The organism is Corynebacterium sp. CCUG 70398 (assembly GCF_024454055.1).
Lineage (GTDB): Bacteria > Actinomycetota > Actinomycetes > Mycobacteriales > Mycobacteriaceae > Corynebacterium > Corynebacterium genitalium.
The window spans coordinates 1-56206 of the sequence record NZ_JAGPYZ010000008.1; the positions used below are offsets into that span (position 1 = coordinate 1).

The 56206-nt window shown below is 64.5% G+C and carries 55 protein-coding genes and 2 tRNA genes (1 of these 57 cut by a window edge); 24 read left to right on the forward strand and 33 right to left on the reverse strand.

The window, feature by feature from the left end; genetic code table 11:
* Positions 1 to 226: 226 nt before the first annotated feature.
* Positions 227 to 1405: an IS256-like element ISCge1 family transposase gene (locus KBX07_RS09045; RefSeq protein ID WP_005288160.1), complete on the forward strand. Its 1179-nt coding sequence runs from the start codon at positions 227 to 229 to the stop codon at positions 1403 to 1405.
* Positions 1406 to 1520: 115 nt separating this feature from the next.
* Here KBX07_RS09045 and KBX07_RS09050 read toward each other — a convergent pair.
* Positions 1521 to 1593: transfer RNA gene (locus tag KBX07_RS09050), tRNA-Lys, on the reverse strand.
* Positions 1594 to 1674: 81 nt separating this feature from the next.
* The gene (locus KBX07_RS09055; RefSeq protein ID WP_040423503.1) at positions 1675 to 3180 is read right to left on the reverse strand and encodes an acetyl-CoA hydrolase/transferase family protein; all 1506 of its coding nucleotides are present in this window, start codon (positions 3178 to 3180) and stop codon (positions 1675 to 1677) included.
* Between the two features lie 140 nt (positions 3181 to 3320).
* On the opposite strand from KBX07_RS09055, the gene dusB reads away from it, so the two are divergent.
* Together dusB and KBX07_RS09065 are read left to right on the forward strand one after the other, a co-directional pair.
* Entirely contained in the window at positions 3321 to 4487 is a 1167-nt protein-coding gene (gene dusB, locus KBX07_RS09060; protein WP_005288709.1) for a tRNA dihydrouridine synthase DusB, read from the forward strand.
* Between the two features lie 11 nt (positions 4488 to 4498).
* Positions 4499 to 5245 (forward strand): phosphate uptake regulator PhoU, encoded by a 747-nt coding sequence (locus tag KBX07_RS09065; protein WP_255998887.1) that lies wholly within the window; start codon positions 4499 to 4501, stop codon positions 5243 to 5245.
* Between the two features lie 113 nt (positions 5246 to 5358).
* Here the strand turns inward: KBX07_RS09065 and pstB are convergent, their stop codons facing one another.
* The 5 genes from pstB to mshD all read right to left on the reverse strand — a co-directional run bounded on the left by pstB (position 5359) and on the right by mshD (position 10832).
* Positions 5359 to 6132 carry a phosphate ABC transporter ATP-binding protein PstB gene (gene pstB, locus KBX07_RS09070; protein ID WP_005288704.1) on the reverse strand — a complete coding sequence of 258 codons (774 nt, stop codon included), beginning with the start codon at positions 6130 to 6132 and terminating at the stop codon, positions 5359 to 5361.
* Between the two features lie 37 nt (positions 6133 to 6169).
* Positions 6170 to 7249 carry a phosphate ABC transporter permease PstA gene (gene pstA / locus KBX07_RS09075; RefSeq protein WP_256023869.1) on the reverse strand — a complete coding sequence of 360 codons (1080 nt, stop codon included), beginning with the start codon at positions 7247 to 7249 and terminating at the stop codon, positions 6170 to 6172.
* Between the two features lie 10 nt (positions 7250 to 7259).
* Positions 7260 to 8351: a phosphate ABC transporter permease subunit PstC gene (gene pstC, locus KBX07_RS09080; protein ID WP_255995508.1), complete on the reverse strand. Its 1092-nt coding sequence runs from the start codon at positions 8349 to 8351 to the stop codon at positions 7260 to 7262.
* A gap of 190 nt (positions 8352 to 8541) precedes the next feature.
* Positions 8542 to 9717 (reverse strand): phosphate ABC transporter substrate-binding protein PstS, encoded by a 1176-nt coding sequence (gene pstS, locus KBX07_RS09085; protein WP_005288696.1) that lies wholly within the window; start codon positions 9715 to 9717, stop codon positions 8542 to 8544.
* Between the two features lie 167 nt (positions 9718 to 9884).
* Positions 9885 to 10832 (reverse strand): mycothiol synthase, encoded by a 948-nt coding sequence (mshD, locus tag KBX07_RS09090; protein ID WP_256023871.1) that lies wholly within the window; start codon positions 10830 to 10832, stop codon positions 9885 to 9887.
* A gap of 23 nt (positions 10833 to 10855) precedes the next feature.
* Between mshD and KBX07_RS09095 the strand changes: the two genes are divergently transcribed.
* Entirely contained in the window at positions 10856 to 11650 is a 795-nt protein-coding gene (locus tag KBX07_RS09095; RefSeq protein WP_255995506.1) for an LmeA family phospholipid-binding protein, read from the forward strand.
* A 27-nt stretch (positions 11651 to 11677) separates the two neighbouring features.
* A complete protein-coding gene (locus KBX07_RS09100) occupies positions 11678 to 12367 on the forward strand; it encodes an FABP family protein (protein WP_255998891.1) in 690 nt (229 codons plus the stop codon).
* A 21-nt stretch (positions 12368 to 12388) separates the two neighbouring features.
* Here the strand turns inward: KBX07_RS09100 and KBX07_RS09105 are convergent, their stop codons facing one another.
* Entirely contained in the window at positions 12389 to 13306 is a 918-nt protein-coding gene (locus KBX07_RS09105; RefSeq protein WP_256023872.1) for an aminodeoxychorismate lyase, read from the reverse strand.
* 33 nt (positions 13307 to 13339) lie between these two features.
* On the opposite strand from KBX07_RS09105, the gene KBX07_RS09110 reads away from it, so the two are divergent.
* Positions 13340 to 14542: a folate-binding protein gene (locus KBX07_RS09110; protein WP_256023874.1), complete on the forward strand. Its 1203-nt coding sequence runs from the start codon at positions 13340 to 13342 to the stop codon at positions 14540 to 14542.
* A 23-nt stretch (positions 14543 to 14565) separates the two neighbouring features.
* Here KBX07_RS09110 and KBX07_RS09115 read toward each other — a convergent pair whose 3' ends face one another.
* The 4 genes from KBX07_RS09115 to KBX07_RS09130 form a co-directional block, all read right to left on the reverse strand.
* Positions 14566 to 14781: a DUF3073 domain-containing protein gene (locus tag KBX07_RS09115; protein WP_005288680.1), complete on the reverse strand. Its 216-nt coding sequence runs from the start codon at positions 14779 to 14781 to the stop codon at positions 14566 to 14568.
* A gap of 164 nt (positions 14782 to 14945) precedes the next feature.
* Positions 14946 to 16013 carry a phosphoribosylformylglycinamidine cyclo-ligase gene (gene purM, locus KBX07_RS09120; RefSeq protein ID WP_256023875.1) on the reverse strand — a complete coding sequence of 356 codons (1068 nt, stop codon included), beginning with the start codon at positions 16011 to 16013 and terminating at the stop codon, positions 14946 to 14948.
* 3 nt (positions 16014 to 16016) lie between these two features.
* A complete protein-coding gene (gene purF, locus KBX07_RS09125) occupies positions 16017 to 17513 on the reverse strand; it encodes an amidophosphoribosyltransferase (RefSeq protein WP_256023877.1) in 1497 nt (498 codons plus the stop codon).
* Positions 17514 to 17545: 32 nt separating this feature from the next.
* A complete protein-coding gene (locus tag KBX07_RS09130; RefSeq protein WP_256019011.1) occupies positions 17546 to 17926 on the reverse strand; it encodes a sterol carrier family protein in 381 nt (126 codons plus the stop codon).
* Between the two features lie 57 nt (positions 17927 to 17983).
* Between KBX07_RS09130 and KBX07_RS09135 the strand changes: the two genes are divergently transcribed.
* Positions 17984 to 18988, forward strand: coding sequence for an acyl-CoA thioesterase (locus tag KBX07_RS09135; protein WP_256023878.1), 1005 nt, complete (start codon positions 17984 to 17986; stop codon positions 18986 to 18988).
* Positions 18989 to 19082: 94 nt separating this feature from the next.
* On the opposite strand, the gene KBX07_RS09140 is transcribed toward KBX07_RS09135, so the two are convergent.
* From KBX07_RS09140 to purS, 5 genes are all read right to left on the reverse strand, one after another.
* Positions 19083 to 19319: a hypothetical protein gene (locus tag KBX07_RS09140; protein ID WP_255995498.1), complete on the reverse strand. Its 237-nt coding sequence runs from the start codon at positions 19317 to 19319 to the stop codon at positions 19083 to 19085.
* Positions 19316 to 20164: a hypothetical protein gene (locus KBX07_RS09145; protein WP_256004561.1), complete on the reverse strand. Its 849-nt coding sequence runs from the start codon at positions 20162 to 20164 to the stop codon at positions 19316 to 19318. The genes KBX07_RS09140 and KBX07_RS09145 overlap by 4 nt, the downstream gene beginning before the upstream one ends.
* A 234-nt stretch (positions 20165 to 20398) precedes the next feature.
* On the reverse strand, positions 20399 to 22738 hold the full coding sequence (gene purL / locus KBX07_RS09150; protein ID WP_256023880.1) for a phosphoribosylformylglycinamidine synthase subunit PurL: 2340 nt from the start codon (positions 22736 to 22738) through the stop codon (positions 20399 to 20401).
* A gap of 2 nt (positions 22739 to 22740) precedes the next feature.
* Positions 22741 to 23421, reverse strand: a complete 681-nt coding sequence (gene purQ, locus KBX07_RS09155) for a phosphoribosylformylglycinamidine synthase subunit PurQ (protein WP_256023882.1) — start codon at positions 23419 to 23421, stop codon at positions 22741 to 22743.
* Positions 23418 to 23660, reverse strand: a complete 243-nt coding sequence (purS, locus tag KBX07_RS09160; protein ID WP_256004559.1) for a phosphoribosylformylglycinamidine synthase subunit PurS — start codon at positions 23658 to 23660, stop codon at positions 23418 to 23420. The genes purQ and purS overlap by 4 nt, the downstream gene beginning before the upstream one ends.
* 161 nt (positions 23661 to 23821) lie before the next feature.
* Here purS and KBX07_RS09165 point away from each other — a divergent pair, with 161 nt between their 5' ends.
* The 3 genes from KBX07_RS09165 to KBX07_RS09175 are packed head-to-tail and all read left to right on the forward strand — an operon-like array spanning position 23822 to position 26425.
* Positions 23822 to 24904 carry a metal ABC transporter solute-binding protein, Zn/Mn family gene (locus KBX07_RS09165; RefSeq protein WP_305083441.1) on the forward strand — a complete coding sequence of 361 codons (1083 nt, stop codon included), beginning with the start codon at positions 23822 to 23824 and terminating at the stop codon, positions 24902 to 24904.
* A 10-nt stretch (positions 24905 to 24914) separates the two neighbouring features.
* Positions 24915 to 25592 carry an ATP-binding cassette domain-containing protein gene (locus tag KBX07_RS09170; RefSeq protein ID WP_256023883.1) on the forward strand — a complete coding sequence of 226 codons (678 nt, stop codon included), beginning with the start codon at positions 24915 to 24917 and terminating at the stop codon, positions 25590 to 25592.
* Positions 25592 to 26425 (forward strand): metal ABC transporter permease, encoded by an 834-nt coding sequence (locus KBX07_RS09175; protein ID WP_256004556.1) that lies wholly within the window; start codon positions 25592 to 25594, stop codon positions 26423 to 26425. The genes KBX07_RS09170 and KBX07_RS09175 overlap by 1 nt, the downstream gene beginning before the upstream one ends.
* Here the strand turns inward: KBX07_RS09175 and KBX07_RS09180 are convergent.
* From KBX07_RS09180 to KBX07_RS09190, 3 genes are read right to left on the reverse strand one after another with little or no spacing between them, the layout of a single operon-like run.
* Positions 26415 to 27104, reverse strand: a complete 690-nt coding sequence (locus tag KBX07_RS09180; RefSeq protein ID WP_256004555.1) for a DUF2334 domain-containing protein — start codon at positions 27102 to 27104, stop codon at positions 26415 to 26417. The two genes, KBX07_RS09175 and KBX07_RS09180, sit on opposite strands and share 11 nt — an antisense overlap.
* A 9-nt stretch (positions 27105 to 27113) precedes the next feature.
* Entirely contained in the window at positions 27114 to 29363 is a 2250-nt protein-coding gene (locus KBX07_RS09185) for a S9 family peptidase (RefSeq protein ID WP_256023885.1), read from the reverse strand.
* A complete protein-coding gene (locus tag KBX07_RS09190) occupies positions 29364 to 30236 on the reverse strand; it encodes a phosphoribosylaminoimidazolesuccinocarboxamide synthase (protein WP_256023886.1) in 873 nt (290 codons plus the stop codon).
* A gap of 166 nt (positions 30237 to 30402) precedes the next feature.
* Between KBX07_RS09190 and KBX07_RS09195 the strand changes: the two genes are divergently transcribed.
* Positions 30403 to 31176 carry a hypothetical protein gene (locus KBX07_RS09195; RefSeq protein ID WP_005288632.1) on the forward strand — a complete coding sequence of 258 codons (774 nt, stop codon included), beginning with the start codon at positions 30403 to 30405 and terminating at the stop codon, positions 31174 to 31176.
* A 53-nt stretch (positions 31177 to 31229) separates the two neighbouring features.
* Here KBX07_RS09195 and purB read toward each other — a convergent pair whose 3' ends face one another.
* Both purB and purD read right to left on the reverse strand, forming a co-directional pair.
* Positions 31230 to 32669 carry an adenylosuccinate lyase gene (gene purB / locus KBX07_RS09200; RefSeq protein WP_256023888.1) on the reverse strand — a complete coding sequence of 480 codons (1440 nt, stop codon included), beginning with the start codon at positions 32667 to 32669 and terminating at the stop codon, positions 31230 to 31232.
* A 59-nt stretch (positions 32670 to 32728) separates the two neighbouring features.
* Entirely contained in the window at positions 32729 to 34000 is a 1272-nt protein-coding gene (gene purD / locus KBX07_RS09205; RefSeq protein ID WP_256019002.1) for a phosphoribosylamine--glycine ligase, read from the reverse strand.
* Between the two features lie 31 nt (positions 34001 to 34031).
* On the opposite strand from purD, the gene KBX07_RS09210 reads away from it, so the two are divergent.
* On the forward strand, positions 34032 to 34457 hold the full coding sequence (locus KBX07_RS09210) for an HIT family protein (protein WP_256023889.1): 426 nt from the start codon (positions 34032 to 34034) through the stop codon (positions 34455 to 34457).
* A gap of 6 nt (positions 34458 to 34463) precedes the next feature.
* Here KBX07_RS09210 and KBX07_RS09215 read toward each other — a convergent pair whose 3' ends face one another.
* Both KBX07_RS09215 and KBX07_RS09220 read right to left on the reverse strand, forming a co-directional pair.
* Positions 34464 to 35903 carry a cell wall metabolism sensor histidine kinase WalK gene (locus KBX07_RS09215; RefSeq protein WP_005288620.1) on the reverse strand — a complete coding sequence of 480 codons (1440 nt, stop codon included), beginning with the start codon at positions 35901 to 35903 and terminating at the stop codon, positions 34464 to 34466.
* A gap of 38 nt (positions 35904 to 35941) precedes the next feature.
* A complete protein-coding gene (locus KBX07_RS09220; RefSeq protein WP_255995486.1) occupies positions 35942 to 36661 on the reverse strand; it encodes a response regulator transcription factor in 720 nt (239 codons plus the stop codon).
* Between the two features lie 395 nt (positions 36662 to 37056).
* Between KBX07_RS09220 and KBX07_RS09225 the strand changes: the two genes are divergently transcribed.
* Complete coding sequence (locus tag KBX07_RS09225) at positions 37057 to 38175, forward strand: HNH endonuclease signature motif containing protein (protein ID WP_256023891.1); 1119 nt, start codon at positions 37057 to 37059, stop codon at positions 38173 to 38175.
* Positions 38176 to 38195: 20 nt separating this feature from the next.
* Here KBX07_RS09225 and KBX07_RS09230 read toward each other — a convergent pair.
* A tRNA-Thr gene (locus KBX07_RS09230) sits at positions 38196 to 38268 on the reverse strand.
* 127 nt (positions 38269 to 38395) lie between these two features.
* Between KBX07_RS09230 and KBX07_RS09235 the strand changes: the two genes are divergently transcribed.
* The 5 genes from KBX07_RS09235 (at position 38396) to otsB (ending at position 43275) form a co-directional block, all read left to right on the forward strand.
* Positions 38396 to 40060, forward strand: a complete 1665-nt coding sequence (locus KBX07_RS09235) for a threonine/serine exporter family protein (RefSeq protein WP_256023965.1) — start codon at positions 38396 to 38398, stop codon at positions 40058 to 40060.
* A gap of 118 nt (positions 40061 to 40178) precedes the next feature.
* Positions 40179 to 40658, forward strand: a complete 480-nt coding sequence (locus KBX07_RS09240; RefSeq protein ID WP_256023892.1) for a histone — start codon at positions 40179 to 40181, stop codon at positions 40656 to 40658.
* Positions 40659 to 40673: 15 nt separating this feature from the next.
* A complete protein-coding gene (locus tag KBX07_RS09245; protein ID WP_255995482.1) occupies positions 40674 to 42002 on the forward strand; it encodes a trehalose-6-phosphate synthase in 1329 nt (442 codons plus the stop codon).
* The gene (locus tag KBX07_RS09250) at positions 41999 to 42451 is read left to right on the forward strand and encodes a hypothetical protein (protein ID WP_256023893.1); all 453 of its coding nucleotides are present in this window, start codon (positions 41999 to 42001) and stop codon (positions 42449 to 42451) included. Before KBX07_RS09245 ends, KBX07_RS09250 begins: the two co-directional genes overlap by 4 nt.
* Entirely contained in the window at positions 42448 to 43275 is an 828-nt protein-coding gene (gene otsB, locus KBX07_RS09255; protein ID WP_005288593.1) for a trehalose-phosphatase, read from the forward strand. Before KBX07_RS09250 ends, otsB begins: the two co-directional genes overlap by 4 nt.
* On the opposite strand, the gene KBX07_RS09260 is transcribed toward otsB, so the two are convergent.
* Positions 43238 to 44347, reverse strand: coding sequence for a LacI family DNA-binding transcriptional regulator (locus KBX07_RS09260; RefSeq protein WP_256023894.1), 1110 nt, complete (start codon positions 44345 to 44347; stop codon positions 43238 to 43240). The two genes, otsB and KBX07_RS09260, sit on opposite strands and share 38 nt — an antisense overlap.
* Positions 44348 to 44377: 30 nt before the next feature.
* On the opposite strand from KBX07_RS09260, the gene KBX07_RS09265 reads away from it, so the two are divergent.
* A complete protein-coding gene (locus KBX07_RS09265) occupies positions 44378 to 45238 on the forward strand; it encodes a dienelactone hydrolase family protein (RefSeq protein WP_256023895.1) in 861 nt (286 codons plus the stop codon).
* A gap of 12 nt (positions 45239 to 45250) precedes the next feature.
* On the opposite strand, the gene rlmB is transcribed toward KBX07_RS09265, so the two are convergent.
* Genes rlmB through KBX07_RS09290 form a run of 5 tightly spaced genes read right to left on the reverse strand, consistent with a single transcriptional unit; the run spans position 45251 to position 49497 of the window.
* Entirely contained in the window at positions 45251 to 46189 is a 939-nt protein-coding gene (rlmB, locus tag KBX07_RS09270; RefSeq protein ID WP_005288584.1) for a 23S rRNA (guanosine(2251)-2'-O)-methyltransferase RlmB, read from the reverse strand.
* Entirely contained in the window at positions 46182 to 47603 is a 1422-nt protein-coding gene (gene cysS / locus KBX07_RS09275) for a cysteine--tRNA ligase (protein WP_005288581.1), read from the reverse strand. Before cysS ends, rlmB begins: the two co-directional genes overlap by 8 nt.
* A gap of 56 nt (positions 47604 to 47659) precedes the next feature.
* Positions 47660 to 48139, reverse strand: a complete 480-nt coding sequence (gene ispF / locus KBX07_RS09280; RefSeq protein ID WP_005288579.1) for a 2-C-methyl-D-erythritol 2,4-cyclodiphosphate synthase — start codon at positions 48137 to 48139, stop codon at positions 47660 to 47662.
* Positions 48140 to 48167: 28 nt separating this feature from the next.
* The gene (gene ispD, locus KBX07_RS09285; RefSeq protein ID WP_256023896.1) at positions 48168 to 48917 is read right to left on the reverse strand and encodes a 2-C-methyl-D-erythritol 4-phosphate cytidylyltransferase; all 750 of its coding nucleotides are present in this window, start codon (positions 48915 to 48917) and stop codon (positions 48168 to 48170) included.
* Positions 48904 to 49497, reverse strand: coding sequence for a CarD family transcriptional regulator (locus KBX07_RS09290; RefSeq protein WP_005288573.1), 594 nt, complete (start codon positions 49495 to 49497; stop codon positions 48904 to 48906). The genes ispD and KBX07_RS09290 overlap by 14 nt, the downstream gene beginning before the upstream one ends.
* Positions 49498 to 49780: 283 nt before the next feature.
* On the opposite strand from KBX07_RS09290, the gene KBX07_RS09295 reads away from it, so the two are divergent.
* From KBX07_RS09295 to disA, 3 genes are read left to right on the forward strand one after another with little or no spacing between them, the layout of a single operon-like run.
* Positions 49781 to 50383: a hypothetical protein gene (locus tag KBX07_RS09295; RefSeq protein ID WP_005288571.1), complete on the forward strand. Its 603-nt coding sequence runs from the start codon at positions 49781 to 49783 to the stop codon at positions 50381 to 50383.
* A gap of 7 nt (positions 50384 to 50390) precedes the next feature.
* Complete coding sequence (gene radA, locus KBX07_RS09300; protein WP_256004219.1) at positions 50391 to 51800, forward strand: DNA repair protein RadA; 1410 nt, start codon at positions 50391 to 50393, stop codon at positions 51798 to 51800.
* Positions 51801 to 51802: 2 nt separating this feature from the next.
* Positions 51803 to 52843 carry a DNA integrity scanning diadenylate cyclase DisA gene (gene disA, locus KBX07_RS09305; protein WP_256023897.1) on the forward strand — a complete coding sequence of 347 codons (1041 nt, stop codon included), beginning with the start codon at positions 51803 to 51805 and terminating at the stop codon, positions 52841 to 52843.
* 25 nt (positions 52844 to 52868) lie between these two features.
* Here disA and KBX07_RS09310 read toward each other — a convergent pair whose 3' ends face one another.
* Complete coding sequence (locus KBX07_RS09310) at positions 52869 to 53693, reverse strand: hypothetical protein (protein WP_232210323.1); 825 nt, start codon at positions 53691 to 53693, stop codon at positions 52869 to 52871.
* 11 nt (positions 53694 to 53704) lie between these two features.
* Positions 53705 to 54319: a carbonic anhydrase gene (locus KBX07_RS09315; RefSeq protein WP_040423496.1), complete on the reverse strand. Its 615-nt coding sequence runs from the start codon at positions 54317 to 54319 to the stop codon at positions 53705 to 53707.
* A gap of 21 nt (positions 54320 to 54340) precedes the next feature.
* Here KBX07_RS09315 and KBX07_RS09320 point away from each other — a divergent pair, with 21 nt between their 5' ends.
* Together KBX07_RS09320 and KBX07_RS09325 are read left to right on the forward strand one after the other, a co-directional pair.
* Positions 54341 to 55198: an A/G-specific adenine glycosylase gene (locus KBX07_RS09320; protein ID WP_370687285.1), complete on the forward strand. Its 858-nt coding sequence runs from the start codon at positions 54341 to 54343 to the stop codon at positions 55196 to 55198.
* Between the two features lie 49 nt (positions 55199 to 55247).
* Positions 55248 to 56206: the start of a hypothetical protein gene (locus tag KBX07_RS09325; protein WP_005288556.1), read on the forward strand. The gene runs 1594 nt beyond the window's last position; only the first 959 of its 2553 coding nucleotides appear in the window; it begins with the start codon at positions 55248 to 55250; its stop codon lies beyond the right edge, outside the window.

Here is a 56206-nt window from a genome sequence, read left to right on the forward strand (position 1 = left end):
ATGGTTTGAGCATTGCCGAATACCGAAAAGTCAATGTAGCGTGAGATTGAAACTGTCCAAAAAACGTCCGCATCCTCAAAAGTGTGTCTGGAATCGCCGGTTTCCGGGGCTTAACCACGAGGTTTCAGGAAAATATATGCTTCTGGGGCATATATCTGGCTTCCTGACGGCAAATCCACGGAGGGGCTAGCGCTGTGTGCTATGTACGCCGTGGTGTGGTGGCGCAATGCCAAAGAACCAACCACGCTGCTACTGCGGCGGCGAGATGAAACGCAACGGCACCACCAGCAAAGGCACCACCAGATGGCGGTGCAAACAATGCGGCGCATCCAGCGTGAAGCACCGCGGCGACATCACCAATGCAGCGGTGTTTACCGCCTTCATTGATCATCTCACCACCGGCACCAGTCTCGATGCTGTTGCCCACCGCGTGGGATGTTCGCCCCGTACGCTGCAACGCCGGTTCGAACCGTTCTGGCTCATTGATGTGCCCGACCCCACCAATGCACATTGTGGAAGAGTTTACGACCAGGTGTTTTTAGACGGCACCTACACCGCCGGCGGCTGTTTGATCGTCGCTGCCACCATCGATCACGTCATTGCCTGGCACTGGTGCAAACACGAAACCACCCGCGACTACCAGCGACTGCTCGAACGCATCGAAGCGCCACTGATCGCTGTGATCGACGGCGGCCAAGGAGCCTTTAGCGCGATTAGAAAGTGCTGGCCGACCACGAAAATTCAACGCTGCCTCGTCCACGCCCAACGCGTCGTGCGACGCTACACCACCTCACGCCCGCGCACAGATGCTGGGCGCACCATCTACCAACTTGCGCTGAAACTGACTCGGATCACCACCTTGGATGGAGCAGCAAAATGGGGCGCGCAACTGCACGAATTCTCTACGATCTACCAAGCCTGGATGGACGAGAAAACCACGGTCAAAGACCCCAAAACCGGTACGTGGACTCGCGTGTGGACACACCACAACGTGCGCAAGGCCTACAACAGTCTCAACCACCTCTGGCGAAGCGACCTGCTGTTTGTCTACCTCAAGCCCCCAGAAACAGTCCTTGATCCTGACCGGATCAAATCCACCACAAACAGTCTGGAAGGCGGTATCAACGCCCAGCTCAAACTGCTCGCCAGGACACACCGCGGCAGATCAGGTGAACGACAACGCCGAATGCTGGATTGGTGGCTCTACCTGAAAACGGAACTGCCTGACGATCCCGTACGAATCGCCAGGCAGTCCAACTGGGGCCAGGACCAACTCGCCAAAGTAACAACCCTGACCCACAACGAGAACCAAGCCGACCACCAAACAGGACGACCAGCCCTCTACGACAACGCTATCGACACCAACTACAACCACTCAATCGGCATCCAAAAAGGCCAGATCTAACCCCCACGACACGCCGAGCCAGACACACATTTTGTCGTTTAACCCACACAAGCGCGGCCTGGTGCACGCGCAACGAAGCCCCTGGCCAATCATCACCAGGGGCTTCAACGGATCGTGGGCCCTCCGGGGCTCGAACCCGGGACCTGCGGATTAAAAGTCCGTAGCTCTACCAACTGAGCTAAAGGCCCGTAGGGTCCCATGGTAAACCCTTGGGACCCCTCGCAAGTAATCGGGCCTGAAGTTCAGCCGACCTGAGTGCGGGCAGGAACTTAGTCCTGCTTCATCGTGCCGGTCTCTTCCATGCGGAGGTGGAAGTCGAAGGCGTGACGCAGGTCGTGCGGGGTGGACTGGTACTTGGACTTCGCGGCGCGCGCGACGTACTCCTCCAACAGCGGGCGGTAGGTCGGGTGGGCAATCGAAATCATCTTGGCCACGCGGTCGCGCGGAGCCAGGCCGCGCAGGTCAGCGACACCGTACTCGGTGATGAAGACCATCGCGTCGTGCTCGGTGTGGTCCACATGCGACACGAACGGCACGATGGCGGAGATGGCGCCGCTCTTCGCCTCCGACGGGGAGATGAAGGAGGATATGAATGCGTTACGGGTGAAGTCGCCGGAACCGCCCAGGGCGTTCATCAGGCGGGAGCCGTTGATGTGGGTGGAGTTGGCGTTACCGTAAATGTCCGCCTCGATCATGCCGTTGGTGGCAATCAAGCCTGTGCGGCGGATGACCTCCGGGTGGTTGGAGATGGACTGCGGGCGCAGGATGATGGACTCGCGGTAGCGGGATGCCTCGTTGTTCATCTTCTCCGCGTACTCCGGGGACAGGGAGAAGGAGGTTGCGGAAGCCACGGTCATCTTGCCGGCATCGATCAGGTCGACCATGCCGTCCTGGATCACCTCGGTGTAGGCCTGGATGTTCTCGAACTTGGACTCCATCAGGCCCGCCATCACAGCGTTCGGGACATTGCCCACGCCGGACTGCATGACGTAGCCGTCGTAGGCGAGACGGCCAGCCTTGACCTCGTTCTCCAGGAAGTCCAGGAAGTTGCCGGCGATCTGCTCGGAGGTCTCGTCCGGCGCCTTGAAGGGTGCGTTGCGGTCCGGATCGTTGGTCTCCACCACAGCGACGACCTTCTCCGGATCGATCTCGATGTAGGTGGTGCCGATGCGGTCGCCCGCCTTGGTGATCGGGACCGGGATGCGGTTCGGCAGCGGCGGCACGAGCCAGATGTCGTGCATGCCCTCGAGCTCCTCAGACTGCCACTCGTTGACCTCAATGATGATCTTTTTGGCAGCGTTAAGGAACTCCACGGAGTTACCCACGGAGGAAGACGGGATGATGTTGCCGCTCTCATCGATCCGCACAGCCTCAACGATGGCGACATCGAGGTCGCCGAAGAAGCCCTGCTCAACCATCATGCCGGAGTGGGACAGGTGGATGTCCTGGAACTTCATCTCACCCGAGTTGATCTTGTTACGCATCGTCGGGTCGGACTGGTACGGCATGCGGTAACGCAGCGCGTTCGCCTCAGCCAGCACGCCGTCGCACTCCGGAGCAGTGGAAGCACCAGTGAACAGATCGATGCTGAAGTCCTGGCCCTTATCATGGGCGGCCTTCGCCTTCTCCGCGATGGCGGTCGGCAGCGCCTTCGGGTAGCCCGCGCCGGTGAAGCCGGACATGCCGACCTTGTCGCCGTGCTCGACGAACTGGGCAGCCTCGTCGGCGGACATGACCTTGTCCCGCAGCTGCGCGTGCGAAATGCGGTCGCTCATCTTGTACTCCTTGTATGTCGCGTGTGCTTCTTTCACACCATTGTGACGCACCTGGCATTTTTGCGCCACTACCTAGTAAGTAACGTGGCCTGCGTCTCGACCGTGTCCGGGTTTGTGTCCGGCGTGGCCGAGCGGGAACAATGAGCGTTGTGATTACCACTGCCCCCCAACTGCGCATCGGCGGCATCGAACTCGCCTCGCCGGTCATCCTCGCTCCGATGGCCGGCGTGACGGACATGCCGTTCCGTGTGCTGTGCCGCGAGATCGAGGAAGATCTCACGGGCACGGTATCGGGACTGTACGTGTGCGAGATGATCACGGCCCGCGCGCTTGTGGAAGGCAACGAGAAGACCCTGCACATGACCACATTCGCGCCGCAGGAGACACCGCGGTCGATGCAGCTGTACACCGTCGACCCGGAATACACCTACAAGGCTGTCCGAATGATCGTCGAGGGCGACATGGCGGACCACGTGGATATGAACTTCGGCTGCCCCGTGCCCAAGGTGACCCGCCGCGGCGGCGGTTCCGCGATTCCGTACAAGCGCGGGCTGTACCGCAACATCGTCTCCGCCGCGGTCAAAGCAGCTGACGGCCGCGTTCCGGTCACCGTGAAGTTCCGCGTGGGCATTGACGACGAGCACAAGACCCACCTGGATGCCGGCCGCATCGCCGCTGAAGAAGGCGCATCGGCCGTCACACTGCACGCCCGCACGGCCGCCCAGCGTTATTCCGGCACCGCAGACTGGGACGAAATCTCCCGGCTGGTCGAGCATATGGACGGCACGGGGATCCCCGTGCTGGGCAACGGCGACATCTTCGCCTCCACCGACGCAGAAGAGATGATGGAGCGCACCGCCTGCGACGGTGTCGTCGTCGGCCGCGGCTGCCTTGGCCGGCCGTGGCTCTTCGCCCAGCTCTCCGCCCAACTGCGCGGCGAAGTGGTTCCGGCAGAACCGACGCTTGGCCAAGTCGCCCGCATCATGGCCCGCCACGGTGAGCTGCTCGCCGCCCACAACGGCGAAGAGCGTGGGTGCCGCGAGCTACGCAAGCACGTCGGCTGGTACCTGCGCGGCTTCCCCGTCGGCGGCCAATTCCGCAGCGAGCTCGCCCGTGTGTCCACGCTCGAGGAGCTCCACTCCCACCTATCCGCTATTTTCGACTCCGACGCCATGGCCGAAGCCGCCGACGAAGCCCGCGGCCGCAAAGGCTCCAGCGCGAAGGTCGTTCTGCCCGAAGGGTGGCTGGACGATCCCGAGGACGACGCGGTGCCTGTGGGGGCGGAGATTGAGAACTCGGGCGGGTAACGTCATAAAGCATGCGAACCGCCTACCGCGACCACCTCGACGCCTTCTCGCGCGACCTGCAGAGGATGAGCGACACTGTGCGCACGATGATGAAGCATGCGTCGACCGCGGTGCTCGAGGCATCGCTTGACGACGCTGAAGCTGCCCTGACCGCCGCCGACTCCCTCAAAGAGATCCGCGACCGGTGCGAACGCCGCTCCATGCAGCTGCTCGCCCTGGAGAACCCGGTCGCCTCCGAGCTGCGGCAGGTCTTCACGTCGATCTACATTGTCGAAGATTTCAACCGCATGGGCGCGTTGGCCAAGCACATCGCCAATACAGCTCGGCTGCGCCACCCCGACCCGGTGGTGCCGCTTGACGGGCCGGGGGCGTCGTTACGCGAAAGCATCGTGGAGTTCGCCGGACGCACGGACACGATGGGGGAACTGATCCACGACCAGCTCATCAGCCCCGACGCGGACCTCGCGCTGGAGATGAATGAGCTTGATGACGCTGTCGATGACACCCACAAGCAACTCCTGACCACCCTGACCAGCCGCGAATGGGAAGGCCCCAACCGCCTCGCCGTCGACCTAGCGCTCATCGCGCGTTTTTACGAACGCTACGCCGATCACTGCGTCAACGTCGCCGCACGCATCGTTTTCCTCGTCACTGGCTTGACCCCGGAAAACTACATTGAAAGCAAAGACTCCGACGGCCAAGACGTGGAAATGGATGAACGTTTCCAGGAGCTCGAGCGCTACTTCGCCGAAGACTAGGCCGGCCGCTAGCCGGCGGCGGCGCTGGAATAGCCCAGCTACCGTTGAAAAAGGCACAAGCCCTCCGGCCCGAAGGCCGAAAGGCTTTGCGTGGTATCCCGAAGTAGAGTGGTTTAACCGAAGCGACCGGAGATGTAGTCTTCGGTCTCCTTGCGCTCCGGGTTCTCGAAGATGGTGGTGGTGTCGTTGAACTCCACCAGGTGGCCCGGCTTACCGGTTGCCTCGAGGGAGAAGAAGCCGGTCTTGTCGGACACGCGGGCTGCCTGCTGCATGTTGTGGGTCACGATGACGATGGTGTACTCGTCCTTCAGCTCGTGAATGAGGTCCTCAACAGCGAGGGTGGAAATCGGGTCCAGAGCGGAGCAGGGCTCGTCCATGAGGAGGACCTCAGGACGGACAGCGATCGCGCGAGCGATGCACAGACGCTGCTGCTGACCACCGGAAAGGCCGCCGCCCGGCTTGTCCAGACGGTCCTTGACCTCGTCCCAGAGGTTCGCACCGCGCAGGGACTGCTCGGTGATCTCCTTGAGCTTCTTCTTGTCCTTTTCACCCTGGAGGGTCAGGCCAGCGACGACGTTCTCCTCGATGGACATGGTCGGGAACGGGTTCGCTTTCTGGAACACCATGCCGACGGTGTTGCGCACTGCAACCGGGTCAACGTTGTCGGCGTAGATGTCGTGGCCGTCGAGGAGGACCTCGCCGTCGACGGAGGCGTTCGGGATGACCTCGTGCATGCGGTTGAGGGTGCGCAGCACGGTGGACTTGCCGCAACCAGACGGACCGATGAATGCGGTCACGGCCTGGCCGGGGATCTTCATGTTGACGCTCTGCACGGCGTGGAAGTCGCCGTAGTAAATGTCGAGATCGTTGAGCTCGAGCTTAGACATTGTGTTTTCTCCTGGAGAGTGAAAGGGGGTTAGCGGCTTACTTCTTGACCGAGTACTTGGACGCGATGAGGCGAGCAAGCAGGTTCAGGGCGACGACGATGAGGACCAGGGTGAGGGCAGCACCCCACAGGCGGTCAGTAACGGCCTGAGCCGAACCAGACTTCCACATGTCGAGCATGAACAGCGGCAGCGACGACTGCGGTCCTTCGAAGATGTTGAACGCGTTCATCACCTTCGTCGAACCCACGAGGATCAGCACCGGAGCGGACTCGCCCATGACGCGGGCGACAGCCAGCATGATGCCGGTGACGATGCCGGACAGGGCCGTCGGCAAAACGATGCGGACGATCGTCTTCCATTTCGGCACGCCCAGTGCGTACGTGGCTTCTCGTAGGTCCATTGGGACGACACGGAGCATCTCCTCCGTATTTCGCACCACGATGGGGACCATCAGCAGGATCAGAGACAGGGCGACGGCGAAACCGGAGCGCTCCTGGCCGAGGATGGTGATCCACAGGGCGTAGATGAACAGGGCGGACACGATCGACGGGACACCGGAGAGGATGTCCACCATGAAGGTGGTCAGTTTGCCCAGACGGTTGCCGCCGGAGTACTCCACCAGGTAAATCGCGGTGAAGACACCGATCGGGATGGAGAACAGGGACGCGATGAGGGTTTGGACGAGGGTACCGACGATGGCGTGCGCTGCACCGCCGCCTGGGGCACGGGTACGCGCGCCACCCATGTCCTCAGTCCACCAATCGACGTCCAAGATCGGGCCAATGCCGCGGCTGACAAGGGTGAACAGCAGCCAGCCGAGCGGGATCAGTGCGAGGATCATGGCCAGCCACATCAGGCCGCCCATGAAGCCGTTGGTGAATTTACGGCCACCAGAAATGTCGGTGAACGGGTTGTCCCCGCCTGACTTCGTTTTCGCAGGCTCGCGGGTTTCGGTGGCGGTTTCGGTTGCGGTTGCGGTTGCGGTTGCCGCGGCCGAACCAGCGGAGGCGCCGGTGGAGTCCTTGTCGGTCTTTACAACCTTGTCTTCCTTCACAACCTTGTCGGCCTTGTCTGCCTTGTCAGGCTGGCCAGAGTTGCCGGAATATGCAGTGCTCATGGCTACTCTCCTACTTGTTGACGATCGCGCGGGCGATCGAGTTGACGATGAAGGTCAGCAAGAACAGCACCAGGCCGGCAGCGATGTAGGCACCTGCCGAGACCTCGTTGTTGAACTCTGCGGACGCGTTTGCAATCGCGGTAGCGAAGGTGGTGCCGCCGTCAAACAGCGACCCACGAAAGGCACCACTCGGGGACACGACCATGTAGAGCGCCATGGTCTCACCGAGAGCGCGGCCCAGGCCAAGCATCGAGCCGGCGATGTAGCCAGACAGGCCGAACGGCAGCACGGTCATGCGGATGACTTCCCAGCGGGTAGCACCGAGTGCCAGAGCGGACTCGATCTGGCCGGGAGGGGTCTGCACGAAGACCTCACGCGCAGTCGCGGCGATGACCGGGAGGATCATGATCGCCAGGACGATGCCACCGGTGAGGATGTTACGGCTGGTGGCGAAGGCCGGCGAGTTACCGTCCGCAGTGAACAGGAATGTGTTCCCGAGGAAGGTGCCGTGGATCCATTCGTAGAAACCGGACAGTGCTGGGCCGAGGACCTGCGCACCCCACAGACCGTAAACGATGGACGGCACGGCGGCGAGCATGTCCACCAGCGTTGCCAGCGGGCGAACCAGCTGCTTCGGCGCGTAGTTGGACAGGAAGATGGCGATGCCCAGGGCGATCGGCATAGCGATGATCAGGGCGATGATCGAGACCATCATGGTCACAAAGAACAGGTTCGGAATACCGAACTGCATGTTCTCCAGGTTCGAGGTCTGCCAGGGACCGGTGTAGGTGAAGAAGTTCTCCTTGTTCAGGCGCAGCGGCTTGATCGCCTGCAGCACGAGGAACAGACCGACGGCCGCGATGATCACAGTGATCAGCGCCGCGGAAATGGTGGAGAGAGCTTCGAAGATGCGGTCGCCCGGGCGCTTGACGCCAGCGCCTCCGCCGGAGGTGTGGCCAGTTGCGGGGGTGTCAGAAACTGCGGGGTCCTGGCCCTTCTCGCGCGGTGTGGCCTGGGAGGAGCTGACCACCGCATCTTCGCGAGTGGCAGGTCCGGCGCCGCGGTCGTCGTGCTCAGTTGCCGGCAATTCGTTGTCAGCCATAGTGACGAATCCTTTGTGTGAAAGTTCTGAATGCGGTGCTCCGCTCATGCGGGTCCGCAGAAGAAGACATGTGGTTTCTCAGTTAGAACTCAGAAACTCGTTGCCACAAAGACATACCCCCGGCTCACTTCGGTAGCAGGGGGTATGCCGGTCGGCTAGGACCGCAGTCCTAGCCGACCATCAAAAGCGCTTAGCTGATGGCTTCGACAGACTCGCGCAGCTTGTCAGCGAACTCGCCGGAAACCGGGATGAAGCCAGCGTCCTCGAGCTCTTCGTCCTGGGACTCCAGAACGACGGTCAGGAAGTCCTTGACCTGGTTGCGGGTCTTCTCGTCGTCGTACTTGGAGCAGACGATCTCGTAGGTGGTCAGGATGAGCGGGTAGGAGTCAGCCTCCTGCTGGGCGAAGAGAGCGTCAGCGTCGACGACCATGTCGTTGCCCTCGGACTTGAACTCGACCTTATCCAGAGCAGCGTTGACGGTGTCGTTGTTCAGCTCGACCGGGCCATTGCCGAAGTCGACGTTAGCAACGCCGAGCTCGAGGTCGCGGGCGTAGCCAGCCTCAACGTAGGTGATGGCGCCGTTGGTGGCGTTGACCTGCTCAGCAACAGCGGTGGAGCCGTTAGCACCAGCGCCGACCTTCTGCGGGAATGCCTTGCCTTCGCCTTCCCACTTGCCGTCGGAAGCAGCAGACAGGAACTTCTGGAAGTTGTCGGAGGTACCGGACTCGTCAGAGCGGTAGATCACGGAGATCTCCTGGTCCGGCAGGTCTGCGCCGTCGTTGTTCTCAGCGATCTTCGGGTCGTTCCACTTGGTGATGGTGCCGTCGAAAATCTCAACGATGTTGTCGATGGACAGGTTCAGGTCCTCAACGCCCTCAAGGTTGTAGGCGACAGCGACCGGGCCGATGACCATCGGCAGGTGCCATGCGTCGTTGCCACCGCAACGCTCCTTGGCCTGCTCAACCTCGCCCTTGTCCTCCTTCAGCGGGGAGTCAGAGCCGGCGAAAGCAGCCTGGTTGCCCACGAAGTTCTTGATGCCGCTACCGGAACCGGTTGCGTTGTACGCGAGGTTAGCGCCGTCGACAGCCTCAGCGTAGCGGGAACCGAAGTAGTCCATGGCGTTTGCCTGAGAGGTAGCACCCTCAGCAACGAGCTGGCCGGACTCGCCGGACAGGCCCTCGATTTCACCGGTGTCGGTGCTCTCGTTTGCGGAGTCGTTGGAGTTGTCGCCGTTGTCTGCGGAGTCGCCGCAAGCGACCAGGGAAACGGAGGTCAGTGCTGCAAGGCCGGCGAGAGCGGCGGTGCGCTTGATGTTACGGATCACGGGATACCTTTCCGGTGCGAATTCAGATCTTCTTCTGAGCATCGGTCCCAAGCCGCCGTGGTCACGGATGCGCGTTTTCGCGCGCCAGTCACCGTGGCTGGGTGCTCACGTATGGGAAAGCTACGGGCTGCGCGTTAACCCAACAGGTTCTAAACGGTGAACAATGCGTTAACTTTGTGGTCTCCTGTGAATTAGTGGTGCGTTCTATGTCACAAAGTGCGCTGATTTGAGTAGACAACATGGCGTTCCGCGACGCTAAACCCCATGTCTACGTACCTTTTCACCGCTGGCTCGTTGTCTGACTCCACGTACAGGATGACGCGCTGCGCACCGCCATTCACCAAGTGCTCCAGCCCGGCGCGCATCAGCGGTTCGCCTAGCCCGGTGCCACGGTAATTGCTCGCCAATCCGACAACGTAGACCTCACCGAGAGTGCGGGAATGCCGCTTCGTCCAGTGGAATCCCGCTAACGCCGGCTCGCCGGAAACATCCCACAGCAGCCGCACGCCGTTCGGGTCGAACCAGTCCGTGTCCATTCCCTCTTTCAGCCGGTCCAGATCCCAGCCGCCTTGCTCGGGGTGCCACGAAAACGCGTCGTTGTTCACAGCGAGCCATTGCTTATCGACGTCTTCGCGCCCCCACTTGCCCACCGCCTCCGCGTAACTGATGTCCTCTATATGGGAGCCACCCGCCCACGATGCGATCTCGCCCAGCAATTCATCCGTGCCCCGCGCGACGGCCGCCAGCTTCTCTCCCGCGACATCCATGACAAGCAGCTCGCGCACAACATCGAGGTCAAGAGATGCTCCGAGCGCCTGCGCTGCAGGCAGGTTACCGTGCGCCCACAAACCAGCGTCGTCACGGCGCTGCAGCACCTCCCGCGCCAACGCTGCGCCTACTCCAGCACCGCGCCGCGGCGGGTGGACTGCCAGCTCGGCCGATCCGTCGGGGGCGAGGGCGGCGAGGCCAGCAAGGGAGCCGTCGATAAGCGCTGCGATGTGCGTGTGCTCGTCGCCGTCGAGACCGCGGACGAAGGCCTCGGAGAACGCCTCCACGCCATCGTGCTCAGCAGCGCGGGCGAGGATATCGCGCGCCGCCCCGGCTGTGTCAGCGTCGCGGTCGCGGAAGGAAACAGTGGTAATGGAAACGTCCGTCATGCCCCCAGGCTACGGTAAAAGACATGGCGGACGGCACGACATTGGCGCAGCGGCAGACAACGCCGCGCACGGGGCTCAAAGCCGGCGCAGTGGTCGCTGGAGTCCTTGCGGTTGTGCTCGGAATCGGGTTCGTGACAGACGCGGCGGGCACGGCGAGCATCGAGAAGCGCTTGGCGGCGAACGCACGCGCCGCAGACGATTTGGCGGCAGACCCGGAGACGTACGTCGGCGGTTTACCGTTCGCACAGGTCCGCTTCACCGATGAGGTGCCACGCGTGAGTTTCCAGGCGCTCGATGTGCAGGTAGACGGCATTGGCATCGCCAATTCCCGCACCGACATCTACGAGATCACGATCCCCGCAGATAAGGCCTACGACGCTGACTTCATTGGTGCGCGCGCCAAACGCGTGGAGAACACGCTGTCGCTCGACGGTGTCGCATTCGGCCAGTTACTGGGCATGACGGACCTGGACATCGCCAACCCGTACAACATCTCCCCGACCGGCGGCAGCGAGGCCGAAGCCCAGCTCTCCGGCACCGTCCCCGGCACAGAGGAGAAAACCACCGCGGTGGTCACCCTGCGTCTGACCGGCACAACCTTCCGCATGGAGCCGAAGCAGCTTATCGACGTCCCCGACGCACTCACCGACACCGTCACCTCCGCCTACACCCTCGAACTAGACACCCGCGACCTACCGATCGGTGCGCAGGCAGACAAAGTCGACGTCTCCGGCGGCTCCATCCGCTTCTCCGCACAACGCCGGGATGTGGAGCTGACCCAAGACATGCTCTCGCCGGTAGCCGCCACTGCCCGTTAGGTCCCGCGGTGACTACTGTGGGTAGGCATGGACAACACCGACAACTGCACGACCCCTGAGCGCAACGCCCTGGACGGCAACGAGGCAGTCAACCTCGCCGCAGAGCAGTCGAAGAACACCGCGCACCGCAACATCCCGGCGCTAGGGCTCGATGAAATCCCGCTTCCGGACGACACCGCGAACCTGCGCGAAGGCCCCAGCCTGCACGACGGCCTCCTGGCACTGCTGCCACTGGTGGGCGTCTGGCAGGGCACCGGCCAAGCCGTCGACGACAGCGCTGCTGACGGCGACGCCGCCGAATACGCCTTCGGCCAGCAACTGATCATCTCCCACGACGGTGAGAACTACCTGCGCTTCGACTCCCGCACGTGGCGCATCGATGCTGACGGCAACCCCGTCGGCGCCGATCAGCGCGAGTCCGGCTTCTGGCGCATCTCCCTCGACGACGCCATTGAGGTCACCTTGACCAACTCCCGCGGCCTGGTGGAGATCATGTACGGCGAGCCCGTCAACGAGCGCGCCTGGCAGCTGCAGTCGGCCTCGACCATCGCCACGGAGACCGGCCCCGCCACCCACGGCCCCGGCAAGCGCCTGTACGGCCTCATGCCCAACAACAACTTGGGCTGGGTCGACGAGCGGGTCGCCGCCGGCTCCACCCAGGACGACATCACCTTCATCCCCTACATGTCGGGCGAGCTCAAGCGCGTGGCTGGTTAACGGTCTCGCTGTGCTCGGCCGTTAAGAAGTGGCTGGGGTTGCCAAAGCTGCGTCGATAAGCTGGCGCAGCTTTTTCTCGTCCTTCTTGGACGGCGCAGGCAGCTCCTCCCCGTCGATCGTGGTGACGCGCACCCCGCCGCGGACGGAGCTGACTAACCATACCTGGTCGGCGCCTCGCAGGTCAGCGACGGTGAGCTCTTTCTCTTTGCACTTCCAGCCGTCACGCTCGGCGTGAGTGAACACGGACGCCTGTGTCGTGCCGGGCAGCACGTCGCCGCCCGTGACCGGCGTCCGCAGCTTGCCGCCGCTGACCACCAGCACAGACGATGTCGCTCCTTCCAGGACGCGGCCGGACGCGTCGACGTAGATGACATCGTCGTATCCGTTCTGCTTCGCCCACCGCAGCGCAGCCATCGCCGCGGCGTAGTTGAGCGACTTCGCGCCGACAGTCAGCCACGGCGCGGCGTCGGCGTCGCTGCCGCTGGCTAAGGTGTAGCCGCGCTGCGCCGTCATCACGCGCACACCATTTTCGCGCTGGTCCAGCTGTTCCTGCGGAATCGGCCGGACCGTCACCCAGGCGCTGGGCACGCCCGTCGACTCACGCCCACGGGTGTAGGTCCACTGGCACTTCGCCTCCACCTCGGCTGCATCGAGTCCGGACTCGCGCACGAAGTCCCCCACTGCCTCGGCTGTCGCCTTCTCCCACGTCGCCGCTTCCGGCGCGGGCAGGCCCAGCAGCTGCGCAGAACTTTGAAAGCGTTGCACATGTGCCGCCAGATTCACCGGTTCACCGTGGCGGATGAGGATGGTCTCAAAGCAGCCGTCGCCGCGTGTGACGGCAGCATCGTCCCAGTACACGTGCGGAAGATTGGCGTTTTGGCGTCGCAGGGAACCGCCGAACGGCTCCACGAGATAGATAACTGGCTGTTGGGCGCGCATACCGGCCCATTATGCCCGCGTAGGATCGGACAGGTGAGTTACCGTTCGCCTATCCTCGCCGTGCGCGGCGCCACAGAACTACCCGACGCATCGCTTATCGACGCCGCAGGCGTCCCCTCCCACTACAGCGACCCCCTGCGCGAACAACGCGCAGTCGAACGCGGCGGGGTGGTCATCGACCGCAGCCACCGCCGCGTCATCCGCGTCGCCGGACCCGACGCGCCGGTGTACCTGAACAACCTGCTCTCGCAGAAGCTTGACGATGTCTCCCCCGGCTTCACCGCCGCCGCCCTCGACCTGGACATGCAGGGCCGAATCCTCCACCACGCCGATGTCACCCGCACTGAGGACGCCTTTTACCTCGATGTCCCCTCCTACGCCTTCGAGACCTTTCTCGACTTCCTGACCAAGATGATCTTCTGGTCCGACGTCACCGTCGAAGAGGCGGACCTGGCCATCCTCACCGTGCTCGGCGCCCCGTCTTCCTTCGACCCAGCCGCCGTGCTCGCTACCCCGCCCGCTTTCGTGCGGACGGTCGACTGGCGCGGCCCGCGGCGTGTCGACATCGCCGTCCCGCGCGAGGAGTTGATGGACGCGTTCCGCGCGCTCACCGGTGCCGACGGCGCGGCACTGGCACCCGCCGGCATCATGACCTTCACAGCCGAGCGCATCAAGGCTCTCGAACCAGAGCAGCGTGCAGACCTCGACGCCAAATCCATCCCGCACGAAGTGCACACGCTCATTGCCCGGGGCGGCAACCTGGGCGCCGTGCACCTGGACAAGGGCTGCTACCGCGGCCAGGAGACCGTCGCGCGTGTGGAGAACCTCGGACGTTCCCCGCGCCTTCTGGTCATGCTGCATATCGACGGTTCCGCCCCCGTCGACCCCCAGCCCGGCGACACCATCACCATGGGCGGGCGCACCGTCGGACGCCTCGGCTCCGTCGCGCAGGACTGCGACTACGGGCCGATCGGCTTGGCACTGGTGAAGCGGTCTGCTCTCAACGCTCCGGCCACACCGGGCCCCGCCGCGGCGATCGGCGCGCAGTTGGAGATCCTCGCGGGCAGCGTCCCAGGCGGCGCCGAATCTACCGACAGCGCGGAAGCCACCGCCGACCTAGTGGTCATTTCCGCGTCCGTGGACCCTGACTCTCTCCCTGCGGATGAGGGCCAGCGGGCGGGGCGGGTGGCCGTCAATAAGCTGCGCGGCAACGCGAAAACGCACCCCGCCAAATAAAAGCGGGGTGCGCGTAAGCGGGCTTATCGACGCTGCGCGTCGTCCTCCGGATCCCAGTCCGCGTACTCAGCGTACTGCGGGTCTACCTCGTAGTCGTCGGAGTCATCCTCATCCCACTCGGAACGGGTGGGCTCGCCTGCAAGCTCACGCTGGAGCGAATCCAGATCCATGTCAGGCGTGTTGTACTTCAGCTGGCGTGCAACCTTGGTCTGCTTTGCTTTGGCGCGTCCGCGGCCCATGGCGTGACCCCCTTGAGGTGTCCTAAAGGGCGGCTCGGGAATTCGGCGGCCCTTTTCATATCTTAAAAATTTGTCCTGCAAGCCATAATAGCGTGCGAGTCAAATTAACGCGCACACAGCCGCCGCCTGCGCAAACACGGCCACACGAGCAGCGCAGAAAAATTTTAGAAAGAGTGGGATCCCACAAGCACAGCGCGTGCTCCCTCGTCTGCGTCGGTGGCGCCGCGGACTTCGCCGAGCTCCCAGCATTCGACGTGGCGGGCGGTGAGCATCGCCAGCGCGCGGTCGCGGTCCTCCGGCGCAACAATGGCGACCATGCCGACACCCTGGTTGAAGGTCTTCTCCATCTCGGTGTCCGGCACCTTGCCCACAGAGCGGATCGTGCGGAAGATTTCCGGCGGGCTCCATGTTGCGCGGTGCATTTCCGCGACCTTGCCTTCGGGGATGACGCGCTCCATGTTGCCCACCAGGCCGCCGCCGGTGACGTGGCAGAACGTGCGCACCTCGCACTCGTTGGCCAACGCCAAGCAATCCAGGGCGTAGATGCGGGTCGGCTCCAGCAGCTCCTCGCCGAGGGTGCGACCCAGCTCCTCGATGTGGCCGTCCAGCGGCAGGCCGGCCTTTTCCAGCAGGACGTGGCGGGCCAGCGAGTAGCCGTTGGAGTGCAGACCAGAGGAGGCCATGCCGATGATGACATCCCCCTCGCGCACGCGGTCCGGGCCGAGCACCTCCTCAGCTTCCACCACGCCGACAGCGGTGGCGGACACGTCGTACTCGTTCTCCCCCATGACGCCCGGGTGCTCCGCAGTCTCCCCGCCGAGCAGAGCACATCCGGCCTGGACGCAGCCCTCGGCGATGCCGCCGACGATATCGGCAATCTTCTCCGGCACCACCTTCCCCACCGCGATGTAGTCCTGCAGGAACAGCGGCTCCGCGCCGCAGACCACAAGATCGTCGACGCACATGGCCACCAGGTCGATGCCGATGGTGTCGTGCTTGTCCATCGCCTGGGCGACGGCGAGCTTCGTGCCCACACCGTCCGAACCAGCCGCGAGCAGCGGCTGCTTGTAGTTACCCAGCGCGAAGAGACCGGCGAAGCCTCCCAGGCCACCACGGACCTCGGGGCGGGTGGCGCGCTTGGCGTGGTCCTTGATCAGCTCGACAGCGCGGTCGCCTTCCTCAATGTTGACGCCGGCAGCGGCGTAGGAGACTTCCGACTCGGGGGTGGTCATGGCTTAAAACATCCCTTCCTGAATGCGGCGCACGGCATCCGCGTTCACGTTGTTCTCCGGCAGGCCCAGCGGGTAGTGGCCGTCGAAGCAGGCCGCACACAGGCTTGCCGCGGGCCGCTCCGTGGAGGCGATCATGTCGTCGATCGAGACGAATGCCAGTGTATCCGCACCGATGACACGGCAAATGTTCTCGGCGACAGCGGCATCATCCCCGCCGGCGTTGTTAGCAATCAGCTCGCCCGGGCTGGCGAAGTCAATGCCGTAGAAGCACGGCCACTTCACCGGCGGGGAGGCAATGCGCACATGCACCTCGGCAGCGCCCGCTTCACGCAGCATCCGGATCAGTTTGCGCTGCGTGTTACCGCGGACAATGGAGTCGTCCACGACCACGAGCGACTTGCCCTCGATGATCTCGCGCACCGGGTTGAGCTTTAACCTCAAGCCCAGCTGGCGCAGCGTGTCCGACGGTTGGATGAACGTGCGCCCTACATACGCGTTCTTCATCAGGCCCTGCGCGAACGGAATACCGGACTCTTCGGCATACCCGATCGCGGCGGGAGTGCCCGACTCCGGCACAGGCATGACGACGTCCGCATCCACCGGCGCCACATGCGACAACCTACGGCCAATCTCCAGGCGGGCCGCGTTGACTGTCTTGCCCTCAATGACCGAATCGGGGCGGGCAATGTAGACGTACTCGAATACGCAGGTCTTCGGCGTCGGCTCGGCGTAGCGCTCGGTGTGGATGCCGGAGGCGTCGATCGCAATGAGCTCGCCAGGCTCGATGTCGCGCACGAAAGAAGCGCCCGTGATGTCCAGCGCTGACGTTTCAGAGGCGATGACCCAGCCCTTCTCCAGTCGGCCGAGCGACAGCGGGCGCACACCGTGCGGGTCACGGGCAGCGTACAACGTGTGGCCGTCGGTGAACACCAGACAGAAAGCGCCCTTAATCTGCGGCAGCAGTTCGCGGGCGGAATCGAGCAGGGTGCGCTCGCCGGTCACTCCGTCGGCAAGCAAGGCACTGACAACAGCCGTGTCGGACGAAGAACCCTGCCCGTCAACGCCGTCGCGCGGGACGAGCTTGCGGTCGACGGCCGCATCGCGCAGTGTCGCGTAGTTCGTCAGATTGCCGTTGTGCGCCAACGACACATCGGTGCCGTTCGGCGAGGTCCGGAACATCGGCTGGACGTTCTCCCAGCTCTGCGCACCAGCTGTGGAATAGCGGGTGTGGCCGATCGCCACGTCGCCCTGCAACGCGTCGAGGATCGCCTCATCGAAAACCTGGGAGACCAGTCCGCTGTCCTTGAAGACCACGATGCGCCCCTGGTCGCCCACCGCGATGCCGGCACCCTCCTGGCCGCGGTGCTGGAGGGCGAACAGGCCGAAGTACGTCAGCTTCGACACGTCCTCCCCGGGCGCCCACACCCCGAACACACCGCATTCTTCGCGTGGCTCGGGCTCGTCTGCTTCCAGATTCAGCATCGGGTTCTGCACCTGCATAACTTTAGTGGATCACCCGCGTAGAGGGGCAATCAGAACCTCACCACCGGCAGGCCCGCAGCCACGTCACCGGCCCGCGAACCGGAGGCGCTCACCCGGCCGTCAGCGACCGCTTCCGCAAACTCAGCCTGCCCCGTCGCCAGCTGCAGCCACACCTCCGGAGCCATCTCCACCACATTCGGCGGCGTCCCGCGGGTGTGCCTCGGCCCTTCCACGCACTGCACCGCCACGAACGGTGGGACCCGAACTTCCACAGTGTGACCGGGGAGTTCGTCGGCGAGGGCGCGGGCGGTGCGTCGACAAGCATCTGCGAGCTGGGCGCGCGGAGGACGCGGCTGCGACGGATCCTCGATCCACCCGCGCACCGCCTCAACAGCCGCACGCGTCGCAACAGGATCATTCTTCGGAGCCATGGCGCCCATCCTAGGCCGACTCAGCCTGCTTACCCAGCAAGGACTAAAGTCAGAGCAATGACCGAGAAGGTAACGCCGACCAAAGACCCCTCCATCACCCTGCGCTTCATGGCCGCTCCCACCGACGTTGTTCTCGCCGGATCCCAAGGAGTCTCCGGCGGCCGCGTGCTCGAATGGATCGATAAAGCCGCCTACGCCTGCGCCGTCCAGTGGTCTGCGACCTACTGCGTGACCGCCTACGTCGGCCACATCCACTTCACCCGCCCCATCCCGTCCGGCCACATCGTCGAGGTGCGCTCCCGCATCGCCATGACTGGGCGTTCCTCCATGCACATCGTCAACGAAGTGCTCTCCGCCGACCCGCGCGAAGGCGTGTTCACCCGTGCTTGCGACTGCCTAGTCATCTTCGTGGCCAAGAACCCCGAGACCGGCAAATCCATGCCCGTGCCCGCCTTCGTGCCCACCACCGACGAGGAACGCCGCGTCCAGGAAGCCGCGAAATCCCGCATCCAGCTGCGCGACGAGATCGAAACCGAAATGCTCAAGCAGTCCTACGACGGCGACTCCGACGCCCCGCGCATCATCCACCGCTTCATGGCAAAACCCACCGACATCAACTGGGGCGGCAAAGTCCACGGCGGCACCGCCATGGAATGGATCGACTCCGTGGGCACCTCCTGCACCATGGAATGGTCCGGCGAACGCACCTTCGCCGTTTACGCCGGCGGCATCCGCTTCTACAAGCCCATTTCCATCGGTGACCTCATCGAAGTCGACGCGCGCATGACACGCACCGGCAACAAATCCATGAACGTGACCACGCACGTGCGCGCCGGCGACCCCCGCGGCGGCCGCGACAATCTGGCCACCGCCATCCATGCCACCTTCACCTACATGGCCGTCGACATGGACGGTACCCCCCTGCCCGCCCGCCAGTTCACCCCCGTCACCGACGAGGACAAGGCCCTCTGGGAGCACACGCAGATCCTGCAGGACCTGCGCCAGAAGTACGCGCCGATGCCGCTGGTCGAGCCGAACCCGGCCCGCCAGACCATCGACTAGACGGCCAGCCCGTACGTTTCTGGCAGCAGGAAGACCGGGGCCTGAACGCTGGTTCGCAGCGCTCCAGCCCCGGCCTGTTTGATTGGTTTGGCCGTTAGGCGTTCGCGGGGACGAGATCGTGGATGACAGCATCTTCACCCATGAAGAACCGGGCGTGCGTACTGCGCAAAGTCTCAATGTTGTCCGAACGAATCACGACCAGTTCAAGATCGGGGTCAGTCCGCTCTGTTTCCAAACGGATGCACTCGCGCGATGCTTCATGAGCATCCTCATACGGGGTCAGATTGAGCCGTCCCGTTGGACGGTGGTACTCGATCAGATAGGCGATCATGAGTCATCCCCCTCCTTCATCTGTGAGGCAGGTTTCGCTTCTAAGTAGGCAATTTCGGAACTGGTTACGGCCATCAATTCTAGTATCTCTGCCGTCTCTTGGTCAGATCGCTGCAGGTTGCGCAGAACGAGAGCATCCGCGATATCTGCTTGCACACTCAGATCCCGCAGCAACATCTCGCGCCTTTCCTCGATGGACCGGATTGCTTCAGAGAAGAAACGCACCCTTTCAATGATCGCGAACAATTCAGGGAAGTCACTCTCCTGAGGCTCCTCATAACGGATCGAGCGCCCGACTTTGTCTCCAAGAAACTCGTTCAGGCTGGCCCAGCGTGATTGCAATGACGTCCGGAGTTGAATCTCCACTCGGCCAGCTGGCATACGCAACCAAAGATGAATGGCGCGATACCCCTGCTGGGTGTCCTGACGGTAATCACGCACATTCACCGAGGCACCCATGTCAGAGAATACAGATTCAAAACGGCCAGCTAGATAAGTTTGCGCGGTCAAACCCGCCTCGATATCGTATCTGACACCTGCAAAATCCTGTATCGAATCAAGACTCATTCCGATACGTCCCAGCTTTGCGGTGAGCGTGTCTTTGCTCTTCGTGCGATCGCTGCCAAACACACGTGAAATTGAATGAAGATGGTCGCTATCACCATATTCTTCCTGGTAGCGAGCGATCACGCCCTCACACGTTTCACGTATAAGCACGATTAGGTCCTGGTGCCAGGCCACGATCTCCGCGTACTTCTCAACATCCAGACCCTCGCCCGCCATGAGCGCTTTCCCGGCTCGCTTCATATCGCCCTTCGAGAAAGGCGGCTTACTGTTCAGATCCACTTCAAGCCCCTCCTTAGCTACGTTCAAGTGGATTGGTTTTTGCACTTTAAAACCTCTGCCCGACACGACTTGCCCTATCGTCGAACGTGCGTTCGATTCGCACTGCGGCTAACCGCCCTGTCGCTCCTAGTCACATGCAGCCAGGACTTCCCGTTGCGTGAAAAGGAAACTCCCCGGCCACCGCTCTTGCGAAGTGAGGCGGGTACCGGGGAGTATGCGGTTAAAGCCCTGCGTTTACACCGCAGAGTTCGGGGCGTCGGCGTGCGCGAACAGGCCAGGCAGTGTCGCCGACCACGCGTCACGCAGCGCCGCGACAGATACGCTCTGACCGGCGGCTGCGGTGCCGTCAGCGAACGTGATGTCACCGGAAAGGTTCGTCGAGCCGACAATGGCCACCGGAATGCCCAGCTCGGTGGCGTCGGCGACAACGCGGTCGACGCGGTCCGGGCTGCACGCGACGAGCACGCGGGAAGCGGACTCGGAGAACAGCGCGGTGAATGCGTCTTCGTGCACGCCGGACAGATCCAGCTGCGCGCCCTTCTCGGTCTCCTTGATCATCTCGAAGACAGCCTGCGCCAGCCCGCCTTCGGACAAATCGTGGGCGGCGGTGAGGCCGCGGGCGGGTGAACCGTCTGGGCGATCCGAATCTTCGGCGGCTGGGGATTCGGGCGCGAAGAATTCGGCCAGGCGCGCCTCGTTGGCCAGGTCGACCTGCGGCGGCAGGCCGCGCAGCGGCGCACCAGAGATCTCCTGCCAGACGGAGCCGCCGAACTCGTCGCGGGTCTCGCCCAGCAGCACGAGGATCTCGGACTCGCCGTTATTGACCACGCGCGGGCTGACGGATGCAGCCACGTCGTCCATCACGCCGAGCACACCGACGACCGGCGTCGGCAGGATCGGGGTGCCTCCAGTCTGGTTGTAGAAGGACACGTTGCCGCCGGAGACGGGAATGTTCAGTTCTACTGCGCCGTCGGCAAGCCCGTGGACTGCCTCGCGGAACTGCCACATCACGTCGGGGTTCTCCGGCGAGCCGAAGTTGAGGCAGTTGGTCACAGCGACCGGGCGTGCGCCGGTGACCACGACATTGCGGTAGGCCTCAGCCAGCGCCAGCCGTGCACCCATGTTGGGGTCGAGGTAGGTGTAGCGCCCGGACGCGTCGGCGGAGACGGAGACACCGCGGCGGGTGGATTCGTCGATACGCAAAACGCCGGAGTCCGCGTGGCGCGCTTGCACCGTGTTGCCGCGCACGTAGCGGTCGTACTGCTCGGTGATCCAATCGCGCGAGCACAATGCCGGCGATGCGACCATCTTCAGCCATGCGTCCGCCAGGTCTTCCTGCTTATCGACGTCACCAGCCACCTGCACCTCATCCATCCACTCCGGACGAGCCCAGGGACGGTCGTAGACTGGGGCTTCGTCGGCGATCGTGGACGGCGGAGCGTCGAAGACGACCTCACCGTTGTGCTCGATGACTAGGCGGTCGCCCTCGCCGGTGACCTCACCAATCTCAGCGCAGTTGACGTCCCACTTGGCGCAGATCTCCTTGAAACGCTCGACGTTCTCGGGCGCGACGACAGCGCACATGCGCTCCTGCGACTCGGAAGCGAGGATTTCTGCGGCAGTCATATTCTCTGCGCGCAACGGGACAGCGTCGAGGTTGACGCGCATACCGCCGTCGCCGGCAGCAGCCAGCTCGGAGGTGGCGCAAGCCAGTCCCGCACCGCCTAGATCCTGGATGCCCACGACGACGTCAGCGGCGTAGAGCTCGAGGCAGCACTCGATCAACACCTTCTCCGCGAAGGGGTCACCGACCTGCACGGCGGGCAGCTTGCGCTCCGCACCATCTTCGAAGCTCTCAGAGGCGAGGACGGACACGCCGCCAATGCCGTCGAGGCCGGTGCGCGAGCCGAACAGCATGACCTTGTTGCCTTTACCGGACGCGAAGGCGAGCTTGAGGTCCTCGACCTTGAGGGTGCCCACGCACAGTGCGTTGACCAGCGGATTACCTGCGTAGGTTTCGTCGAAGCAGGTCTCACCACCGATGTTGGGCAGGCCCAGCGAGTTGCCGTAGCCGCCGATGCCGGACACCACACCCGGCAGAACTCGCTTCGTGTCTTCCGCGTCAGCCGGACCGAAGCGCAGTTGGTCCATGACCGCGATCGGGCGGGCACCCATCGCCATAATGTCGCGCACGATGCCGCCAACACCGGTCGCCGCACCCTGGTAGGGCTCCACGTAGCTGGGGTGGTTGTGGGACTCAACGCGGAAGGTCACCGCGTTGCCGTCACCAATGTCGACCACACCGGCGTTCTCACCGATGCCGGCGAGCAACTTCGCGCCCATCTCTTCGGTCATCGTCTCGCCGAAGTAGCGCAGGTGCACTTTCGACGACTTGTAGGAGCAGTGTTCCGACCACATCACGGAGTACACGGTCAGCTCCGCATCGGTGGGGCGGCGGCCGAGAATCTCGCGGATGCGAGCGTATTCGTCATCTTTCAGGCCCAGCGCGGCGTACGGTTGCTCCTGCTCAGGCGATGCCTTCGCGGCCTCGACGGTGTCATTGTGTACGGCCACAGTTACGCTCCAATCTTGGAAATCTCGTTGAGCGCCGAGCGGATCAGCCCCAGGCCATCGGTCGACGGGCCCGTGAGCGTATCGACGGCATGTTCCGGGTGCGGCATAACCCCCACCACACGACGATTCTTACTGGTGACACCCGCAATGGAATTGATCGAGCCGTTGAAGTTGTCCGTGTAGCGGAACACGACGCGACCTTCTGCCTCGAGCTCGTCAATGGTGGCCTGGTCGGCCTGGAAGCGACCCTCGCCGTGCTTCGCCGGAACAAGAATCTTGGAGCCGGAGGTGAACTCATTCGTCCACGCAGTCTCGGTGTTGGCCACCTCGAGGTAGGTGTCCACGCAGTGGAAGTGCAGCCCCTCATTGCGCGTCAGCGCGCCCGGCAGCAGGCCCGCCTCCGTGAGGATCTGGAAACCGTTGCAAATCCCCAGCACCGGCATGCCCTTATTCGCCGCGTCCACGACAGCGCGCATCATCGGCGCCATCGCCGCGATCGCGCCCGAACGCAGGTAGTCGCCGTAGGAAAACCCGCCGGGCACGATCACCGCGTCCACCCCGGTCAAGTCCTCGTCGGCGTGCCACAACGGCTTCGGTTCGGCGCCGCCGTTGCGGACGGCGCGGACAGCGTCGACGTCGTCAAGCGTGCCCGGGAACGTGATCACTCCGATCGTCGCGGTCACTTAGCTTCCTCCCGGACGATGAAAAAGTCCTCGATAACCGTGTTGGCCAGCAGCGTCTCGGCCACGCGCTGAAGTTCCTCGTCCGTCACGGAATCCTCCACCTCAAGCTCGAAACGCTTGCCCTGGCGCACATCCGTGACACCGCCGACACCGATACGCCCCAGCGCACGGTGCACAGCCTGACCCTGCGGGTCCAAAATTTCAGCCTTGGGCATGACATTGACGACGACACGTGCCATGAGAATCCTCCGCGAAGTAGAAACAACAAAACGCCACCTGACGACAGCGAAAACACTCGGCCAGTATATCCGACGTCGCCACACACTCCACAGCCCGAAAACCCGCCCGAATATTCCTGAACGAATTGAAATCCGTTTTCAACACTGGTTGGATATTCACCATGAAACACACCCGCCGCCGCACCCGCGGCACATCTACCCTGCCCCTCAAGTCCACCCTCTCTATCTTTTCCGCCGCCGCGTTGGCCGGCGCCGCGCTCGTCGGCTGCTCCAGCACCACCGACTCTGCAGACCCCGCCGGCGGCGCGGCTAGCTCCGACTCCGCCAATGCCGCCGACCCCGCCGATATTGTTGCGACGACCAACGTGTGGGCCGACGTCGCCTCCGCCGTCACCGGCACCGACGTCGACGCCATTATTAACGACGCCTCCCTCGACCCCCACTACTTCGAACCCACCGCCCGCGACCTCGCCCGCGTGAAGGAAGCCGGCACCCTCGTCGCCAACGGCGGGCATTACGATGACACCCTCTACACCGTCGCCGAACAAGACCGCATCATTCACGCCGTCCCGCTGCACTTCCACGGCGACCACGAGCACGGCGACCACGATCACGTCCACGGCGACCACGAGCACGACCACGACGGCCATGATCACGGCGACCACGCGCACGAGGGGCACGACCACGGCGGCCACACGTTCACGACCCTGCCCGGCAGCATCGACGAGCTCGAGCACGTCTGGATGTCCCCGGCCAAGGTCAAGAATGTGGCTAAGCAGGTGGAGGAAAGGGTTGGTGGGGATGCGGGGAGCGTCGAAAAGCGAATGGGTGAGATTGAGCAGCGCCTGAACGCGATGCCGCACGTGCACATCGGGATGACCGAGACGATCGCCGCGCCGCTGATCTGGGGCACCGAGCTGCACGACATCACCCCCGAGCCGTACCTGCTGGCGTCGCTCAACCACACAGAGCCGCCGGTGCAAGCCGTCGCGGACTTCCTCGAGGAGATTGAAAGCGGCCTGATCGACTTCCTCGTGGTCAACCCGCAAAGCACCAACGGCGCCACCCAGCGCCTAGTGGAGGCCGCGAAGAAGAACAACGTGCCCATCGTGGAAATCCGCGAAACCCCGCCGGCGGGCATGAACTTCCTCGACTACTTCGAGCAGGTCGTCGACGAGATCGCCGCCGTTGTGGAAAAGGCCGAGCCACGCCCCGAGGCCGAAATCGACCGCTTCGTCGGTTAAGCTGCCCCACGTGATTGCGCAGTTCACCGGCGCCGCCGTCGCGCCCTTGTGGTCGGGACTCGACCTGACTGCCGAGCGCGGCGAATTCATCGCCGTCCTCGGCCCCAACGGCGTGGGCAAATCGACGCTGCTGCACACCATCTTGGGCACGCGCCGCCTCACCGCCGGCACGATCGACGTCCGCGGCCGCACCGGCTTCATCCCCCAGCAACAGATGTTTCCGCAGGACCTGCCCGTGCGAGGCCGCGACTTGGTGTCGCTGGCGCTGTCGCACTCGCGTCGGCCGTCGCGCGACGCTGTCGAGGAGCTGCTCGTCTCCGTCGGCGCGTCGAGCTTCGCCGACAAACGGGTCGGTCTGCTCTCCGGCGGCCAGCAGCAACTCATCCGTCAAGCACAGGCGCTGGCGAAACAACCTGAGCTTGTGCTTGCCGACGAGCCCCTCCTCTCCCTCGACCCCGCCCGCGAACGGCAGACCGTCGACCGCCTGGCCAGCCTCGACGCCGCCGTGCTGTGCGTGACGCACTCCATCAACCCGTTTCTGGGCGTCGTCGACCGGGTGCTGTATTTGGGGCCGGAAGGCCACGTCGTCGGCGCTGTCGGCGAGGTCATGCGCTCGGATGTGCTCAGCGAGCTCTACGGCACGCATGTCGACGTCGTCGAAGCCAACGGCCGAATGGTGGTGCTGTGATGGCCGAATTCTTTGAGACTACCCGGGACCTGCTCGCCCTCGACTTCGTTCAAGCCACGCTCGTCGCCTGCGCGCTGCTCGGCGTGCTCTCCGGCGTCATGGCGCCGCTGATCGTGCTGCGCCAGATGTCGTTTTCCGTCCACGCGACGTCCGAACTAGCGCTCATGGGCGCCTCAGCCGCGCTGCTGTTCGGCCTGAACGTCGGCGTCGGGGCGGTCGCTGGCGCGGTTGTCGCCGCGATCGTGCTGGCGGCGCTGGGGTTTAAGGGCCAGCAGGACTCCGCCGTCGGCGTGGTGATGAGCTTCGGCATGGGCTTATCCGTCCTGTTCATCCACCTTTACCCCGGCAACTCCAACCGAGCGTTGTCGCTTCTGACGGGGCAGATTGTGGGCGTGTCGGGGCAGAACCTCGTGATCCTGGCCGCCACGACCGTGTTCGTCGTTGTCGCGGTGGCGGTGCTGTGGCGGCCGATGCTCTATGCTTCGGCCGACCCCGTCATGGCGGCCGCGTCAGGTGTGCGGGTGCGGGCGATGTCGGTCACGTTCGCGGTGCTCGTCGGCATCGCGTCGGCGCAGTCGGTGCAGATCGTCGGCGCGCTGCTGGTCATGTCGCTGCTAATCACACCCGGCGCGGCCGCCTCCCACATCACGGCGAACCCTGTTCACGCGGTGTGGTGGTCGGTCCTCTTCGCCGAGACAGCCGCTGTCGGCGGAATGATCTTGTCGCTGGCCCCGGGTGTGTCGGTGAGCGTGTTCGTCGCGTTCATTTCGTTCGGCATTTACCTTCTCTGCCGCGTCATCGGGGGCGCGCAGCGGCGCCGGATCACCGCTTAGGCTTCTTCAAGTCCCGGTAGTTCACCGGTTTCAGTCCTTCGCCCGCGGCTTCGACGGCGGCTTGGACGAAGTCGTTGCGGACCTTTTTCGAGTCCAAGTTGCGCCCTGACACCGACAAACGCACCGTGTTGCCGCGCTTGGCGCTGCGCACCGCCGCGTTGATGACGTTACGGCGCCACCAGCCCGCCGCACCGAAGCCTTCGCCGACGGACAGGTTGCGGGCGTATTCGATGTCGCCGCTGCGCAGGAAGTGAATCCCGCGCTCGGACGCGGCGAGCCGGAAGTCGAAGTGCTGCAGCGCGACGAGCGTGCCTTCCGACATCCGCCAGCGCGGCGGCGCGAAAGTGTCCAGTTCGAAGCCGAGTTTCGCCATCTGCCGGGTCGCGCCTTTGAGACGCAGCCGTGCTTCGTGCTCTTCTAGCGCGGCGAATTCCGCGCGGCGGCCCTGCACCGGCTGGTCGAATCCGTTGAGAATCAAGCCCCGTCCGGCCCCCATCTGGTCGTGCAGCCAGCTGCGGGTCGATTTGTCCTTCGCCAAGTGCCACTTCTTATCGATGTGCGGCGCCACCAGCAGCGACACCGGAATGTGCCGCGCATCCAGGTCGGCTACGAGCTTCTGGACGTCTTTGCGTGTCTCGTCAAAAATCGACGAGACGGAGACAAGCAGGTAGCCGGGCATAGGCACTTATTATTCCACAGCGGTCTCGGCCGCGTCCGAGGTTTCCACCGCGCCTGCGGTCGCGAGCGTCCACGCGTACTCGAACGCGGTCTGTTTCCACTTCGCGTACCGGCCCGATACGCCGCCGTGCCCGGCCGCCATTTCGGTCTTGAGCAGGAAGTGTCCGCCGGTGGCGGTGTCGCGTAGTTTCGCGATCCATTTCGCCGGCTCCACATACAGCACGCGCGTGTCGTTAATGCTGGTCACGGCGAGGATGTCCGGGTAGTCTTTGGGCTCGATGTTCTCGTATGGGGCGTAGGCCGCCATGTAGTCGTAGACCTCTGGGTCGTGGTACGGGTCGCCCCATTCTTCCCATTCGCCGACGGTGAGCGGCAGTTCCGGCATGAGGATCGAGGTCAGCGGGTCGACGAACGGCACGATCGCCTGGATGCCGGCGAATTTTTCCGGCGCAAGGTTCGCCACTGCACCCATGAGCATGCCTCCGGCGGAACCGCCTTCGGCGACGAGCTGGTCGTAGCTGGTCACTCCCGCCTCCACGAGGGTGTCGGCGCAGGCGATGAAGTCGGTGAACGTGTTCATCTTTTCTAGGCCTTTGCCGTGGTCGTACCACAGCCGGCCCATTTCGCCGCCGCCGCGCACGTGGGCGCACACCCACACCATGCCGCGGTCGAGCAGGCTCAGGCGTGCAACGGAAAAGCCCGGGTCCATCGATGCTTCATAGGAACCGTACCCATAGAGCAAGCACGGCTTGTGCTTGTCGACGCCCACCTCGACATCCCGCCTCCTCACCACCGACATCGGAACCTTCGTCCCGTCGGCGGCCGTGGCCCACATGCGCTGCGCGATGTAGTCGGAGGGGTCGTAGCCGCCTTCGACCTCTTGCTCTTTGAGCCACGTGAACTCGCCCGTAGAGACGCGGTAATCCAGCACCTGCGACGGCTGTGTGTAAGACCCATAGGTCACGCGCACCACGGGGGTGTCCCATTCCGGGTGGCCGCCGAGCCCGGCAGTGTAGAGCTCCTCGGAGAACTTCAGCTCCCTGAACTCCCCGAACCCACCGTCTGCGGCACCGGTTGCGTCGCCGGTTGCGTCGCCGGTGAGGTCGGCGACGGCGAGGCGGCCGATGCCGCCGCGTCGATAAGCGAGGAACATGAAGTCGCGGTAGACGTCGGTGCCTTCGATGCGGCGCTCGTCGTCATGCGCGATGAGCTCATCGAGCTCTCGGAGCGGCGGCAGCGCACCAGCTGCTGCGCTTGACACCGCGCCCGACGCGTCCGGCACCCGGCACGTGCCGACGGCGAAGTTCGGGCCGTGCGCGTTATGCGTGATCACCCAGTGCTCGCGCCCTCCGCTTGCACCCGCGTCCCCACCATCGCCTGCGCCACCAAGGACGGCCAGGTCGACGAAGTACTCCACGCCGGGTTCGCGCGGCCACAGCAGCTGGAACTCGCCCTCGGGGTCGGACATCGGCAGCACTCGGTTCTCCGACGTCAGCGTTGACGAAGCAATGAGGAACAGGTAGCGCTCGGACCGGTCGGCGGTGATGGCGACACCGAACTTCTCGTCATCCTCTTGGTAGACCAGCACGTCATCGGCAGCGTCAGTGCCGCGGCGGTGGCGCCAGATCTGGTGGGGGCGCCACGCGTCGTCGACACGCGTGTAGAAGAGGTAGTTCTCCCCCGCCCACGTAGCGCCGTAGAAGACGCCCGGAATGACGTCGCCGAGCAGCTCGTCCGTTTCGAGGTCTTTGATGCGCAGGTCGAAGCGCTCGTCACCAGCCGTGTCCACCGAGTACGCCAGGTAGCGGCCCGATGTGGTCACACTCGACGCGCCCATGGAGAAAAAGTCGTGGCCCTCGGCGAGAGCGTTGCCATCGAGGATGGTCTGCTCGCCCGGCAGACCCGAGCCGTCAGCGGGAAGGGTGGGGGCGGTCCAGGGGTCGGTGGAATCGTCGACACGCACGCGGCAGCTGATGCCGTAATCCTTGCTTTCCTCCGTGCGGCCGTAGTACCACCAGTCGCCCTGGCGCTGCGGCACGGACATGTCGGTCTCTTTGACGCGCGACTTGATCTCGCCGTAAATCGCGTCGGTGAGCTCGGTCAGGTGCGCCGTTTGCTCCTGCGTGTACGCGTTTTCCGCCTCCAGGTACGCGATGGTCTCCGGATTGTCCTTGTCGCGCATCCATTCGTAGTCGTCGACGAAATCGCGACCGTGGAAACTGCGGGTGACGGGGTGCTTCGCTGCTTTAGGTTGCTGCATCTAGATGAACTTCTTTCCGCTCAGACGCTCGTAGGCCTCGATGTAGCGCTCGCGGGTGGCCTCCACCACCGAGCCCGGCAGCTCCGGCGGCGGTGTGCCGCTATCCGCATCCCAGCCGGACTTCTGGCTCAGCCAATTGCGCACGTACTGTTTGTCGAAGCTCGGCTGCGCCTCCCCTTCCTTATAGGAATCCGCGGGCCAGTAGCGGGAGGAGTCCGGGGTGAGAACTTCGTCGGCAAGCACCAGCGTGCCGTTGTCATCGAGCCCGAACTCAAACTTCGTGTCCGCGAGAATGATCCCGCGCGACTCCGCGTACTGCGCCGCCTTCGTGTAAATCGCCAGCGTTGTCTCGCGCAGCCGCGACGCCAAGTCCTCGCCGAGCTCCCGCGCCATGTAGTCGTAGCTGACGTTGACATCGTGGTCGCCCTGCTCCGCCTTCGTCGCCGGCGTGAAAATCGGCTCCGGCAATTTCGACGCCTCCACCAAGCCGTCGGGCAACTCAACGCCACACACCGAGCCCGTCGCGTCATATTCCTTCTTGCCCGAGCCAGTCAGGTACCCGCGCGCCACGCATTCGAACGGCACCATGTCCAACCGCTTCACGACGAAAGAACCCCCCAGCACATCCTCCGGAATCCTCCCGTCATCCAACGGGCCGGCGAGGTGATTCGGGAACTCCGCGAGCAGGTCAAAGAAGAACGCACTGGTCAGTGTAAGGATTTTGCCCTTGTCGGGAATCTCCGGGTCGAGAGAATAATCGAAAGCTGAGATCCGGTCAGTGGCCACCATGAGCAAGGTGTCCGCGTTGATCTCGTAGATCTCGCGGACCTTGCCGGCAGACAAATGCTTGTAGTCAGAAAGCTCAGGACGCATGCTGGCGACTCTACGCCGGTTCACTTTCCCACGTCCCACCACCGGCCTTCATGGAAGGGCGTGCGTCGTGTGCACGCCCGGGAAAAACTTAGCCTCCACTATTTAAAATGAGTGGGAAAAATTCAGTTAGTCAGCGACGCAACTAAAACTGTTTATAATTACCGCCATGACCCAGATCACACACAAAACCGTTCGCCCTGCACTGCTGTCCGTCCTCACTGCCTCCGCACTGACGCTGAGCGGCTGCTCCATGATGGAGCTTCCGTTCGGCCCATCGGGCAACGAGGAGTCCACCGAAGGTGAAGACAACACCACCGACGAAGGTGCCGAAGAAGGCCCCGCCTCCGCTGAGAGCGAAGAGCCCAGCACGGAGGGGACCTCCGGATCCTCCAACTCCGAATACCCCGGCGCACCCGCCGGCTTCAGCCCCGCCAACGACGGCGACAAGGCCAAGCTGGGCGAGCCCGTCGACATCGTCCTGCCCGGCTACGAGTCCGAGACCCCGCTGTTCTTCGAGGTCACCGTCGACCCCGCTAAGGAGATGACCGTCGACGAGGTCCAGACCAACGCCGGCGGCGGCCTGACCGGCCAGGACTACACCGGCTTCAAGTGCTTCATCGCCACCATCAAGTACCTCGGCGCCGGCGAGAGCGACGCCGCCAAGGACTCCGAGATCTTCACCCCGCCGAGATTCAGCCCGACCGGCCCGCAGGGCCGCCAAGCCAACTACATCTCCGGCGACAACGAGACCCTCTGCGGTATTCACGAGTCCGACCGCATGCCCTCCAGTACCAAGGACATGCAGGAAGGCAAGGAGTACAAGCGTGCCACCATCACCTTCACCGAGTCCAGCGGCGCCGGTCTCGAAGCCACCGGCGTTGAGATGAACTTCGGCAAGTCCGACTCCACCTTCCCCAACGGCAAGGTCTACTTCGAGTAAATCCCGCCGGTGCTGCGCCGACGCAGCACCGGTCATTGCAGCACCCGCAGCTGCTACAGAATGTCCCCCGGGGCGTAACCCGCCGCCTCGGGGTATTTCTGTGCCCAGACCTGGATGCGGTCGAGCACGTTGTCCACTTGCGACTCGGCTGCGCCGATGAAGGCGTGGCGGTCAGCCAGGGCTGCTTCGAGGTCGTGGTGGGTCAGGGGGAGACGGTCGTCGCTAGCAAGCCTCTCAATGAGGTTCTGCTCCGCACCATTTTCACGCATGTCCAGCGCCATCGCGACAGCGTGCTCCTTGATCACTTCGTGCGCTGTTTCGCGGCCGATGCCAGCGCGTACTGACGCCATGAGAATCCTCGTCGTGGCCAAGAACGGCAAGTAGCGGTCAAGCTCGCGAGTGATCATCGCCGGGAAAGCGCCGAACTCCGCGAGGACGGTCAGGAAAGTCTCCATCATGCCGTCGATGGCGAAGAAAGCGTCCGGAAGCGCAACGCGGCGCACGACCGAGCAGAACACATCGCCCTCGTTCCACTGCTGGCCCGCCAAATCACCGACCATGGTGAGGTAGCCACGCAGAATTACCTGGAACCCTCCGACGCGCTCGCAGGAACGGGCGTTCATCTTGTGTGGCATGGCCGACGAACCGACCTGCCCCTCCTTGAACCCCTCAGTGACCGTCTCGTTGCCGGCCATGAGACGGATCGTCGTAGCCAGGCTGGACGGGCCGGCGCCGAGCTGCACCAGCGCAGATACCGCGTCGAAATCCAGCGAACGCGGATAGATCTGGCCCACAGAATCAAAGACGCGCTCAAAACCGAGATGCTCAGCGACGGCGCCCTCGAGCTGGTTGAGCTTCTCTTCATCCCCGCCGACGAGATCGAGCATGTCCTGCGCCGTGCCCATCGGCCCCTTGATGCCGCGCAACGGGTAGCGGCCCAACAGGTCCTCGATGCGGTCTAGGGCGACGAGGATCTCGTCGGCAGCTGAGGCGAAACGCTTGCCCAACGTCGTTGCCTGCGCCGCAACGTTGTGAGACCGGCCCGCCATGACAAGCGAGCGGTACTCCGCCGCCCGGTTGCCGATCGCGTTGAGCACCGCGATCGCACGGCCGCGCACCAGCTCCAACGAGCGGTAGATCTGCAGCTGCTCGACATTTTCCGTCAAGTCACGGCTGGTCATGCCCTTGTGGATGTGCTCGTGGCCAGCGAGAGCGTTGAACTCCTCGATGCGTGCCTTGACGTCATGGCGCGTCACGCGCTCCCGCTCCGCAATGGAGTCCAGATCGACACGGTCCACCACAGCCTCGTACGCCGCGATGGCATCCTCCGGCACATCGATGCCCAGGTCGCGCTGGGCACGCATGACTGCGATCCACAGCTGACGCTCGAGGACGATCTTGTGCTCGGCGCTCCACAGCTGCGCCATCTCCGGCGAAGCGTATCGGTTGGACAGGACGTTGGCGTTCTTTGGCTTGCTATTCGGGGTAGTCACGCCTGCCAGTTTAGACCCGGTCCGCCGCCCCACCGGCCAAAAGCAGGCGAAGCGGAGAGCTAGACCGAGATCTCGCCGTCGACTGCCTTGCAGGCAATGTCCTTCCGGTAGAAGGAGCCGGGCAGCTCGATCTGCTCGATGGTGCGGTAGGCGTCTGCGGTAGCGTCGGCAAGAGTGGCGCCGGTGCCGACGACGTTGAGCACGCGACCGCCCGCAGAGACGTATCGCGCCGCAGCATCGTCGGTAGAGGTAGCGGGTGCGGCGACGCCGGCGTGGAGGACGCGGGAAGGATCGTCGAGAAGCGTGGGGTCGGATGTGGTGATCGGGTCGCCCTTGCGCGGCGACTCCGGGTAGCCCTCCGCGGCCAGCACGACGGTCGCGGCGTAGCCGTCCTTCCACTTCAGCGGCGGAAGGTCGGCGAGGGCGCCGGTGGCGGTGGCGTACAGGACATCCGCGAGCGGGGTGTCCAGCAGGGCGAGCACGGCCTGGGTCTCCGGGTCACCGAAGCGCGCGTTGAACTCCACCACCGACGGGCCATCGGCACCCCACGCCAACCCGGCGTACAGCAGTCCCGAGTACGGGGTGCCGCGGCGCACCATCTCGCGCGCGACCGGCTCGACGACCTCAGTGACGATGCGCTGCACACCGTCCTCCGGTAGCCACGGCAGCGGAGCGTACGCGCCCATGCCGCCAGTGTTGGGGCCTTCGTCGTTGTCGTAGGCACGCTTGTTGTCCTGAGCGGGCAGCAAGGGGACGACAGTCTCGCCGTCGACAAGGCAAAACAGCGACACCTCCGGCCCAGACAGGAACGTCTCCAGCAGCACTGGGTTACCGTCGGCGATAACGGCCTTAGCGTGCGCGACAGCCTCGCGGACATCATCAGTGACCACGACGCCCTTGCCGCCGGCGAGCCCGTCATCCTTCACCACGAAGTTGGGGCCGAAGTTCTTCAGCTCGACCTTCACCTGGTCCGGATCGGTCACGCGCTTCGACCGCGCCGTACGCACGCCCGCAGTCGCCATGACCTCCTTGGCGAAGACCTTCGACCCCTCCAGCCGCGCTGCCTCCTGCGACGGTCCGAACACAGGAATGCCAGCCTCCCGCAGCGCGTCCGCGACACCGGCAACGAGCGGTTGCTCAGGGCCAATGACCACCAGGTCAGCATCGATGTCGCGGGCAAGCGTGACGACGGCACTGCGATCGTCGACAAGCACCTCATGCCTCTCCGCCTGCATGCCGGGGTTGCCGGGCGCCACATGAACCTCGTGGCCAGACAGGGCATGTACAAGGGCGTGTTCGCGGCCGCCCGAGCCGATAACAAGGATGCGCATGCGCCCAATTCTATCGCTACCCTGGGCGGGTATGAGCACAGTATTTACCAAGATCATCGACGGAGAACTGCCCGGCCGCTTTGTCTACCGCGACGACCACGTCGCCGCCTTCCTCACCATCGAGCCGGTCGCGTACGGCCACACGCTGATCGTCCCGGTGCAAGAAGTGGACAAGTGGACCGACCTCGACAGCGACACGTGGACGCACGCCAACGATATCGCCCAGGAAGTCGGCCAAGCCGTGATCAACGCGTTCGGGTCCGAACGCGCCGGCTACCTCATCGCCGGTTTCGAGGTCCCGCACGCCCACATTCACGTCTTCCCCGCCAACGACATGTCCGGCTACAGCCTGCAGAACATCATGCGCGCCGACGAGACCGACGACGCGAAGATGGACGACGCCGCTGCGAAACTCCGCGAGCAGCTGGGCACAGGCGAGGACGGCCGCCGCGTCTAAACCCGTCTAGGCGTCGGTGTGCGCGCCCGCCTTTGGCAGGCTGATCGTGAACTTCGTGCCCACGCCCTGCTCCGAAGCCACACTGATCGCGCCGCCGTGCTGCTCAACGATCGATTTGGTGATCGCCAGCCCCAGCCCTGACCCGCCGCCGCTCTTGGAGCGGTTGCGGGAAGTGTCGGCGCGGTAGAAGCGCTCGAAGATGTGCGCGGCGTCCTCTTTGCTCATGCCGATGCCATCGTCAGCGACGTCGACGTACACACGGTCGAGGTAGTCGCGCACCGTCACGGTGACGTTGGCATCGTCGCCCGCGTGCTTGAACGCGTTGCTGATCAAGTTGAGCACCACTTGGTGCAAGCGGTCTGGGTCGCCTGAGACGAGCGGAATGTCGCTGGATTCGTGCGTCACGGCCAGGTTGCGGCCGCTGAACGCCGCGCGCGCAGAGTCCGCGACGGAGCAGACGAGTTCGAGCATGTCCACGTCGCGCATGTTCAGCCGCGCCCCCTCCGCGCGTGTGAGCGCGAGCAAATCCTCGACGAGCAGCTTCATGCGGCCGGACTCTTCGTCGATCTTGGACAGGACCATGTCGGCGTCATCGGTCGCCCCGGCGCGGTACAGCTCGGTGTAACCGCGCACGCTGGTCAGTGGGGTGCGCAGCTCGTGGGAGGCGTCGCCAACGAAGCGGCGCATCTGTTCCTCTTTCTGCCGCGACTCGTCGAGGGTCTCCTGCAGTTGGCTGACCATGGTGTTCATTGCGAAGCTCAGCCGGCCGTATTCAGTGTCGCGCGGCCAGGCGGGTGCGCGGCGGTTGATGTCGCCGTCGCCAATCGCGATCGCGGTATTCTCCAGCTCTTTGAGCGGCAGCAGCGCGCGGCGCACGTAAATCGTTCCTGCGGCACCCATCATCGCCAGCACAATGACGCTTATCGACGCCAAAATCACCGCCAACCCCTCCAACATCCTCCTCTCCCCATCAAGGCGTTTGGCTACCGCGGTGATCGTCCCGTCAGGCGCCTCGATCGCGATGATGCGGAACATGGGCGGGTTGGGTTCCTGCGGGCCCGACGGGTCGACAGGAAGAGCGCGCACGGTGTGCGGCATCCGGTCGCGCTCGACATTGGGCAGGTCAGGGATGCGGTCGGAAGTGTTCATCATCCTGTACCCTCCGGCGGGGCTGAAATAGATCAGCATGAACTCCGTCGGCAGATTGGATGCGGTGGTCACATCCGGGCCCATTCCGCGGCTTAGGCCCCAGCTGTCGAGGCCGCGGTACAGGTCAGTGTCGACACGCTCGTAGATCTGGTTGCGGGTCAACCCCCACACTGCGACTGACATGCCAGCGAGACCCAGACCCGAGATCACCATGAGAATGATCAGCAGGCGGGTACGCAGGCGCAGGTGAGAGACCCGGCCCGTCGCGATCCGGGTGAAAGTGGTGCTTCGCTCCAACGACTAACCCTGTGAGACCTTCCGCTAACCCCGGCCGGCTAGCTCTGCTGGCGCGGCGTGCGAAGCACGTAACCCACACCACGGACCGTGTTGATCAGCTGCGGCTCGCCCTGATCAACCTTGCGGCGCAGGTAGGAAATGTAGGACTCCACCACGTTGCCGTCGCCGCCGAAGTCGTAGTGCCACACGTTGTCCAGGATCTTCGCCTTCGACAGCACCACTTCCGCGTTGAGCATGAGGTAGCGCAGCAGGTTGAACTCCGTGGGGGACAGCTCCACGATCTCGCCGGCCTTGGTGACTTCGTGGGTGTCGTCGTTCAGCGTCAAGTCGGCGTAACGGATCGTGGAGTCCCCGGTCTCGGTCTCGGTCACGTTGCCGCGGCGCAGAATCACGCGCAGGCGAGTGATGACTTCTTCCAGCGAGAACGGCTTGGTCACATAGTCATCCGCACCGATGGTCAGGCCGTGGATGCGGTCCTCGACAGCGTCCTTCGCCGTGAGGAACAGCACGGGCGCGTCGAGGCCCTCCGCACGCAGCTTGCCCAACAGCTCGAAACCATCCATGCCCGGCATCATCACGTCGAGGATGTAAGCGTCCGGCTTGAGCTCCCGCGCCATCTCGAGAGCCTGCTGGCCAGACTCGGCCGACTCGACCTCAAAACCCTGGAACTTCAGGGAAACGGTGAGCAACTCGACGATGTTCGGCTCGTCGTCGACAACGAGCACCTTGACGTTCTGCGGGGTAGGCGTATCAGCCATGGGTGGTTCCTCTCTTTCCGTTCGCGCGACAAGCACGCGCGTTTCCAGAGCAAGTAAACAACGTCTTGCTGAACGTTTGCTGTACGTCCACTGTACACCTAATCCGCATTCAGTCCGTGTTCAATCCGGGGCATGTCACCGGCGAAACCGGTTCCCTCGCGGCCAAAAGTGACCCTGGGGCCTGTGGATAGAAAAAGTTATCCACAATTTTGTTTTCACAGCTCTGCCCCCGCCCGTCCCCTTTCGCTCTTAGTGCCCGCGTCACGCACGCTCGCCGAGCAGCGCATTGTCGCTTCAGCAGCGCCCGCGGGAGTGCCGGTTCCCTCGGAGGTGAAGATTCTTCGCGCTTTTTTAGCCCCTTTACCTGGAGTTTTGAGGGGTCTAGCGTGTGCTCCATGGGACTCGACAACCTCATCTCAGCACTGACCACCAACGCTCTTGACCACTTGAAAGACTTCGACCGCCAGAAGCTTCTCAGCGCAGGATTCTCCGAAGCAACCATCCGCAACTGGAAACGCGTCCACGAGGCGTACTACGGTCCCACCACCTCCCCCGCTAAGCAGAGAACGGCGGGGGAAGTGGCGAGGAGGCGGGGGTTGAGCGTCGATAAGCTTGCGCTCATTGAGCGCCAGATCGCGAAGATCAAAAGCCCCAAAGCGCGCAACAAGCTGCGCGTGCGGCTGCTCGAATCCGCGGGCGACTACCGGGCACTCAACGCGCTGGTAAAGAAGCTCCTCCCCGGGGCCGACACGCCGCCGCAGAAGCGGATCACCATCTCCGGCTCGCGCCACGGGCGGCGCACCATGATCATCACCGCAGACGAGCACGACATCGCCGACCTCGAAGCAGCGTTGATGAACAAGGCCCTCGACGCCACACGGCCCGTCGCCGGGCAACTGCTCGAACGCTTCCTCGACCTGATACGCAACGGCGGCGGAGTCCCGTACGCCGTGCCCAGACCACTGTTGCTCATCCCGCTGCCCGAATGGACGAAGATCCTCAGCGGCCACGGCGACGACGTCACCCTCGGACTGACCAACGGCACCACCATCACCGGCACCGAGTACCTTGCCCGCTACCACGCGAAACCTGAGTGCGGTCTCGAGGCCGCCCTATTTCACCCCACGGAAGGCGCAGTGAACCTCTACCGCGACGAGCGCTTCGCCAACCAGAAACAGCGCGACCTTGCCGCCGCGACGCAGCCCGTCTGCACCAGCCCCGACTGCCGGCACGCCGCCGACCACTGCGAAATCCACCACATCACGCCGTGGAAAGACGGCGGGGAAACCAACATCGGCAACCTCGCACCGTTGTGCCGCTACCACAACCGCGTCAACGACGATGACCCGCAGCGCGCCACCCGCGGCCGCATCGAAATGCGCGGCGGCACCCCAGTATGGGTCTCCCCCAGGGGTTACGAACGCCCCAATAACCGACACCCGTACGGCGCGATGCGTTCACTGTTCGGCCCGCCCCGCGCTGGCGCGGAGACGGTGGGGGCGACGGCGGCGTAGGCGTCGATAAGCAAGAAACGAGCTGGAGACGAGACTTGAACTCGCAACCTACGGTTTACAAGACCGTTGCGCTACCGATTGCGCCACTCCAGCAACCGCACCCGCACAAAAACGGCAGGCGCTGACCCGAAATCATACAAGGGGCTGACCCCGGGGGACAAAAGACGGGTTCTTTCACACAGAAACCTGCCGCGGCAGTTAGTGTGTCGGTGTGACAACGGTGTTGAAGAACTTGCGGGAGGCGTTGCGCTCCTCCGGCCCAGTGGCGACCATTGACCAAGCCCGCACGTCGCCCCCGCCGTCGGTGCTCGCGCCCGTCGACCTGACCGACCCGGCACAGGTCGCCGCGGTGATGACCATCGGCGCGCGCGTCGGCGAGATTCTCATCGCCAACGGCACAACCAGTTCGGACGCGAAAGCGCAGATCCACGCCGTCACATCGTCGTACGGCCTGCACTACTGCCACGTGGACATCACGCTGAACACCATTACCGTCAACTCGCTGATCGGCACCGCCCGCAAGCAGCCGGTGGGCGTGTTCCGCGTCGTGTCCGACATGTCGGAGAACTACTCCAAACTCCAGGAAGTCGACCGTCTGATCCGCTCGATCCGCGCCGGTGCGACGCCGCCGGAGATGGCGGAGAAGATTCTCGACGACCTGTACAACGCCAAACCGCCCTACCCGCTGTGGGTCTCCATCGCCGGATGGTCGATTATGGGCGCGGCCATCTCGATCTTGCTCGGCGGCGACTGGTTCATGTCGGTGCTGGGTGCGTTCACCGCCGCCCTGATCACCTCGATCAACGCGTGGCTGGGGAAGAAAGAGCTGCCGTACTTCTATCATTGCGTCCTCGGCGGTTTCGTAGCCACGGTGCCCGCCGCCTTGTTCTACACCCTGGCCGCCCGGGCTGGCACAACCATTGTGCCCAGCCAGGTCATCGCAACAGGCATCGTGGTCTTGCTCGCCGGTTTGACACTGGTGCAATCACTTCAAGACGGTGTCACGGGATCACCAGTGACAGCGTCGGGGCGTTTCTTCGCAGCGCTTCTCAACACCGGCGCGATCGTCGCGGGCGTAGCCATAGGCATTCAAGTCGCGGACCTATTCGGTGCCGGTTTGCCGCCGATCGAGACGCAACCGCCAACTCCGACGTACAGTTCCGCCGCCGTGCGCATCTTCGGTGGCACAGCCGCCGCCGCCGGTTTCGCGCTTGCTGTTTACGCCGAACGACGCGCCATCGTGGTCACCGCTGTGACCGCTTTCATCGGTGGCTTCGCGTACTACGCCGTGCTCATTCCCTTCGGCTCCGGCCGGTTGTTCGCCACCGCGATTTGTGCGGTCATGGTCGGCTTAGCCGGTGGTTTGCTCGCCCGCCGCTTCCTGATCGCCCCCCTGATCACCGCAGTCGCCGGCGTGACCCCGTTCCTGCCGGGTTCAGGTGTCTACCGCAGCATGTACGCACTGCTCAACGAGCAGACTGTGCTCGGTTTGAACAACCTCTTCTTGGCCATCGGCACGTGTCTGGCGCTGGCCGGTGGCGTGGTCCTCGGCGAGTGGTTCGCCCGCCGCCTGCGCCGCCCGCAGCTGTTCAACCCGTACCGCGCCTTCCGCGCCGCTGGGCGCGTGACGTTCCAGCAGATTCGTCGCGCCGAGCAAGCCGCTTCTCGACGACTCAGCGAGCAGGCCGCCCGCAACCTGGCCAAGAACCAAGCCAAGAACCAGGCCAAGAACCAAGCCAAGATTCAGGCCAAGACCCAATCAAAGAATCAGTCGAAGGGGCAAACCAAGACGCATACCGGAGTTCAGTTCAAATCTAAGTCTGAACCCAAGACGGCGCCCAAGACGGAGCCCAAAGCGCAGCCTGACGTCCGGCCGACTGATTAGACACTCACCACCTTGGATCCAACGCCCCGGCGCAGGTCCCAGCGCCTAACGGGATAGCGTAGAATAGACAGGTCTCTACCCGCCGCAGTTGCCCGGCCAGAAACCAGGAGGTTTTCACGTGCCACCCAAGATCACCGATAGCCGCCCGAACCCGGACGCCGTCCACACGGTTGAGGAGCAAACTGCTTCTGGGGCTCGCAAGGTCGTGGCCACCTACTCGGAGAATCTTGTTGACGGCGTGACCCTGATGTGCATGCTCGGCATCGAACCCGAGGGCTTGGTGTACAAGCAGTTCGCTGAGGATTACGAGGCAGAACTGGAGCAGTCCGGTTCTGCCTCCGCGAACGACAGTGACGACGGTGACGGCACCGCAGCCAAGAAGGCAACGAAGAAGTCTGCGAAGAAAGCCGCCAAGAAGGCGGCAAAGAAGTCCACCAAGAAGGCCTCGAAGAAGACCACCAAGAAGGCGACGAAGACGGCCAAGAAGGCCACCAAGACTGCCAAGAAGACGACAAAGAAGGCCGCGAAAAAGCCTGCGAAGAAGACCACTAAGAAGGCGGCGAAGAAAACCGCAAACTCTTCCGGCAGCGACAGTTAAGGGACTGGCAGTCTCATGAGCGGCGACAACCAGTTTGTGGTGGTGGCAAACCGCCTCCCGGTCGACCGGGTGGACGGCCAGTGGGTGGCGTCGCCAGGCGGGCTCGTTGCGGCGCTCGCCCCGGTGCTCAAGCGCAACAGTGGCTGCTGGGTCGGATGGCCGGGCGAACCTGACGCCAGCTTCGAGCCGTTTGAAAATGACGGCATCACCCTCCACCCGGTCGAGTTGGACCAGGATGATTTCGAGGAGTTCTACGAGGGCTTTTCCAACTCGACGTTGTGGCCGCTGTACCACGACCTCATCGTGAAGCCGACCTACGACCGTTCGTGGTGGCAGCGCTACAAAGCTGTGAACGAGAAGTTCGCGCAAGCAGCAGCAAGCACTGCCGGCAAAGGCGCGACGGTGTGGGTGCAGGACTACCAGCTGCAGCTGGTTCCCGGCATGCTTAAAGAGCTGCGCCCAGACCTGACAATCGGATTCTTTCTGCACATCCCCTTCCCCAACCCAGACTTGTTCCGCCAGCTGCCGTGGCGCCGCGACGTGCTCCGCGGCCTGGAGGGTGCAGACCTCATCGGGTTCCAACGCAAGCGCGACGAGATGAACTTCACGGACCTCGCTGCCCAGGACCCGCACGCCACAACGCCGCGCACCGGCACGTTTCCCATCTCGATCGAGACCGGTGACGGTGGTTTCAGCCCGGCGGATGAGAAGGATATCTCGCAGGTCCGCGGCTCCCTGGCGAACCCGCGCACGCTCATGCTCGGCGTCGACCGGCTCGATTACACCAAAGGCATCCTCCAGCGTCTCACCGCGATCGAAGAGTTGTTGCAGGAGGGCCGGCTCGATTCCGTCGCGATGATTCAGGTGGCTACCCCCTCGCGCGAGCGCATCGCCAGCTACAAGACCACCCGCGCAGGTGTTGAGGAAGCAGTCGGCCGCATTAACGGCCGCTACGGCAAGCTCGGCCGCCCGGTCGTCCACTACGAGCACCACTCGGTTCCGAAGTCTCAGCTGCGCAGCTACTACTCCGCCGCCGACATCATGCTGGTGACACCGTTCAAGGACGGGATGAACCTCGTCGCGAAAGAGTACGTCGCCTGCCACCCGGACGGTTCCGGGGCGCTCGTGCTCTCGGAGTTCGCCGGAGCGGCCGTCGAGCTGGACCAGGCTCACCTGTGCAATCCGTTCGATATTGAGTCGGTGAAGGGGGCGATTGTGGAGGCCGTCGATAAGCAAGGTTCGACCGAAGCGCGCGACGCGATGCGTGCGATGAATGAGCACGTGACTACTCACGATGTCGCTGCATGGGCGGAGTCTTTCCTCGACGAGTTGGCCCGCGCATGAAGCGCGGAGCTGCTGCCATCGCCGTCGCTGCCGCCGCCGCGCTCGGCGGCTGTTCCGCACCGACCCACCCGCTGGCGGGCACGACCTGGGAGATCGTCGCCGTCTACACCGACCCCGACTTCCCGGGCGACGTGCCGCTCGACGCCGCCGGCCGCGCGGTCATCGTGTTCGGCCGCGAGTCGCTCACGGCTCGGACGGGGTGCGCGCCGCTGCAGGCGGGGGCGTCGATAAGCGATAGCGACGTGCAGCTGCGCGGCGTCACCACCGGCAAGCTCGACAGCGACTGCGCCGGCGGATCCCGCCGCCTGCACACCCAGCTTTCTGAGATCCTCGTCCCCGACGCGGAGTTCGACCTGCGGCGGTACGGTGAGGATGAAATCACCCTGACCGCCCGCCGCGGTGACGGGATCGACCTCAATCCCCCGACGATAAGGCTGGTCGCACGATGACGGACGCGTTCGACCCACGCCCCGCACTCGACTCTCTTGCGCGCACCAAGAAGCTGCTGGTCTGCGTTGATTTCGACGGCACGATCTGCGAGCTGCACACCGATGCCTACGCCGTCACGCCCAACCCGGACGCGATCGCCGCGCTGGAGGATTTGTCGCTCATGCGCGATACGACGGTCGCAGTGCTATCCGGGCGCCACCTCGATGGGCTGCGGATCGTGTGTCCGCTTGACGCGCCGGTGATTCTCGTCGGCTCACACGGTGCGGAGCCGACGGAGGGTGGGCCGCAGCTCGATGGGGCGCAACGCGCGTATCTCGATCGCGTGAGCGCGCGGCTGAACGAGATCGTCGCCGGCAGCGCCCCAGCGTTCGTGGAAAATAAGCCGTACCAGCGCGTTCTACACGTCGCGAAGCTCGCGGAATCCGATCCCGCGCGCGCCCAATCGCTTATCGACGCAGCCCTCGCCCTCTCCCCCGACACCCTCCACGGCAACGCCGGCTCGCCCGGGCACAATGTCGTCGAGTTCTCCGTCGTCGACACGACAAAGGGCACCTGGCTCGGCGCCGAGAAACAAAAACACACCGCGACCCTGTTCGCCGGTGACGACGTGACTGACGAAACCGCCCTGACCGTTCTCGACCCCGCGGCCGGCGATGTGGGGATCAAGATCGTCCGCAGTGCAGCCAGAGGTACCGCTGCAGATGCTGCAACTGGCGATAGCGCCACAGTAGATACCGCGGCGCAGTTCCGGCTCGGCGGTGTCGCCGAGATGGCCGACTACCTGGTCACTCTCGCGGCGGCGCGACGGTCCGCCCTGGGCTGAACCGGGTCGGCAGGATAACGCGCGGGATGTCCGCGTCCGGGCTCGCACTGGCCGCCCCGGATGGAGCGGCGGTGTCGTCGAGGTTGGCGTCGATAAGCTTGGCCAGCACTTTGCCCACCGTCGCCCCTTTGCGCTTGTTCGGCTGAATGACGGTGGTGAGGCCGCGCGTGAGCGCCGGCGCGACTCCGTCAAACCCCGTGACAGAGACATCCCCGGGCACGTCCCATCCTTGGGTAGCGCAATAATCCAGTACGCCCAGCGCCATGGAGTCGGTGGTGCAGAGGACCGCGGTGAGGTCGGGGGATGCGTCGAAAAGCTCGCGAGCGGCATCGACTGCAGTCGCATGGTCATTGAAATGCCTGGTCACGATCGGCACCCCGGAAATCTCTGCGCCTGCGAACACATCGAGCGCACCGAGGATGCGCTCACGCTGCACGTGCATGTCCGCCTCCGCGACATCCGTAGCGGTGACGGCGCCTTCGCGTGACTCGTCCGAGAACAGGCGTTTCGCGGCAATGCCGATCCGCTGGTGCCCGGCCCCCACAAGCGCTTCCGCGGTCGCACGGATCGCGGCCCGGTCGTCGATGCCGACGAACGCGTCGCCGGTGTCGTACGGCTGATCACACACCACCACCGGCACGCCGCGGGCACGCACGGCATCCAGGTGGGTTTCGGCAGACGGAACGGAGTAGACGACGAAGCCGTCGACAAGCGCACTGGCGACCAGCGGTGACTCGCCTCCATCCGGACCAAGCGGGATGAGCGTGAGCGCGTTGTGCGTGCCCATCGAACTCTCACCGAGCCCCGCGAGAAAGTCGATCGACGCCAGATCCTCGAACGCGAACGACATGTGCTCGGTGAGAATCACCCCGATCGCCCCGACCCGCCGCGTGCGCAACGACCGCGCCATCGGGTCCGGACCGGTGTACCCGCGCGCAGCCGCCGCAGCGAAAATGCGCTCCCGCAGCACATCTGACAACTGGTCGGGCCGGTTGTACGCGTTCGACACTGTCGTGCGCGAGACCCCCAACTCAGCAGCGATGGATGCGAGCGTGCCCTTCTTCTGCATCATGCGACTACCGTACTGTCTATGGTGAACAGGGTGATTGTGAACCGCCGTACCCTTACCAGCAACGGAACCGAGCGCCGCTACACGGAGGTGCTGCCGGACTCGCCGCGCCCCGGCGCGCCCGTGGTTCTGTTTCTGCACGGTTCGCTGCAATCCGGCAGCGTCGCGCGCAACTTCACGGGCAACACGTTCGACGAGTTCGCCGACCGCGGCTGCGTGGTGCTGTATCCCGACGGCGTGGGGCGGCACTTCAACGACCATCGCGTCGGATTCCAGGAACGCGCGCGCCGCGAGCTTGTCGACGACACCGCCTTCCTCACCACCCTGATCTCCCACTACGAAACCGACCGGGTGATCGGCTGCGGCTTTTCCAACGGCGGCCAGATGGTGCAGCGTTTCGCGCTCGAGCGCCCGGGAGTACTCAGCGGCATCGCGTGCTTCGGTTCGCCGTGGCCGGCCGCGGACAACGTTCTGCCCGAGCTGCGCCCGCTTTACGACGCCTGGTCCCCCACCCCCGTCCTCTCCATCCAAGGCACCGCCGACCCGCTCGTCCCCTACGACGGCGGCATGTCCGGGATCGGTGACACGAACCGCGGTCAGGCTCGTGCGGCGCTCGAGTCGGCACGTTTCTTCGCCACGCTCAACGGGCTGGGCGAGGATGCCGAGCCCGTCTCCGCGCAGCCCGTCAGCGGCGTGCGCGTGGACCGTTTCGGCCCCGGCGCACCCGGCTCCCCAGCGGTCGATGCTGCCAGCGGCGCGGCACCCGTCGAGCTGTGGACCATCGAAGGCATGGGCCACCTCGTCCCCAACCCGAAGCAGATGAGCGACAAGCTCGGCCCCGGCACCGACAAGGTGGTCGGCGCGGAGATCGTTGCGAACTTCTTCGGGCTGTAGCGCCAGCCCGAACTACTGCACGCGGCGCTGGCGGGCGAACTCGCTGAGCACCACGCCCGCGGCAACGGATGCGTTAAGGGATTCGACCCAGTCCGCGGTGGGGATCGACATGATGACGTCGCAGTTCTCGCGAACCAGCCGCGAGATTCCCTTGCCTTCAGAACCAACGACGATGACCACCGGGTCGGTGGCGCCGTCGAACGTGTCCAGGGTGTGCTCGCCGCCGGCGTCGAGTCCGACGACCATGTAGCCGTTGTCCTTGAACTCCTTGATGGTGCGGGTGAGGTTGGTGGCGCGGGCAACGGGGAGACGGGCGGCGGTGCCGGCGGAGGTTCGCCACGCAACGCCCGTCACCTGGGCAGAACGACGCTCCGGAATGATGACGCCGTGACCACCGAACGCCGCCGCCGAACGAATGACGGCACCCAGGTTGCGGGGGTCGGTGATGTTGTCCAGGACGACGAACATGCCGGTCTCGCCACGGTCGCGCACACCCCCGATCAGGTCGAAAACGTCGGCGTACTTGTACGGCTGGATCTTCAGGCCGATCCCCTGGTGCAAGGTGTTGCCGGTCATGTTGTCCAGGTCGCGGCGAGGCACCTCGTGGACAGGGATGCCGCGGGTGTTGGCCATCTGGACGGCCTCGCTCAGCCGGTCGTCGTGGCCGGTGCCCTGCGCGATGAGCAAAGCTTCCGACGGCACCTTCGCATGCAGGCACTCCACCACGGGGTTGCGGCCGACGACTAGGTCGGCCTCCTCGCGCTCGTGCCGTCCGGAGTCGCGGCGCTGCCGCTCCAGCTTGCGCTTGTGCGCGGCGTGATAGACGCGGTCCTCCGCTTTCGGGGTCGGGCCCTTGCCGGCGAGGCCGCGGCGGCGCTGACCACCGGACCCCTTAGTCGCGCCCTTCTTGTTCTTCTTCTGCTTGTCGGGCCGGTCGTACGGTTTAGCCATTGTTGTTCTCCTTCAGGGACCATTGTGCGCCGTCGGCGGTGTCCGTGACCTCAATGCCGGCTTCGGTGAGGCGGTCGCGCACAGCGTCGGCAGTTGCCCAGTCCTTTGCGGCACGCGCCTCAGCGCGGCGGTCCAGCTCGGCGCGCACAAGCACGTCCAGCGCCTCAGTCACTCGGGCGGTGTCGGCGGAATCAGAGCCGGCGCCGGCGCGGCCTGCCCACTCAACCGGATCAACACCCAGCACGCCTGCCATAGCGCGGACTGCTCCGGCGAGACGCGTCGCTTCGTCGGTGTCGCCGGCGGCGAGCGCCTTGTTCGCGGCGCGGACCGTGTTGTGAATCTCGGCCAAGGCGCGCGGGACGCTGAAGTCCTCGTTCATCGCGTCTGCAAAAGCGTCAGTCCACTGGCCCGGTTCAACGGGGGCGAGGGCGCTGGCCCGGGTGATAAGGTCCTCGATGCGTCGATAAGCAACTGCCGCTTCTTGCAGCGCTTCCGGCGAATACTCGAGCACGCTGCGGTAATGCGCGGAACCCAGGTAGTAGCGCAGCTCGACAGGGCGCACCGCCTCAAGCATGCGGTCGATGGACAGCACGTTGCCGAGCGACTTCGACATTTTCTCGCCGGCCATGGTGACCCAGTGGTTATGCATCCAGTAGCGGGCGAAGCCGTCGCCGGCGGCGTGCGACTGAGCCTGCTCATTCTCGTGGTGCGGGAACTTCAGGTCGAGGCCGCCGCCGTGAATGTCGAAGGACTCGCCCAGGTACCACGTCGACATCGCGGAGCACTCCAGGTGCCAGCCCGGGCGGCCGTCACCCCACGGGGTAGGCCAGCTCGGCTCACCAGGCTTCGCCGCCTTCCACAGCGCGAAGTCGTGCGCGCCTCGCTTGCCGCGGTTGTCTGTCTCGCCCTGCTCCATGTCCTCGACGCGGTTGCCGGACAGCGACCCGTAGTCGCCGCCGGCTGCGACCCACGCCGCAACGTCGAAGTAGACAGAACCGTCCGCCGCATACGCGTAGCCGTTGTCCATCAACCGCTGCATGTAGTCGACCATCTGCGTGACATGCCCCGTTGCGCGCGGCTCAACACTCGGCGGGAGCACGCCCAGCGTCTCATAGGCGCGGCTGAATTCGCGCTCGTACGTGGACACCCACTCCCACCAGGGGCGGTCGTGTTCCGCTGCCTTGGTGAGGATCTTGTCGTCGATGTCAGTGACATTGCGCACGAATGCCACATCGTTGCCGTTCGCAGCGAACCAGCGGCGCACAATGTCGAACGCGACTCCGGAACGCAGGTGCCCGATGTGCGGCGAGGACTGCGGGGTCGCGCCGCACAGGTAGATGGACACGTGTCCATCTCGGAACGGCTCGAAGGCGCGGAGCGTGCGGGTGGCGGTGTCGAAAATCTGCTGAGTCACGTACCTAGTCTGCCAGATGCGCGCTCTCAGGCCCGCTTATCGACGCCGTCGCCCCCTCAAGGCTGCTCCACCAACGCCGTCGCAATGGCCGCCCGGCCTTCGCCCGAGCCGGTGAATCCCATGTGGTCGGTCGTGGTCGCACTCACGGAGACCGGCGCACCGAGCGCCTCGGACAGGGTGCGCTCCGCCTCTTCGCGCACGGGCCCCATCTTCGGGGTCTGCGCGATCAGCTGGGCGGACACGTTGACCACGGTGTAACCGGTCGACTCCACAAGCCCACGCAGCTCGGTGAGCAGCTGCACACCCGTCACGCCCGCGTACTCGGGGCGTCCGACGCCGACGAAGCTGCCCAAGTCCCCAAGCCCCGTCGCCGACAGCACCGCGTCCACGATCGCGTGCGAGACGACGTCACCGTCGGAATGCCCTTCGCAGCCGTCAACCCCCTCGAAGTTAAGTCCCGCGATCCAGCAGGGTTTACCGGACTGGATCTGGTGGGCGTCGAAAGCTGTGCCGACACGCAAGCGCGAAGTACTCATGCGCTCCGATCCTAGCTACAGCTGGCGGTTAGCTGCCGGGGACGGTGAAGACGGTCGGCTCTGCCTCGTCCGTGATGCGCTTGGCTAGGACCAGGTCGATCGGCGTGGTGATCTTGAACGCCATCGGGTCGCCCTGCACGGTGGCGACGGGGACGCCGAACCATTCCATGAGACTCGCGTCATCCGTCGGCACAAAGCCCGTAGCACCAGCAGCGCCCTTACCGAAGTAAGCCTCGTTCGCGGCGCGCAGCGTCTCCAGGTCGAACCCTTGCGGCGTCTGCACGGCGCGCAGGCTAGAGCGGTCGGGGGTGTCCACGACGGTGCCAGCGGCGTCAACACGTTTGATGGTGTCAGCGACGGGGAGGACGGGAATCACTGCGGGCGCGCCAGCAAGGACCTCCATGGCCACGCGGGCGATCATGCCCGGCGGGGTCAGGGCGCGGGCGGCGTCGTGGATGAGGACGGCGGAGGTGGCAAGCTCGTCGATAAGCGAAACTGCCTTGATGCCCTCCCACACGGAGTCTGCGCGCTCGCCGGCGCCGTGGATGAACTGGACGTCGTGCCCGTGCAGCAAACGGCGCGCCAGCGGTTCCATGTCGGGGCTGACGATGACGCCAATGTGGTCGACGATTTCGGACGTCTCCATCGCTGCAACGGAGCGTTCCAGCAGCGTGCGCCCCCGCAGTGGAACGTACGCTTTCGGGATGTCGGCGCCGAGGCGCGTGCCGCGGCCGGCTGCGGCGACAAGGGCGACGACGCGGCGTTTAGTCGTCCTCATCCGGGTCGTCGAAGCTCAGGTCGTCGAGGTCGACATCATCGTCCGGGTCGATGTCGTCGCTCGGCTTAGCCACAAGCCCCTGCTCGACGTGGCGGGCGATGATCGACTGGATTTCCTTTTCCATGTCGTCGGCCTTCGCCTCATCGATCGGCTCCGCAAGCGCGAGCTCGCCGACGAGGATCTGGCGGGCCTTACCCAGCATGCGCTTCTCACCGGCGGACAGGCCACGGCCCTGGTCGCGGCGCCACAGGTCGCGCACAACCTCGGCGACCTTGTTGATGTCGCCCGATGCCAGACGCTCCTGGTTCGCCTTGTAGCGGCGGGACCAGTTGCCAGCTTCCTCCACGTCGGTCTCGCGCAGCACGGAGAAGACTTTGCGCAGGCCATCCTCGTTGACCACGTCGCGCACGCCGACCAGCTCCGCGTTCTTCACCGGGACACGCACGGACAAGTCGGACTGCAGGATGTTCAGCACGAGGAAGTCGAGGGTCTCCCCGCCCATCTCCCGCTGCTCGATGTCCGCGATCCGCGCAGCACCGTGGTGCGGGTAGACCACCACTTCTCCGACCTTGAAATCCACTGGCATCTCCTTGCAGACAGCTCGGGCACACTGACCAATAACTCCACGATTCTAACATCGCTACCCGGTCCGCGATTGCGCAGTGTGCTTGACGACGGCGCGCTGCCACCCCGGAAAGCCGGCGTGCACCGCGCGCACACCACACCCGGTTACCCCCGGTTGACCCCTGTTCTGGCGTGGGGAAGATCTCGGGGGCAGCGCAAAACTGTGAATTAGGGGCCAGGAAAGACTAAGGTAAACCGGTGATACGCCCAGAATTCCCCGTAATTCGTGATTGTTCGTAATGGAGGACATCGACGTGAAGTCCCTGAAGTCTGTCGCCCGCCGCGGCGGCGCAGTTTCTGTTGCAGCTGTTTCCGCGCTGCTGCTCGCAGCGTGCTCGGCAGGCCAGATCACCCAGACCTCTTCTCAGGTTGCGGCCGTCAACGGTGCCAGCGCCCAGACTGAGGACGGCTCCGTCACCGTCCAGGACGTCACGGTCCTCCTCGACGAGAACGGCGAAGCGGCCCTGAAGTTCACGGCGTCGAACCAGGACTACCAGATGCACGAGCACAAGCTGCAGTCCATCGAGGTCGACGGACAGTCTGTGCAGATGGATTCGACGGAGCCGATGGGCTACAACTGCAACATCGTCGGTGATTCCGCCGACGGCCTGGAGCAGATGCCGCAGTCGACCGACACCACGGCCTGCGTCGAGTACGTCGAGACCGCCCTGGACAACAAGGACTTCGCTTACGGCGGCAACATCCCGGTGACGTTCACGTTCGACTCCGGCACCATCGATATCACCGCTACCGTGGCTGCGCCGACACTCGAGTCCGGCGACTCCGTCCGCCAGCCGGAGCTGGAGGAGTCCGGCCACGGTAGTGCCAAAGAAGCACAGTAACTAGCCTTTGGCCAAGAAGCGCACCGTCTACACCTGCTCTGAGTGCGGCTATTCCTCCCCGAAGTGGCTCGGCCGCTGCCCGGAATGTGGCGCGTGGGGCACCCTCGCCGAATCAGCCGCCCCTGTTTCCGCGGCCTCCGGCGCAGGTTCGGCGCGCCCGCGAGTGTTGACGCCGTCGTCAGCGGCGCAACCCATCACCAAAGTCAACGCCACTGCGGCGCATCGCTTATCGACGGGCATCGGCGAGCTCGACCGCGTCCTCGGCCGCGGCATCGTCCCCGGATCGGTGGTCCTGCTCTCCGGCGAGCCGGGCGTGGGAAAGTCGACGCTGTTGCTGGAGGTGGCGTCGAAATGGGCTTCCGCCGGTGCCGACGGTGCCGACGGTGAACCGCGCACCGCGCTGTACGTGACCGCAGAAGAGTCCGCTTCCCAGGTCCGCGGCCGCGCTGAACGCACCGGAGCTCTGCAAGACCGCCTGTTCCTGGCGGCTGAGTCGAACCTGGATGTCCTGTTCGGCCATGTCGACCAGGTCAAACCGGACCTGCTGATCGTGGACTCGGTCCAGACGATGCAGGCGCCCGGTGTGGAAGGCGTCGCTGGCGGTGTCGCTCAGTCGCGTGCGGTGACGGCAGCTCTGACGAGCCTGGCGAAGTCGACGAACCTGCCGATCCTGCTGGTCGGCCACGTCACTAAGGACGGCAACGTCGCTGGCCCGCGCGTGCTGGAGCACCTGGTCGACGTGGTCCTCAACTTCGAGGGTGACCGCCAGACGAGCCTGCGCATGCTGCGCGGGCTGAAGAACCGCTTCGGCGCGACCGATGAGGTCGGCTGCTTCGAGCAGACCGCCGACGGCATCCGCGAGGTCCCCGACCCGTCGGGGCTGTTCCTCTCCCATCGCGGCCAGACCCCCGACGGCTCTGCGGTGACGGTCGCGATCGACGGCGTGCGTCCGATCCTCGCTGAGGTCCAGGCCCTCACCGTCGACCCGGTGAACAAGTCGCCGCGCCGCGTGGTCACCGGCCTGGACTACAACCGCGTCCCCATGGTGCTCGCGGTCCTCCAAGCGCGCTGCGGGGAGCGCACCAATGACAAGGACGCCTACGTCGCTACGGTCGGCGGCGTGCGCATCACGGAGACGGCCACTGACCTCGCTGTCGCGCTGGCCACCTGGTCGAGTTTGCACAACACGCCTCTGCCGCCGCGCACCGTCGTCATCGGTGAGGTCGGTCTGGCGGGCGAACTGCGCCGCGTGCCTTCCCTGGACCGCCGCCTGGCAGAGGCGTCTCGTCTCGGTTACGAGAACGCGATCGTCCCCGGCGGCTCCAAAGGCGCGTTGAACCAGCACGGGATGCGTGTGGCGGAGGTGGGGTCGCTGAAGGAGGCGATTGGGGTCGTCGATAAGCGTATGCTCGAGTGATTATGACCAGCATGCGCGAAACTCTCCTGCGTCTCGCCCCGGGCACTGAGCTGCGCGACGGGCTTGAGCGCATCAAGCGCGGCCACACGGGCGCGCTCATCGTGCTTGGCGACGGCCCCAACGTCACCCCCATCTGCGACGGCGGGATCGAATTCAACGTGCCATTCTCGCCGACGCTGCTGCGCGAGCTGTCCAAGATGGACGGCGCGGTCCTCCTGTCCGAGGACGGCACCCGCATCACGCGCGCGAACGTGCAGCTTGTGCCGTCGCCGACGTTCCCGACATCCGAGACCGGCACGCGCCACCGCGCGGCTGAACGCACTGCGCTGCACACGGGCACGCCGGTGGTGTCCGTGTCGGCGTCGATGAATATTGTCACCGTTTACACCGCCGGGAAACGCCACGTCATCGAGGAGCCCGGTGTGATGATGACGCGTGCGCGGCAGGCGATTGCGACAGTGGAGCAGTACCGTTCGCGCGTCGATAAGGCGAACCAGCGCCTCGCGGTGGCCGAGATGAACCGCTACGCCGCTGTCGAAGACGTACTGCATCTGCTGCAACGCCAGCTGCTGCTGCAGCGCGCCGCCCGCGATGTCGACGACCAGATCATTGAGCTGGGCACCGACGCCCGCCAGCTGCGCCTCCAGCTCAGCGAACTGCGCGGCACCATCGACGATGACATTGAGATGCTCGTGTGCGACTACATCGTCACCGACGGCGTCCCGCACGCCGAGCTTATCGACGGCGCCTTGCGCGACCTCGAGAACCTCCCCGACTCCGACCTCCTCACCTCGGCGGCGCTGGCGCGCCTGCTCGGCCTGCCCGCAACGGAAGAGAATTTGGTCGAATCGGTCACCCCGCGCGGCTACCGCGTGCTGTCGCGTATCCCGCGGGTGCAGAAGTTCCTCATTGACCACATCGTGGAAGAGTTCGGCGACCTGGACGCCATCCGCGCAGCTGAACCGGAACAGCTCGCGGTGGCGGAGCACGTCTCGCCGCTGTGGGCGCGCCACATTACGGAGGGTCTGCGCCGACTTAGCTGACTCTAGGAGGTGGCTCGTCTAGCTCCTAGTTGATGTTGAAGGTGACGCCCTCAGAGGCGTTGTCCCCGAGCGAGACCGAAGCGACGTAGGCGCCCGGCGCGACCGGCTCACGTGCCGAGCACTGGCCCGGCGAGGACCCCAGGCGCGACCAGGTTGCGCTGAAGTGGCGGGACTCACCGGCGGGGAAGGTCTGCTCACCGTTGATCACCGGGTCGTAGCAGTCGGTGTCGCCCCAGACGGGCTGGAAGCCTTCGCGGCCGATGGCGTAGACCTCGAAGCGCAGCTTATCCTCGGTGGCGTCGATATCGCAGTCGGCACCGGTGGGGTTTTTCACCTCGACGGTGATGTCCGGCTGATCCTCCGGATCCGAGCTGTCGAAGGCGGTCTTGTTCACCTTCACGGTCAGCTGCAGGTCCTCGAGCTCGCAGGTCTTCTTGGAGGCCAGGGCAGCCTCGTCGGGCTTGTCGGATTCGCTTTCGGACGGCTCCGTGGAATCTTCGTCCGTGGACTTGGTCTCGGTTTCTGTCTCTGTCTCCGTGGCGGATGCGCCCGGGTCCGGTTCGGTCGGGGTGGTCACCATTGTCTCCGGCGCGGTTGTGGTGGGCTGTTCCGGCTCGTCGGAACCGGAGCGCGCGAACGCAGTTAAACCCCACACCACCAGCGCTGCCACGGCGAGGAGGATGACCAACGCAGCGACCCTGCGGCGAACGTAGACCTCCTGCGGGAGGCGCTGCGGGGACCGCACGGGGCGAGTCTCAGTGACTCGTGCAGAGTCACGCGCGTCACCGCGCTCCGGGCGCCGCGGCTGGCGCGGGGTGTAACTGTCTCGTCGGGGCGGTTGGTGGCTCACGCCTGTAGATCTTATCGGCCGAAGTGCTCTCCGACGGGTGTGACGCGGCCATCCTCAAGCCGGTATCTCGCGGCGACAATGCCCAACGAGCCGTCAGCAATGCGATCCTCCACGTCCGGGATACGGTGCCGCAAGTGCTCGGCGGTGACCGTCGCATGGGTCTCTTCGATGACAGCGCGGTCGGCGTGCTCAAGCTTCTTGGCTTCGATGACACTCGGCGCGATCTTTTCCACGAACACGCGGGTGAGGTCGGTGGGCATCTCCCCTTCCTCGAAGGAGGTGGCGGCAGCACCGATCGCTCCGCAGCTTTCGTGGCTGAGCACGACGATCAGGGACACCCCGAGATTCTTCACCGCGAATTCCAGGGATCCGGTCACGGCGGCGTCCACGCACCCTCCGGCGGTGCGGACGACGAAGAGTTCGCCGAGGCCGGCGTCGAAAAGCATCTCGACAGGCACCCGCGAATCGGAACACGCCAGCACTGCTGCGTACGGTTCTTGGCCGGCGCGCAGTTCTTGGAGGCGGGCGCTGTTGTTGTTTGGACGCTCAGAAGTTTCAGTGGCGAAACGCTCATTTCCTTCGAGCAGGTGCTGCCAGGTCTCTCGCGGTATTTTTCGGAATGCCATGGCCACTATTATGGCACTGTGATTGATCCCGCGAAAGTGACCGAGTGGTTCCGCGCGAACGCCCGCGATCTGCCGTGGCGCGAGCCGGGCACGTCGCCGTGGGGCGTGCTGCTCAGCGAGGTCATGAGCCAGCAGACTCCCGTCGCTCGCGTCGCCCCCCAGTGGCGTGAGTGGATGCGGCGCTGGCCCACGCCCGCGGATCTCGCCGCCGCGCCCACCTCCGAGGTGCTGCGGGCGTGGGGCACGCTCGGGTATCCGCGTCGCGCGTTGCGGCTCCAGGAATGCGCCGCCTCGCTTGTCGACGTTCACAACGGGCAGGTGCCCAGCGCCGTCGATAAGCTGCTGGCGCTACCGGGGATCGGCGACTACACCGCGCGGGCGGTCGCGTGCTTCGCGTTCGGGCAGGCAGTGCCCGTGGTGGACACGAATGTGCGCCGGGTCTACGCCCGCGCCGAGCTGGGACGGCCGGTGGCGAAACCGCAGAAGGCCGAGCTGGAATGGGTCGCGGAGCTGCTCCCGGACACGGACGCGGATGTGTTCTCCGCGGGCCTGATGGAGCTCGGCGCCCTGGTCTGCACTGCGACGAACCCCGCGTGCGAGTCCTGCCCGCTTATCAGCGACTGCGCTTGGGTCGCCGCCGGCTCCCCCGCCCCCACCGAGGAGGAACTGGTGGGCAAGAAAGTGCAGAAGTTCGTCGGCACGGACCGGCAGGTACGCGGGAAAATCATGAAGGTCCTGCGCGAGGCCAATACGCCCGTCGAGCAAGGCGTGATCGACCTGGTCTGGCCAGACGCGCCGCAGCGCTCCCGCGCGCTGTTCTCGCTGCTTGAGGACGGGTTGGCCGTGCAGGATGCCAACGGCCGTTTCCGCCTGCCGTAGCCGCCTGAGCCGCCTGCCGCGTTCTCAGGAAACGTTTAGCATTGTCCGCATGGACCTCTACGAACTCAACTACAAAGCCCTAGACCTCAGCGAGAAATCTGCGGCCGGCATGCCCCATGACGAGTATCTCGCCGAGATCGATCCTCTCATCGCCCTGATGGCCCAAGATGGCACACCCGAGGGCGAGGAGCTGGCCTACCGCACCCGCCTCGATGCGATGTACGCACGGGCAGCGCACGATCCGGTCGGTTCAATAGACGAGCTCAAAGACCTGTATGCAATGCACCAACGCGAACCGGACCGCTTCCGCGCGCACCACTACGCCTCCTCCGCAACCACGGACCCTGCGCAACCTCTCAACGAAGACGGCACCCCCATGCCGAATCTGTTTCGGAGCTTTCTGGACTTCATCATCGCGCGCATTCCCGGCCGGGAGGACGGAACGGTTGAGAAGTCGGAGGAAGCACTCGCTTTCGCTGAAGAAGTCTTCGACGACCCGGACGACATCCTCAACCTGAGAATCGCCCACCACCAAAACCGCAACGAAAGCGACCGGGTTATTCCCTTGTTGGACGGGTACATTCCGGGTGCAGGGGACGTCGATAAGCTGGGGGCCGTCGAGTGGCTGCGACGCCACGACATTGCAGCCATGGCCTACCTCGAGCAAGGCATGCTGGACAAATGCGACGAGATCGTCGACATCATGGTGGACTCCGGACACGTCAGCACAAACCAGCCGGCAGCGATGATCGCCGAATCGCTGAGCCCGCTGGCCGCCCACATCGACTACGAGAAGTCTGTCCGGCGCGCGCAGATCGCTCTCCAGCTCGCCGTCGCAGACCCGGACCTGAACGAGGCGGTCATCCAAATCGCGACATTCCTGCTTCAAGGCGGCCTCGCTGACGAAGCGTTCGCGCTCGTCAGCGCCACGGAGCCGTTCATCGACGACACCGCAGGCGTCGCTGGAGCGCTGTTCATCTTCTTCCGCGCCGCCGCGGAGAACGGCCA

What these genes read in the sequence shown, in the direction of transcription:
- dusB (WP_005288709.1), top strand. Translation starts at nt 3,321, where the DNA reads ATGAGCGTTGTGATTACCACTGCCCCCCAACTGCGCATCGGCGGCATC.
- KBX07_RS09185 (WP_256023885.1), bottom strand. Translation starts at nt 29,363, where the DNA reads ATGCAGCAACCTAAAGCAGCGAAGCACCCCGTCACCCGCAGTTTCCAC.
- purS (WP_256004559.1), bottom strand. Translation starts at nt 23,660, where the DNA reads ATGGCACGTGTCGTCGTCAATGTCATGCCCAAGGCTGAAATTTTGGAC.
- KBX07_RS09165 (WP_305083441.1), top strand. Translation starts at nt 23,822, where the DNA reads ATGAAACACACCCGCCGCCGCACCCGCGGCACATCTACCCTGCCCCTC.
- KBX07_RS09225 (WP_256023891.1), top strand. Translation starts at nt 37,057, where the DNA reads ATGGGACTCGACAACCTCATCTCAGCACTGACCACCAACGCTCTTGAC.
- KBX07_RS09195 (WP_005288632.1), top strand. Translation starts at nt 30,403, where the DNA reads ATGACCCAGATCACACACAAAACCGTTCGCCCTGCACTGCTGTCCGTC.
- rlmB (WP_005288584.1), bottom strand. Translation starts at nt 46,189, where the DNA reads ATGGCTAAACCGTACGACCGGCCCGACAAGCAGAAGAAGAACAAGAAG.
- KBX07_RS09095 (WP_255995506.1), top strand. Translation starts at nt 10,856, where the DNA reads ATGGCGGACGGCACGACATTGGCGCAGCGGCAGACAACGCCGCGCACG.
- ispF (WP_005288579.1), bottom strand. Translation starts at nt 48,139, where the DNA reads ATGAGTACTTCGCGCTTGCGTGTCGGCACAGCTTTCGACGCCCACCAG.
- KBX07_RS09135 (WP_256023878.1), top strand. Translation starts at nt 17,984, where the DNA reads ATGACCGAGAAGGTAACGCCGACCAAAGACCCCTCCATCACCCTGCGC.
- pstB (WP_005288704.1), bottom strand. Translation starts at nt 6,132, where the DNA reads ATGTCTAAGCTCGAGCTCAACGATCTCGACATTTACTACGGCGACTTC.
- KBX07_RS09250 (WP_256023893.1), top strand. Translation starts at nt 41,999, where the DNA reads ATGAAGCGCGGAGCTGCTGCCATCGCCGTCGCTGCCGCCGCCGCGCTC.
- purD (WP_256019002.1), bottom strand. Translation starts at nt 34,000, where the DNA reads ATGCGCATCCTTGTTATCGGCTCGGGCGGCCGCGAACACGCCCTTGTA.
- KBX07_RS09100 (WP_255998891.1), top strand. Translation starts at nt 11,678, where the DNA reads ATGGACAACACCGACAACTGCACGACCCCTGAGCGCAACGCCCTGGAC.
- KBX07_RS09115 (WP_005288680.1), bottom strand. Translation starts at nt 14,781, where the DNA reads ATGGGCCGCGGACGCGCCAAAGCAAAGCAGACCAAGGTTGCACGCCAG.
- pstS (WP_005288696.1), bottom strand. Translation starts at nt 9,717, where the DNA reads ATGCTCAGAAGAAGATCTGAATTCGCACCGGAAAGGTATCCCGTGATC.
- disA (WP_256023897.1), top strand. Translation starts at nt 51,803, where the DNA reads ATGACCAGCATGCGCGAAACTCTCCTGCGTCTCGCCCCGGGCACTGAG.
- KBX07_RS09245 (WP_255995482.1), top strand. Translation starts at nt 40,674, where the DNA reads ATGAGCGGCGACAACCAGTTTGTGGTGGTGGCAAACCGCCTCCCGGTC.
- KBX07_RS09295 (WP_005288571.1), top strand. Translation starts at nt 49,781, where the DNA reads ATGGAGGACATCGACGTGAAGTCCCTGAAGTCTGTCGCCCGCCGCGGC.
- KBX07_RS09140 (WP_255995498.1), bottom strand. Translation starts at nt 19,319, where the DNA reads ATGATCGCCTATCTGATCGAGTACCACCGTCCAACGGGACGGCTCAAT.
- KBX07_RS09210 (WP_256023889.1), top strand. Translation starts at nt 34,032, where the DNA reads ATGAGCACAGTATTTACCAAGATCATCGACGGAGAACTGCCCGGCCGC.
- KBX07_RS09260 (WP_256023894.1), bottom strand. Translation starts at nt 44,347, where the DNA reads ATGATGCAGAAGAAGGGCACGCTCGCATCCATCGCTGCTGAGTTGGGG.
- KBX07_RS09130 (WP_256019011.1), bottom strand. Translation starts at nt 17,926, where the DNA reads ATGGCTCCGAAGAATGATCCTGTTGCGACGCGTGCGGCTGTTGAGGCG.
- purF (WP_256023877.1), bottom strand. Translation starts at nt 17,513, where the DNA reads ATGCAGGTGCAGAACCCGATGCTGAATCTGGAAGCAGACGAGCCCGAG.
- otsB (WP_005288593.1), top strand. Translation starts at nt 42,448, where the DNA reads ATGACGGACGCGTTCGACCCACGCCCCGCACTCGACTCTCTTGCGCGC.
- KBX07_RS09045 (WP_005288160.1), top strand. Translation starts at nt 227, where the DNA reads ATGCCAAAGAACCAACCACGCTGCTACTGCGGCGGCGAGATGAAACGC.
- mshD (WP_256023871.1), bottom strand. Translation starts at nt 10,832, where the DNA reads ATGACGGACGTTTCCATTACCACTGTTTCCTTCCGCGACCGCGACGCT.
- KBX07_RS09065 (WP_255998887.1), top strand. Translation starts at nt 4,499, where the DNA reads ATGCGAACCGCCTACCGCGACCACCTCGACGCCTTCTCGCGCGACCTG.
- KBX07_RS09180 (WP_256004555.1), bottom strand. Translation starts at nt 27,104, where the DNA reads ATGCCCGGCTACCTGCTTGTCTCCGTCTCGTCGATTTTTGACGAGACA.
- KBX07_RS09055 (WP_040423503.1), bottom strand. Translation starts at nt 3,180, where the DNA reads ATGAGCGACCGCATTTCGCACGCGCAGCTGCGGGACAAGGTCATGTCC.
- pstC (WP_255995508.1), bottom strand. Translation starts at nt 8,351, where the DNA reads ATGGCTGACAACGAATTGCCGGCAACTGAGCACGACGACCGCGGCGCC.
- ispD (WP_256023896.1), bottom strand. Translation starts at nt 48,917, where the DNA reads ATGAGGACGACTAAACGCCGCGTCGTCGCCCTTGTCGCCGCAGCCGGC.
- purM (WP_256023875.1), bottom strand. Translation starts at nt 16,013, where the DNA reads ATGACCACCCCCGAGTCGGAAGTCTCCTACGCCGCTGCCGGCGTCAAC.
- KBX07_RS09315 (WP_040423496.1), bottom strand. Translation starts at nt 54,319, where the DNA reads ATGGCATTCCGAAAAATACCGCGAGAGACCTGGCAGCACCTGCTCGAA.
- KBX07_RS09105 (WP_256023872.1), bottom strand. Translation starts at nt 13,306, where the DNA reads ATGCGCGCCCAACAGCCAGTTATCTATCTCGTGGAGCCGTTCGGCGGT.
- KBX07_RS09190 (WP_256023886.1), bottom strand. Translation starts at nt 30,236, where the DNA reads ATGCGTCCTGAGCTTTCTGACTACAAGCATTTGTCTGCCGGCAAGGTC.
- KBX07_RS09220 (WP_255995486.1), bottom strand. Translation starts at nt 36,661, where the DNA reads ATGGCTGATACGCCTACCCCGCAGAACGTCAAGGTGCTCGTTGTCGAC.
- pstA (WP_256023869.1), bottom strand. Translation starts at nt 7,249, where the DNA reads ATGAGCACTGCATATTCCGGCAACTCTGGCCAGCCTGACAAGGCAGAC.
- KBX07_RS09175 (WP_256004556.1), top strand. Translation starts at nt 25,592, where the DNA reads ATGGCCGAATTCTTTGAGACTACCCGGGACCTGCTCGCCCTCGACTTC.